Below are 57,671 nucleotides of genomic sequence, written 5' to 3' on the forward strand. Positions count from 1 at the left end.
TCAACGGCAGACTCGAACACCTCCGCGGCATCGCCCTGGGCTTCCGCAACGAGGTCCACTACCGACTCCGAAGCCTCCTGGAGACCGGAGGGTTCAGACCCCGACTACACCCTGGATCCTGAAGAGCCGGTCAACTGCCCGCCTTCCGAGCCATGGTGGGGTTCTTCATCCTCTGTCTGCTGATCAGCCTGTCGATGGGAGTGCCGTGCAGCCCCTACGTCATCGACTGGCGGATCGAGGATCTCGGTCTGGCCATCCTGGTGCTGAGCGTCGGCGCCGCGATGTGCTGGCCCAGGCTCAATCTCCGGATCTGCACCCTGCTGGCGGTCGCGACGATGGCGGCGCAGATCATCATGCTGGCCAACCTGCGGCTGACCCCGGAACCCGAGTGGCAGGAGTGGTTCATCGGATTCAGCCTCGGAGTCTTCGCACCACTGGCATGGCGTACCCGGAGCCGACTGTGGTGGCTGGTCGCTGTTGCGAGCCTGCCCGTGGTGACGGCCGGAGCGGCGATCCTCGGCGGCCACGACATCGGCTGGCTGATGGCCAGCCGGGCGAGCTCGTTCAGCTTCCCGGTGGTGATGTCGATGGGGGCCGCCTGGGCTGCCAGCAGCATGGACGCCGCCCTGGAGATGGTCCGTGACCGGCGTCGGAGGATCTCCGAGGCGATTCGGTGGAGGGCCCATGCCGACGCGGTGCGGCTGGAAACCGAGCGTCGTCTGGCGGCCATCGGCGGGGATCCTCTGGTGATGCTCGAGAGGTTGTCGGCGGGGATGCCGATCGACGCTGAGGTGCGTCGGGAGTGCGCCATCCTGGAGGCCTCCACCAGGGACCTGCTGGTCGCCCCCCATGTGGTCTCCGCGACCATGCACCGAAGCTTCCGGAAGGCGCGCGAACGCGGCGCCACCGTCGTGATGACCGGCGTCGATCCGGTCGACGCCGACCGCGCCGAGATGGCCGCTCTCTTCCGGAGGGTGTGTGTCCGGCTCGCCGGGGAGGCCGGCGAGGGAGCCAGACTGACCTGCCGCTGGGCTCCCCGATCATCCCCCGGGCAGGCCACCGTGGCGCTGTCCGGGGCGACGCCCGGGGCGGCCGCCGGAGTCTCCGAGATCCTCGGCGGCGGTGGGTCCGCGGGTCAGGTGAGTGCCGAGGTCATCGCGGACGGCGACGATCTGCTGGTGATTCTCACAGTCCCGAGGACTCCCGGCGGGGACGCGCCGGCACCCGAAGACTGCCAGCAGGGTGCCGAACAGACCGAGACTGCTGCCGGCCCGCGCTGAATGTGTCGACCTGGCCGATTCCTTCATGGCCCGTGTTGTTCAGAGCTTCGGTGACGATTGCGCATCAGAGGATCGGCGACACTCCAGGTAGCATGATGTCGACATTGCTAGACAAGTCAGGGAGACGCCATGGGTGAGATCCCGGGGGAGAATCTGGAGGACCGTTTTCTGCGGCATCGACTGGAGTGGCATGAACACTCTGAGAAGGCGTTGAGAAACTGCCATACAAGAGTGAACTGGTTGTCTGTAGATGAATCAGAGTTCAGGCTCACGGGCACGGTATCGACGCGTAGCGCCCTGCTTCGTTTCATCTATGAGGAGCAAGTATCCTCATTCCTGTCCTGCGGCATAGAGGTGATGCGTCTTGAGGACTCGGGACAGTTCTCCGATCTCTTGGAGGCGACCGATGAACTCATCGACGTATCGGTCAACTTCATTGCAGGAAACTACACCCTGAGAAATGACAAGAACACACTTTGGCTGGACATTCCCTACGTCACTGGTGATGGAGATCACTGCGTACAACAGGCCTACAATCAGGAGCCGCTCTTCGACAGAATTCATCGGTTCGTGCGGAACGTGATCCGATAGGGTCGGAGAATTGACGCCGAGCAGTCCGGGTCACTGACTCTCGGCCCGGGAGGCGAAGACGTTCAGCCCGAGTGCCCGCGACAGGTGTGCGATCGCGCACCGGCCGCGCACACTGTTTCCCGCCGGGTCCAGCCGCGGGGAGAACGCCCCGATCGCGCACTTTCCAGGGGCGATCGCGACGATGCCGCCCGACACTCCCGACTTCGCGGGGATCCCGATCTTGAAGAGCCCCTCTCCCGACCGCTCGTACATGCCACTCGCCGCGAGCATGGAGAGGGTGTCGCGACACACGGCCGCTGAGATCACCTGCTCGCCGGTGACAGGGTTCACCCCGCCGTCGGCGAGAGTGGCGCCCATCACGGACAGGTCGTGAGTGGAGACCATCAGGGCGCACTGCCGGGTGTAGACGTCGACCGTCTCCACCGGGTCGCCATCAAGTCGGCCGTAGCTCTGGAGCAGCTGGGCGATCGCCCGGTTGCGGACATTGGTCGCCATCTCGGAGGCGTAGACCTCGTCGTCCACCTCGAGCCGGCGACCGGCGAATGCCGACAGTCCCGTGCGGATCGCCTCCCACCGCTCGGCGGTGTCGGTACCGGGCATCAGAGCGGTGGTGGCGATGGCGCCGGCGTTCACCATGGGATTCATCGGATGTCCGTCGTTGAGCTCGATCGCCATCACCGAGTTGAACGGAAGTCCGGTGTTGTTGACCCCGACGCGGTCCTTGACGATCCGATGCCCGCGTGAGTTGCACACCAGCGCGTACACGAAGGCCTTTGAGATCGACTGGATGGAGAACGGATGGCCGCTGTCGCCGACGTCGTGGGTCGCACCGTCGACCTCCGCCACGGAGATGCCGAACGACGCCGGGTCCGCCTCGGCGAGAAGGGGGATGTAGTCCGCCACCTGGCCGTCATCGAGGTGGCGGTAGCGATCGTGGGCCTCGACGGTCAACCTCTCGACCTGTTCCCAGGCGGGGAGACGACCGGTCGACACCTGTTGTTCGACGTGGTCGACGTCTTCGACGCTGTCGGACCCGGAGGTGATCATCAGGCGGCCATGCGGGGGTACACGCCTATCCGGCGGCCAGGATCCGCTGCTTCTGGGCCTCGAACTCGGCGTCGGTGAGCACTCCCGCCTCGCGCAGCTGGCCGAGTTGGGTCAACTGGTCGAGCATCGTCGCAGTCGAGGAGTTCCCGGCGGGCGCGGTTGCCGGGGCGGCAGCCGGTGCCACGGGGGACGGCGGGGCGGCAGGGGCCGCGTTCTGGGCGGCCCAGCGCTGCTTCTGACGGCGATGGGTGCTGCCGATGACCCTGGTCGCGACGTGGGCGCGGGCGGCAGTGCGGAGCAGGCTCATGAGGGCTGTCCTTCCGTGACGGCGAGTTCGAGATCGGCGACGGCGATCCCACCGGTGAGAATCTCGGTTCCGCCGGCCCGCGTCCAGGCCGCTGCGGTCTCGGCGAGAGACCGGTCCTCGTAGACGACCACGAGGGCGAACTGCTCGTCGTGGATCTCCGCGGCGATCGTGGCGATGTCCTCCTCGTCGAGGATGCCGGACTCGATTCCCTCGAAGATCTCCAGATCGACTGCCGAGAACGCGGCCAGTCCGCTGAGGGCCTCCCTGGTCGCGGTGCCCGTGGCCGGGTCGCGGGTGATGAGCTCCATGTCGAGGACCTCGATGGTGCCGTCCTCGACCTGCTGGAGGAGAGTCTGGAGTCCGTCATTGAGGTCGGCTCCGCGATCGAAGGCGAAGACGACGTAGTCGACGGGTCCAGAGAACAGTTCGGTAGCCACTGACAGCCTCTTTCTCCGGTGGGCCTGTGGACGGCATGGGGTGCTCAGACCACAGGAGCGGTCCGAGGTGCCGCCAGAGCGACACCCTATCCCGCCCGTCTCCCTCCGGGGGACGAACCGGCGATGGGCTCACACGGTGTCGGTCACACGGTGCCGACCAGCCTCAGTCGAGGGTCTTCCCGTCTACCTTGAAGGTCACCTGGGTCGACGACGCCACCGTCCGGGCAACCGTGCACTCCTTGTCGCGGGACAGCTTGACGAGACGCTCGACCAGCCCGGCGGCCTCCCGGCCCTCGTCGGTGTCGCGGAAGTGCACCGCGAAGTCCAGGGTGACCGGGTCGAGACGGTTGCCACCGGTCTCGTCGACCATCCGCTGGCCGCTCACCACCACCTCGAACTGCTGCGGCTCGTCGCGCCGGCTGGTGACCAGGTCGACGTCGACCGACGAGCAGCCGCCGATCGCCGCCAGCAGCAGCTCCACCGGCGTGAAGTCGTCGTCGGCCCCCGAACCCAGTCGAACCTGACCGCCGCGCGCATTCGTGGCGACATAGCGTCCCTCGGACTTGCGGGTGACGGTGACCTTCTTGGTGGCTGACGGCATGACGACCTCTTGGTGCTCTGACATGTGTGTGGGCTCACTGTCGGACCGTGCAGGGTCCGACTGAGCAACTTCGCCCATTGTGCGCCCGCGCCCGGTGAATGTCATTCCGCGGTCGCCCACCGGCCGAGGTGGTCCCGCCGATCCGATTCTGCGCGACCGCTACTTGCTCCCGGCGGCCTGGATCCCGATCTGCTGGGCCAGATCCGCCAGATCCTGACGGGACTGGTCCTGCAACCCCATCGCCAGCACCGCGGTGCTCTCCTGCAGCACCACGCAGCCGGTGTCGTTGTGGTCGGCGTCGACTCCGCACAGGGCGGTACCCGACCGGTCGGACAGCTCCTGCTGGGTCACCGAGGTCATCCCCGCCTCCGACATGAACTTCTTCAGATCGGCCTGGGGGCGACTCATCAGAATCACGGCGGAGTCCTTCCCGCCCTTGGAGTAGGTGGCCGAGATGACGGTGCTGCCGGCCTGGGTCGAGGGAGATGCGGCGGCATTCGGGTCGCGGGTGTAGTCGCCGATCTGGACCGGGAGCTCGAGCTTCCAGGTCGAGCTGGCCACCGGGCTGGCGGAGCGGGTGCTCGGCTGGATGGAGTTGATGGCGTAGGCCGCGAAACCGACCACCAGGGCGATCACGAGCACGACGATGGTGCCGACGGCCATCACCTTGTGGGAGGGGGCCCGGTCGTCCTGGTGGGGATCGTCGGCGGCCCTGCTGGGTCCCCGGCGCGCGGCCTGTCCGGCGGACGGGGCAGTGGTCTTCCCAGTGGAAGGGTCGGTCCCGGGGGAGTCCTCGGCGGGGTCGGCTCCCCGGCGGGGCCTCTCCTCGTCGGGAAGCGGTTCGTTCTCGTGATCGGTCATCGCGGCCTCACCCGACGACCTCGTCGAGGGCCTTGATGAGGGCGCGCCTGGAGCGTCCTCCCGGCCAGGACCTCACCAGGCGTCCGTCCCGCCACACCTGAATGGTCGGCAGGGACAGGATCTGCTGGTCGGCGGCGGTGCGCTGGTTGGCATTGGTGTCCACCGTGGCGAAGGTCATCCGGTCGCCGTAGGTCTCCGAGAGCTCCGCGACGACCGGGGACAGCTGCTTGCACGGTGCGCACCAGTCGGCCCAGTAGTCGACCAGGACCGGCCGGGCCGAGCCCAGCACCACCGATGCGAAGGTCGCATCGGTGACTTCGATGACCTGGCTCATGGCTCACCTCTCGGATGGGGGGACTCGACGATCTTAGAGGACGGTCGGGACACACCGAAGGACGCCGAGGAGTACCGCAGAAGTGCCGGCACGGACCCGACGCATAGGGTGCTCCCATGCCACCGCGCTCTCCGCTGCCCCAGCGTCACGGCCTGGAGTCCGCCTGGGTGCGCACCCCCGACCAGGGGGAGTGCCGGCGTCTGGCGGCGGCCGACGGCGTCCCGCCGGCCGGATCGGGACAGGCTCCCTGGGCCACGATGCGCGACTTCCTGGTGTGGAAACTTCCCAGGATCGGGCCGGCCCGGATCGACGAGATGCTCGCCCGGGGACGATTCGTGGGGTGCGACGGGGACGCGATGGACCGCGCCACCCCGTTCACCGCGCAGACCTTCGTCTACTTCCACCGGGACCTGCCGGTCGAGAAGCCGGTGCCCTTCCCGATCGAGATCCTCCACCGGGACGAGCGGATCCTGGTGGTCGACAAACCGCACTTCCTGTCCTCGATCCCCCGCGGCGCCCACGTGCTGGAGTCGGTGGTGGTCAAACTGCGGACCCAACTGGGAATGCCGGAGCTGACGGTCGCCCACCGACTGGACCGGGTCACCGCCGGAGTACTGATCCTCACCTGTCAACGTCGGTGGCGGCGGCCCTACCAGGAACTCTTCGAGCACCACCAGGTGCACAAGATCTACCGGGCCGTCGCCCCGGCCCTCGACCTGCCCCCCGAGGGGGTCGCGGTCGCCAGTCACATCGTCAAGCAGCGCGGCGTCCTCCAGGCGACCGAGCTGCCCGGGTCACCGCCGAATGCGCGCACCCGGATCCGGCTCCTGGAGCGCCGGGGCGATCTGGGCCTCTACGAGGCCCTCCCGCTGACCGGCAAGACCCATCAGATCCGGCTCCATCTCATGCGGCTGGGGGCGCCGATCCTCAACGACCCCTTCTACCCCGAGGTGCTCGACATCCCGGTCGACGACTTCAGCCGCCCGCTCCAGCTCCAGGCCTTCGAGGCCTCCTTCACCGACCCCGTCACCGGCGAGCCGCGCTGCTTCCGCTCCCGACGGACCCTGTCCTGCTGGCCCGGGGTCACTGGGCGACGGTGAATCGCGCCCCTCGGTGGGCCGGCGTCTCCAGCTCGTCGAGGATGGCCACGGCGAAGGTTCCCGAGCTGACGAAGCTGCCGGCGGGCGAGTCGAGGGCCACCGAGTAGTGGTCCGCGGCGTCTCCGGGGGCAATCTCGGGTGCCGGGGAGATCAGCGTCCAGTCGAGCCCGTGGGATGCCCGGTACAGGCCCAGCACGGTCGAGAAGGCCTCGGCCTCCGGCTTGTAGAGAGGCGGGAACCCCGGTCCGTCCTTGAGCTCGACCCCGTCGGCCAGCAGGGATCCGGCGCCGCCGACCACCAGCAGGCGTCCGGTCGGTGCGGCGGCGATGAGATCGCGGTGGGCCTTGATGACGGGCTCGGCCGAGCCACCGGTGCGGTCGGTCGGCACAGCGATGACGGTGGCGTCCGAGGCGTTGATGAGGTCGACGACGGCCGCGGTGTCCGACAGGTCAGCGGCGACCGGGGTGGTTCCCTCGACCGCCGTGCCACCACGGGTGACGGCGGTCACCTGGTGTCCGCGGGACAACGCCTCGGCGACGACGCGGGAGCCGACCATGCCGGTGGCCCCGATGACGGTGATGTTCATGTGTCCTCCTGAGAAGTACGGCGGATCGGGAGTGATCTCGATCCCACGCGATTCACGGTATACGGTGGTAACGAAGTACCTCAAGGTAACTGAAGGAGTGTGAGGGCGTGTCAACCACCGCGCAGCCGAGGACCGTCGGGACGGGACCGCGGCGCAGCAGCTCGCCGCAGGGGCCGATGGCCTTCGACGTGATGAACCCGGCCTGTCCCTCCCGCACCGTGCTGAGGCACCTCACCGACCGCTGGACCCCGCTCATCGTCTCCGCCCTGGCGCCGGGGTCGCTGCGCTTCGGACAGTTGCGCAGCCAGGTCGCCGGGGTGACGGCGAAGGTCCTCACTCAGACGCTGAGGTCGATGGAGCGCGACGGACTGCTCACCCGGACGGTGACGGCGTCGGTGCCCCCGCGGGTGGACTACGACCTCACCGCGCTCGGGCAGAGTCTGATTCCTCCGATCGGTGCGCTGCGTGACTGGGCCGAGGGCCATGCCGGCGAGGTGCTGGCCGCCCGACGGGCCTGGGACGCCGGCAGCGGCGAGGCCTGAGGGATCGGAGGGGGCTGAGGGATCGGAGGGATCGAAGCATTCGGGCGTTGTGGGGCCCCGGAGCCACCGGCCTGCTGGTCGCTGCTGGTTCGACGGCCCCGGGTGCGGAAGAATTGGCAACGGTGCGACGGTCACCCTTGGAGTCCCTGTGAAGCAGCAGTGTGATCAGGAGGCTCAGAGGCAGTCCTCATCTCTCACACAGGAAGCCGGGCCAGCATGATGTCCATGGATGACAGCAACAGGAGCTCCGGCGAGGCCCCCCGCGACGGAGCGGAGTGGTCTCAGGACGGCGTCCGGCCCGATGGTTCCGGTCAGCCGATTGACTCCGGTCAGCCCGCCGGTCCGGGTCAGCCCGCCGAGCCGACCGTGTGGAGCGGGTGGGACACCCTGGACGCCTCGGCCGGCACACCCGCCGACCAGGCCCCGAAGACCGCCGCGGAGGCCGGGGGCCAGTCCCCCACCGGTCCCGGCAGCGACGCCGGACAGCAGGGCCACCCCTCCCCGTCCGGCTCCGACCCCCGGCAGGGTGATAGCTCTCCATGGGGTGCCGAGTCCTCACAGGGGTACGGGTATCAGAGTCAACCCTCGGCGTCCCAGTCCAACACCGGGCCCTACTCCCAGCCGTATTCGCAGACCTGGCAGGACTCGGGGACCTCGCCCTACTCCAGTCAGGGCCAGTACCCGGGCCAGGGGCAGCAGGGTCCGTACGCGGGGCAGGGGCAGTACCCGAACGCCTCCTACCCGGGGCAGGGGCAGTCGGCCAACCGGGCCCCGTACCCGGGCCCGGCGGCACCCAACCCGTCACAGGGTGCGGGCTCAGCACAGGGCTTCGGCTCCTCCCAGGGATCCTGGGGGCAGGGCCCCGCCGGACAGTACGCGCCACCGGCGTCCGGCCCTGCCACGACCACCCAGCGCGGCCGCGGCACCGGGATGAAGGCCGGGGCGGTCGCCCTGGTCGCGGTCCTGGCCGCCGGGGCGGGCGGTCTGTCCGGCTGGGCGGTGAGCAGCCAGACCCAGAACGACGCCGCCACCACGAGCTCCTCGGTCGCCCCGAGCGCCTCTGGCACCCGGGTGATCCAGGGCAATGCCTCGAACCCGGACTGGACCGCCACCGCCAAGGCCGTCTCCAACTCGGTGGTCTCCATCTCGGTGAAGACCGGGCAGGGCACCGGAGCCGGTTCCGGCGTCGTTCTCAACACCAAGGGCGACATCGTCACCAACAACCACGTCGTCGCGGCCGGCGGGTCCGGCGGCACCATCGCGGTCTCGATGGGCGACAAGACCTACGAGGCCACGATCGTCGGCACCGATCCGTCCACCGACCTCGCCGTGATCCGCCTGGGCCAGGTGCCCAAGGACCTCACCCCGATCACACTCGGCAACTCCGACCAGCTCGCCGTCGGCGCCCCGGTGATGGCGATCGGAAACCCGTTGGGACTGTCGGGATCGGTCACCACCGGCATCATCAGCGCCCTCAACCGCCCGGTGACGACGTCGACCGGGGACCAGGGCCAGGCCAGCGGCTCCGACTCCGCCGGTGTGGTCGTCACCAGCGCCATCCAGACCAGCGCCCCGATCAATCCGGGCAACTCCGGCGGCGCCCTGGTCAACGCCGATGGCCAGCTGATCGGGATCAACTCCTCGATCGCCAGCCTGTCCTCGGGGTCGTCGAACTCCCAGTCCGGCAGCATCGGGATCGGATTCGCCATTCCGGTCAACCAGGTGAAGATCATCACCGACCAGCTCATCGCCTCGGGCAAGGCCCGGCACGCCTACCTCGGCGTCACCACCGCCACCGGCACCGCGACCGTCGCGGGCGTGACGACCACGGGGGCGACGGTGCGATCGGTCCAGGCCGACTCGCCGGCCGACAGGGCCGGGATCAGGGAGGGGGACGTCGTCATCTCGATGAACTCGACGACGGTCACCTCCGGGGAGTCCCTGGTCGGGCTGGTGCGGTCCCGCAAGGTCGGGGAGAGAGTGACCCTGACGGTGGTCCGCGACGGCTCCCAGCAGAAGATCCAGGTGACCCTGGCGGCGTCCGCCCGGTGAGCCCGGGAGCCGGCGTCACATCAGGTCCAGGACTGCCCGGGCCGTCTCGTCGTCGACCACCAGATCGGTGGCCACCCGCGCCCTGAGGGCCGCCAGCAGGGCCTTGGCCTTGGCGCGTCCGGCCACCACGCAGACCCTGCGCGGCACCTTCTGGAGCTGGTGCGGGGTCATCCCGGTGGCCCGCTCGTTGAACGGGATGTCGGTGAAGGACCCGTCGGCCTTGAGGAAGACGGTGTTGACGTCGCCGACCACCCCGTAGGCGGTCAGCTCGCTCATCTCGGCCTCGGTGAGATAGCCCGCGGAGTACACGTGGGAGGGCACCGGGGCATCGAGGGCTCCCAGCCCGAAGACCGCCAGATCCAGGTTCCGCTGGGCCGCCAGCACCGACTGCACGGCCCTCTCGCGCCACATCGCGACCTTGGTCTGGGGGTCGTCGAAGAAGGCGGGGACCGGGAAGTGCACGACCTCCCCCTGGAAGGCCTGGGCCATCCGCGTCATGATCGCCCCGGTGTAGGGGATGCCGAAGCTGCCGGGATTGGCGGCCCCGTTCATCTGGACCACCCGCACGTTGCGGACGTCCTTGGGGACGAGGTGCTGGGTGATGGCGTCCAGGGTGGTTCCCCAGGCCAGTCCGATGGAGACGCCGTCATGGACGAGATCGGTGATGTGCTGGCCGGCGATCCGGGCCACCTGGTCGAGGCGGTGCACCTCGGTGGTTCCCGAGCGGACCGGGACGATGGTGGTGCGCACCCCGAACATCCTCGACAGGGAGGTGCCCAGGCCGGTGCGGGCGCCGGTCGGCTGGGCCAGGCTGATCCGGACCAGCCCGGTCTCCCGGGCCTGCTTGAGGAGACGGGAGACGGTGGATCGCGAGGTGCCCAGATGCTTGGCGATGACCTCCATGGTCTCGCCCTGCATGTAGTACATGGACGCCGCCGTCCAGAGGTCGTCCGCCCACTCGTTCATACTCTTCCCTTCAGGATGCACGTTAGTGCACGCTCGCTGATGCCATGTTCACGGCCATGGTTTAATTCGGACAGTTCGGCGCGCAAAGCCGGACCGGGTGCGGTGAGATCGTCCACGACGGATGACCACGCGGCCCTCGTCGGACGGATGTCACTGGTGACATCCCCTTCATAGGAGTCCTTCATGGTTCTGGAAACGGCGGTTCCCGCCGCGACCGCATTCGGGTCCGAGTTCCTTGGAACAATGATCCTCATCATCCTTGGTGTGGGCGTCGTGGCGAACAATCTTCTCCCCAAGTCGAAGGGTCGGGCCAATGCTCCAGGTTCCCTCCAGATCAACTGGGGCTGGGGTTTCGGCGTCATGTTCGGCGTCTACACAGCCTACAAGACCGGTGGGCAGCTGAACCCCGCCGTCACCGTCGGCCTGTGGCTGGCCGGTAAAGACCTCGCTCCCGGCCTCCCGGCCAACGCGACCAACATCCTGGTCTGCATCGCCGGTCAGTTCGCCGGCGCCTTCGTCGGTGCCGTCATCGCCTGGCTGGCCTACAAGCAGCACTACGACGAGGACTGCGACCCCGCGCTCAAGCTGGGCACCTTCGCCACCGGCCCCGAGATCCGCAGCCCCTTCTGGAACACCATGACCGAGCTCATCGGCACCTGGGTGCTGCTGATCTGGGTCCTGCTGTCCGGCTACACCACGACCGCCATCGGCCCGCTCGGCGTTGCTCTGCTGATCGTCGCGATCGGCGCCTCCCTCGGTGGCCCGACCGGGTACGCCATCAACCCTGCTCGTGACCTCGGTCCGCGTATCGCCCACGCCGTGTTGCCGATCAAGGGCAAGGGCAGCTCCGACTGGGGCTACTCCTGGGTTCCGATCGTCGGCCCGATGCTCGGTGCCATCCTCGCCGCGCTCACCTACCGGGTGTTCTGGCTCTGACACGTCGTGCGGGGGACGGCGGCCAGCCGTCTCCCGGAGGGCATCCAGTTCAGTTGGTGTGACCGGGGCCCATCGGCGGGCAGTCCGTCGACGGGCACCCCGGGTGGACTCCTTCGAGTCCCCGGTGGGATACGTCGGCCGCCTCGGTGGCCGGTGGTTCGACTGGGTGTGATACCAACGATGGTGGTGGTGCTGAGGCATAACGGCTTGTCACGGCGTCACCGGACAATCGAATAGACAACTCCATATCCAGTGCTCAGTCAGCACGTGGAGACGGTCGACAGCAGACGTCGTGGACGACGTCGGTCAGGAGACCGGATCCGAGGAAGACCGGTCGGATCACCTGAGGATCCGGCCGGGATGGACCGACAACATCGGGCGGCGCTTCGCCCCATCGACCTCCGGAGCACCGCTGCGGAGTCTCGACACAGAAAGGGATCACTCATGAGTGACCAGCAGTACGTTCTCGCCATCGACGAGGGGACCACCTCCGCTCGCGCGATCATCTTCGACCACGCCGGCACGGTGGTCTCGGTCGGTCAGCAGGAGTTCGAGCAGATCTTCCCGCGTGCCGGCTGGGTGGAGCACGACCCGATCGAGATCATGGAGGCGGTCAGGGAGGTCGTCGGCCAGGCCCTCGGCAAGGCCTCCATCAACCGCCACCAGCTGGCCGCCATCGGCATCACCAACCAGCGCGAGACCACCATCGTCTGGGACAAGAACACCGGACAGCCGGTCTACAACGCCATCGTCTGGCAGGACGGCCGCACCACCTCCATCGTCAACGAGATCAACGCCGGGGACCCCGCCGGCTCCGAGCGCTACCGCCAGATCACCGGCGAGAACGTCTCCAACTACCCCTCCGCCCCGAAGATCAAGTGGATCCTCGACAACGTCGACGGCGCCCGCGAGAAGGCTGAGGCCGGGGACCTGCTCTTCGGCACCCCGGACACCTGGGTGCTGTGGAACCTCACCGGCGGCGTCAACGGCGGCATTCACGTCACCGACGTCACCAACGCGTCCCGGACTCTTCTGATGGACGTCCGCGAGCTCACCTGGCGCGAGGACATCTGCAAGGACTTCGGCATTCCGATGTCGATGCTGCCCGAGATCAAGTCCTCCTCCGAGGTCTACGGCTACGGCTCCAAGAACAGCCTGCTCATCGACACCCCGATCGCCGGCATCCTCGGCGACCAGCAGGCCGCCACCTTCGGCCAGGCCTGCTTCGAGCCCGGCAATGTGAAGAACACCTACGGAACCGGCTGCTTCACCCTGATGAACACCGGCGAGGAAGCCGTCTTCTCCAAGAACGGCCTGCTCACCACCGTCTGCTACAAGATCGGCGACAAGAAGCCCGTCTACGCTCTCGAGGGTTCGATCGCGGTGGCCGGTTCGCTGGTCCAGTGGCTGCGCGACAACCTGCAGATGATCGACTCCGCCCCGGAGATCGAGGAGCTGGCCAAGACCGTCGAGGACAACGGCGGCGCCTACTTCGTGCCGGCCTTCTCGGGCCTGTTCGCTCCGTACTGGCGCACCGAGGCCCGCGGCGCCCTGGTCGGCCTCACCCGCTACGTCAACCGCGGCCACCTGGCCCGCGCCGTCATCGAGGCGACCGCCTTCCAGACACGCGAGGTCGTCGACGCCATGAACGCCGACTCCGGCGTCCCGCTGACCGCCCTCAAGGTCGACGGTGGCATGACCGCCAACGAGACCCTGATGCAGTTCCAGGCCGACCAGGTCGGCGTTCCGGTGATCCGTCCGGTGGTCGCCGAGACCACCGCGCTGGGTGCCGCCTACGCGGCCGGCATCGCCGTCGGCTTCTGGAACGGCGAGCAGGACGTCATCGACAACTGGGCCGAGGACAAGCGCTGGGAGCCCAAGGGCGAGGAGAAGGAGCGCGAGCGTCTCTACCGCAACTGGAAGAAGGCCGTCACCAAGACCTTCGACTGGGTCGACGACGACGTGATCGACTGAGCATCAGTCAGTGCTGAGCGGCTGAGCAGCTGCTGGTGTGGCTGCTGGGCAGGATGGCCGGTGGCTGCTGGGCCGATGAGGGGCTGAGCAGCTGACTGCCTGACCGAGCCGACAGGGCGGGGAGAGGACCTGGAGTCCTCTCCCCGCCCTGTTTCTGCGTGCTTGTGGGTGTGGGGTGGCCGGAGTGCGGAGGATGGGTGGTCGGGTTGGGGCAAGCAGACGGCCATCCACGATGCTCGCGAAGTTCGACGATGCTCGCGCTATAGCGCGAGCATCGTCGAACTTCGCGAGCATCGTGGGAGAGGGCGTGGGAGAAGGGCGGGCGGAGGTGGGTGGACGGGGAGACCCCCGCCGGATGGCCGGCGGGGGTCTGGCAAAGCGCAAGGACGGGTCAGCGGTGGGGTTGGGACTGTCGCAGTCCCAGGCCCTTCTTCGTGTAGTGGGTCGGGGCGTTGGTCCCGAAGGTCCCGGTGACAGATCGTCCCAGGAGTTCACCGAGGGAGTCCGACTTCGCCCGCTCTGCGGCCTGGCGGGTGGACTGTTCATCGCCGAGCGCCGCCAGCACCGTCTCGACCACATCGTCAGGGGCTGAGGGGGCGTTCTGGGAGGCGAGAAGATCGCTCACCCAACTGCACTCGGGGTCGTTCAGACTGTCATCGTTGAGCCGGCTGTCATCCACGGTGGCCTCCTTCGAAACCGGGTGCGCGTCCTGTGAGGGCTCGCCACGTCTCAGATGGGACGCGCCAGGGTCGCCGGCAGTTCCCATCCCCTGCCTGTCTGCGTCTCCTCCACCCGCCAAGGGGTCGGACGTCGTCACCGCGACCCTGCTGGTCGCCTGCTCCGGTCGACGTCGGCGGTGACCCCCGTCCGGCGATGACGGAGCGTCGAACCGGCCCGTCATGAGACGTTCCGCAACGGCTCCAGAAGCACCGCCAGCCGCGCCCGACCCCGCGCGCAGCGGCTCTTCACCGTCCCTTTCGGCACCCCCAGCGCCACCGAGGCCTCCTCGACGCTCATCCCCTCCATGTCCACCAGCACCAAGGCCGCCCGCTGGTCGGCATTGATGCGGCCCAGCGCCTGCTGGACGGCGTCCGCCAGCTCGGCGGACTCCACCCCGATGGTCGGGTCGTCGGAGGCCACGAGGTTGAGATCACGATCATCCCCCGGCTCCAGGGGCTGGGCCCGGCGCACCCGGTTGCGACGGATCCGGTCCAGACAGGCGTTGACCACGATCCGGTGCAACCAGCTGGTCACCGCCGAGCCCCCCCGGAAGGATCCGGCCCGCCGGAAGGCCGAGACCATCGCGTCCTGCAACGCATCGGAGGCCTCCTCCCGGTCGTGCATGGTGCGCAGCGCCACCGCCCACAGACGGTCGCGGTGTCGCAGGAAGAGCGTCTGGAAGGCGGTCGCATCGCCGGCCACGTGGATCCTCAGCAGCTCGGCGTCACTCAGTTCGTCGTGGTCTGGGGAACCGCCCGGGGTCGGGACGCTGTCCTGCGGCTCGCGTCCGGGTCCCGCCACTCCATCCCCGGGGAGGGACTCGCCGTCGCTGCGACCGGTCACGGGTTGACCTTGATCTCGGCGATCTCGCCCTGGTAGCGGCCCTGGCCGATCCGCGGCAGGGAGGTGAGGTACACCAGCAGGTATCGGCTGGAGGTCGGGTCGCTCGGCTTCAGGGTCGTGGTGCCCTGGGCGGTCGCATCGCCGGCCACCCTGGTCCAGTCGTTGATGGACGACATCGGCGCCCGTCGGCTCGAGCCGGACGGCACGTAGAGGCCCACATCGGTGGCCCCGTTGACCAGGGTCACCGTCACCGAGGAGAACCGGGTGTCCTGGCCCAGGTCGACCACCAGTCCGACTCCGGGCTTGAGCCGACCGAGCTTGGGGGAGCCGCGGTAGACCAGGGTCTTCCAGGCGGTGGTGGGCTTCCCGTCCCAGGCCAGGGCCACCTGGTCGGGGTTCTCCTCGTCATTGCCGCCGTCGCGCTGGGGGTCGAAGTCATCGACCTTCGAGATGGAGATCGTGGACCCGGGGGAGACGGCGGCCTCGCCGGCCGAGTCGGAACCGGTGCCGCGCCGGACACCCACCACGATGAGGCAGATGACCAGGACGACGGCCACCGCCGCGACCAGCAGGACCTGCCAGCGTCGGGAGGAGGGGCGGGGCTGCGCCAGGTCGTGGGAGACCTGCTCGACGTCCTCGGGACGGATCCGTCCCATCGCCGGCATCTTCAGCGGGTCCGCGGACCTGGACCGACCCGACCGGGACCGGCGTCCCGAGGCCGAGGAGCCCGAGGCGGAGAAACCTGCGTCGCCTCCGCGGTGGGAGCGACCCCCGGTTCCCCGGCGCGAGGAACGGCCTCGAGCCGGCGACCCGGCACCGCGCGGCAGATCCGCGCCGTCGCCGGGGTGTCGGGGAGCCGGCACATGGGCCCACTCGCCGGCGGCCGCCTCGGGGGTCCAGTAGCCGTCCTCGTCCAGGACCGGCTCCTCGGGGGAGCCGGTGCCGTCGTCGTCGACAAAGCCGCCCGCACGGCCGGCGGAGTAGTCGACGGGCAGGCCGTCGGCGCCCACCGCCGGCTGTCGGGCGGTGGTGCCGTCCCGGTCGGGCAAACGGTCGGCGCCACCGGAGCCTGTGGCGCTCCGGGAGCCGCTCGGGCCGCCGGGGCTGCCGAATCCGGAAGAACTGCCGAATCCGGCGGAACTGCCGGAACCGGTGGGAAGGGAGGTGGTGACGGTGGTCGCGCTGTCACTGGGGTAGCGCAGCCGCCGCTCGAGGTCGGCCGCCGCATCCGCGCTGCCGAGCACCCGGGTGAGCGCCTGGGCGACCTCGTTGGCGGTGCGGATCGGCACCTCGTTGTGGCGCGGCACCTCGGAGAGGATCTGGTCGCACAGCACGTCGAGGGCGGGGGAGACGCCGGCGCGGACCTGCCGAGGGGGCAGCCAGCCGTGCTGATCGGCGGGGGCCGGGACAAGACCCCAGCGCACCCGGCCGTCACGGGTGCTGGTCGGACGGGGGCTGCGGGCGGTGCCGGCCGGCCAGCGGGACACCAGGCAGGCGTAGAGCAGCCGTCCCATGTCCGAGACGTCGCGGGCCTCGCGGTCGGACCAGCTCAGCGACTGGTCGCCGGGCCAGGGATGGAGGGCGGCCTGGATGAGCAGGCCGACGATCTTGACATTGCCGGTCGAGGTGACGATGACATTGTCGGGGTTGAGCCGCTCGTGGAAGATTCCCTGACTGTGCAGCGGGGCGAGGGCGTCGGCCAGCTCGCGGACGATCCAGGCGGCCTCCAGGGCCGACAGCGGGCCGGACTGCAGAAGCTCGGAGATCGATCGACCGGGGGCGAACTCGCAGACGATGTAGGCCCCGGGATCCCCGGGACCGGCGGCGACGGCGTCCAGCACCCGGAGGAAGCGGGAGTCGGTGGCGACCGCCGCGCGGCGGGCCGCCGCGAGCACCTCGGTGGTGTGGGCGCCGTTGGAGGCCAGGATGTGCATCAGCACGGGGCGGTGGAGTTTGAGGTCGAAGGCCCGCCAAGTCATCGTCCCCAGCGGCCGGCCGAGCTCCTGATCGAGTCGGAACCGACCCCCGAGCTGGGCTCCGACGCTCAGCAGCGGGACGGCGTCGGGAGCCTCCCGGTCCTCCGACCACTCCCGCGAGCGGGTGTCCTCGGAGTCATCGGGACTCGAGTCGACGGTGGAGCGGTACCCGTTGTTGTATCCGCTGTCCACCGTCACCTCCATGCTCCTCGATCCTCGGGATCCCCGCGCCGATCCCGACGACATCGGACCATCGGGCCAATGCCCTCATCCAGTGTGCCGCCTCGCCTGCCGGATCGGAACTCGGCTCACCGCGGAGTGGGCAAGGGGCGGGGAATGTCGGCTCTGCGGCTGCGAACCGTCGGGCGTCGTCTGCTGCTACTCGGACTGGCTGCGTGGCTCGGTGCGGGAATCGGATGATGTGCCCGGTCGCGAGGCGTGCCGGGTCTCCGCCTGCCCCTCGGGCGGGGTGCCCGGCGTCACCGGGGTGGTCGAGGTCTTCGGAGCTGTCGCCGGGGTGTCCGGCGCAGCCCCCTCGTCGGGGTGCTCGGTGGCCTCCTCCAACCCCTCCGACAGCTCCTCGGCCAGGCTCGCCGCCCCGGTGCCGTCACGGCTGCGGACCTGATGGATGCGCAGCAGGGTCGCTCCCAGCACGACCGCCCCCGAGATGATGATGATGATCCAGCCGATGTCGTCCATCCGGGTGGCCCGGACCACGAACTGGTGGGGGGACCCCAGAGGTCGGCCGGAGGGGCTGGTGAGCTGGGCCGACATCTCCACCACGCCATTGGAGCTGGCCCTGGGGGCGAACCGGATGGTCTGGGTCTCCCCCGACCTCACGGTCACCACCGGGGTGGCCGGGATGGTGATCCGCTGCGGGTTCTCCGAGGTGAAGACCACCTTGAGCCGGATGGTCTCGGCGAGCCGGTTGGTCACCGTCAACGGGAGAGCGTTGGAGGACGACGACATCACGAAACTCTCGGCGGAGTGCAGGGTGATGGAGTGACCGGCGAGCAGCTGGTCGGCCGAGGCCATCGCCTGGTTGAGCCACTGGCTGTGCCCGGCGCTGCCGAGATTCACCGAGGTGGCCCGCGACAGGGTGCGCGCCGTCTTGGTCCTGGCGAGCTCGGCATCCCCGAGGATGTCCCCCCAGTCGGCAGCGTCGCGGGCCGCATCGCCCTGGTCGGTCCACCACGACCCGCGCAGGGAGGTGGGCACCGTGCTCGACGCCGGCAGCGGGCTGGTGATGGACGGCGTCCCGACCGCCGTCGACAGCGGGGACAAGGTGAGCCAGGAGGTCGGTTCGGTGGCCGCCAGATCGGAGTCGGAGGTGACCACGGTGACGACGTGGCGTCCCGCCTGGGAGTTCAGCAGGGTCTGGGCGAGCAGCCGTCCGCGACTCTGGGCGGTACTGGTGGCGTGGTCGGGACCGCCGTCGAGAAGGCCGGCCGTCAGCGGGATCAGCGTCGTCCCCGAGACCACACTGGAGGACTCGGACGGGCTGCTGGCGGCGCTGAGCACCACCTCGGGATGCAGGGCCGAGGAGATCGCCGAGAACGACCGGCGGTCCAGCGCGCCGGCCTCGTCGACGATCGCCAGGGGGAGGGAGGAGGCCGGGTTGTCGGAGGTCAGGGCCGTCTGGGTCCTGCTCAGGACGACGGACCGGCCGGCCCGGGCGGCGCCGACCACGTCGGCATTGCCGTAGGGCAGCCGGAAGACCCGCCCGGAGGACAGCAGCGGCCGCACCTTGCCCAACCAGTCCTTCGCCGCCTGCGTCCCGGTCCCCGGCTTGCCGTCGATGGTGTAGCCGGCCGCCATCGAGGTGACCTCGTCCAGCAGGGCCGGATCGATGACCACGGTGGAGCGGCGGGAGACGGCGGCGTCGACGAGGGCATTGAGACGACCGGTGAGCTCGCCGGCCAGATGGTCGTCCATGAAGGTGCCGTCCAGCCCCACCGACGGCCGGGAGGACAGTTCGATCACCGGGGTGAGCTGGGCCTTGGTGGCGGTGTCGGAGACCACGGTGAGCACCCGGGCTCGACCCACCGTCATCCTGTCGCGGCCCTTCGGGGTGGCCTGGACGTGGACGCCGACGAGATAGCTGCCGGGAGTCGTCAGACCCATGTCCTTGGCCGTGCCACTGACCTGGAAGGGGGCGGTCTGGCCGGGCTCGAAGGTCTGGGTGGCCTCCGGGTCGGTGATGTTGTCCAGGCTGGCCTCGTTCTTCTCGTTGAACCAGCGCTCGCCCACCGGCATGGTGATCGGGGAGGCCAGCACGGAGTCCAGGGATCCGACGTCGGTGATCGGGTCGCGGGACCGCCAGAAGGAGACCTGCACCCAGGTCATCGGCACCGTGGAGGTGTTGCGCACCGTGCCGCGGATGGTGATGGTCCCGTTGGCGTCCACGGTGTCCGGGGTGACGCTGGTCACGGTGGCCAGCACCTCGGGGTTCGTCGGCTGCCGGGTGGATCTCGTGGGCATGGACGGGGCGGCCAGCGCCGTCGCCGATCCGGAGACGGTGGCCAGGGAGGCCAGGACGGCCATGATCAGGGCCAGCAGAGCGGCTGCAGGTCGACGCCATCGCCGCGGTCGCCGCGATGCGGGCGGCGTCGCGGCGGACGCCCTGTGCGAGGCTGCCGCCGGGAGCCTCCCCGATCCGGCGACAGGGGTGCGCGAACAGCTCCCTGGTCGGTCGGTCGGAGAGGTGGACATGGCGCCCATCCTATGGTCGCCGGCTGTGCGGAGGGTCGGGCACCGGCCCGCGGCTACCGCTTTCTGCCCGGCGAGGTCGCCTCACAGACCGGTCGAGGGACCTGCCGGGAGGGCGGTTCCCGGGGCTGCGATGACGTAGACGGTTCCGGCCGAACCCGACAACCAGACCCGCTCGAACTGATCGCGTCGGTAGACCACCCGGACCTGGTCGTTGTCGGCCAGCTCGTGGCTCGCCGGGTCGTTGACGACGACGTCTCCCCGATCGGTGAATCCGACCACCACCAGGAGATGGCCCTCGGTCGAGTAGCCGGCGCCGTCCAGCTCCGCGGCGTCGAAGGAGACCGAGGCCGCCAGCGGGACGCCGGCCGCGATGAAGGGCTCCATCTGGGCCACCGAGGCCAGCCGGGTGACGAAGGTCGTCAGGCCGTACTCGGCGGGGTAGGCGGCCGAGAAGGCCCAGTTGCCGGCCCCGCCGTACTGGTGGTCCCAGGTGGCCCGCGCGCTGAAGGGGACGATGGCGTCGTCGGCGGGCTGGACCCAGGCGAGATCCTCCGGGGAGGGGCCGACCTGGTAGCTGGTCATCACCATCGCCACCGAGGTCGCTGAGCACCAGGAGCCGCCGCCCCCGCCCCACTGCGGGTACTGGCCGCGGTGGGTCATCTGGGACAACGTGGGGACCGGGATCTCGATGCTCCGGGCCGATGTGGTGGCTGGGGTGACTGTGCTGGTGCTGGTGCTGGTGCTGGTGCTGGTGCTGGTGCTGGTGCCGGTCAGGTCGGTGGGCGCGCCCTCGCCGAGGTGCTCGGGAGTCGTGAGAGTCGGCGTCCTGGAGGCGACCGCTCCCAGCAGAGAGACCACCGGGAGCTCGGACTCGTCGGCCGGGCAGAACAGGGTCACCCGCAGCCGGTACCCGGTGATCGGTCGGGTCCCGCGGGCCCTGAGGGTGTCGGTGTCCACGACGGCGACGTCATCGGCCTGGCCGTCGACGCTGACGCGGTGGATCCCGCCGCCCTGGGCGGGAAGTTTCTCGCACCAGCGGGCCATGGTGAACCAGCTGGCCGGGGCGGTGTCGGCCGGGCTCGCGACGACGTCGCCGTCCGCGGTCCGGCTGCTGGGAGTCGGGGCGGTGTCGGGTGTGGTGGCCCAGGGCTGGATCTGAACCTCGATCCAGGAACGTCCCGGGGTCCGGGCATTCCAGGACACGATGATCTCGTCGGGGATGAGCCCGAGACTGTGCAGGGGCGAGGTCCAGGTGGCACAGCGGTAGTCCACCGGCGCGGCGTCGGCGACCCTGGTCACCTCGCCGTCGGGGGTGTCGACGAAGGGATCGGCGAAGGCGACGGGGCCCGACAGATGATCGACGGTGAGTCCCAGGTCGCCGACCCGGGTGCCGTCATGGTCGCCGTCGGCGAAGGCCTGTCGACCGGCTGCCGTCTCGGCGGGATGGGCCTGCCAGGCGTGGAACTCGATCTGGTCGGCAGGCATCGGGGTGTGCATCGCATGATCCTTCGTGAGGTCTCGGCAGGTTCCATCGGTCTTCAGGGTTGCGGTCCCCATCATCTCGTGCGGGCGTGCGGGTCTCAGGCCTGCGACTCCGGCTGATCCGCCCACCAGGACCGCAGCGCCTGGCCGGCCTCCTCGACGCTCTGGGGGCCCTCGTCCAGGCGCAGGTTGAGCAGGAACTTGTAGGCCCGCCCGACCACCGGTCCCGGCCTGATGCCGAGGATCGCCATGATCTGCTCGCCGTCCAGATCGGGACGGATCGCCTCGAGCTCCTCGCGCTCCTCGAGCTCGGCGATCCGGCGCTCCAGGTCGTCGTAGGCGAACTCGAGGCGTTCGGCCTTGCGCCGATTCATCGTCGTGCAGTCGGCCCGGGTGAGGATGTGCAGTCGTTCCAGCTGGTCACCGGCGTCGCGCACGTAGCGGCGCACCGCCGAGTCCGTCCAGCCCTGGTCCCCGTAGCCGTGGAAGCGCAGATGGAGTTCGACGAGGGTGGAGACGTCCTTGACGAACTGCGAGGGGAAGGCCAGCGCCTTGAGGCGCTTGCGGGTCAACTTGGCCCCGACCACGTCGTGGTGGTGGAAGGAGACCTTGCCGCCGGGCTCGAACCGTCGGGTCGCCGGCTTGCCGACATCGTGCATCAGCGCAGCCATCCGCCCGGTGAGGTCGGGTGAGTCGCCCCGGGAGTGCTCCAGGGCGATGGACTGCTCCACGACCGTCAGGGTGTGCTGGTACACGTCCTTGTGACGGTGGTGCTCGTCGCGCTCCAGCTGCAGGGCCGGCAGCTCTGGAAGGACATGGTCGGCGATCCCGGTGGAGACCAGCAGGTCCAGGCCCTCCCTCGGGTGGTCGGTGAGCAGCAGCTTCGACAGCTCGTCGCGGACCCGTTCGGCCGAGATGATCGCGATCCGGTCGGCCATCTCGGTCATCGCGGTGCGCACCGGGGCGGTGACGGCGAAGCCGAGCTGGGAGGTGAACCGTGCCGCCCGCATCATCCGCAGCGGGTCGTCGGAGAAGGACCGCTCCGGGGGGAAGGGGGTGCGCAGCACCCCGGCGGCGATATCGGCCAGACCGGCGTGCGGGTCGACGAACTGCCGGGTGGCGGCGTGCACGGCCATCGCGTTGACGGTGAAGTCCCGCCGGATGAGGTCCTCGTCAATGCTCGACCCGAAGGCGATCGCGGGCTTGCGGGAGTCGGGCCGGTAGACATCAGTGCGATAGGTGGTGATCTCCACCACCCAGGCATCAGGAGAGGCCTGCCCCGGGTCGCCCCCTGTCAGGGGCTCGGTGGCCGGGGCATCTGCCACCGGGATCCGGGCCCCGATGGTGCCGAAGGCGCGGCCTATGTCCCAGACCGCATGGGTTCTCGTGCGCAGCAGGGACTCGATCTCATCGGGGTGGGCATCTGAGGTGAAGTCCAGATCGTGGCCGAGGGTTCCCAGCAGGGCGTCGCGGACCGACCCGCCGACCAGGTAGAGGTCGTGGCCGTGGTCGGCGAACAGCTGGCCGAGTTCGCCGATCAGCGGGATGGTCGAGAACAGCCGATCGATCCGGTGCTCCAGCAGCTGTGGCAGCGTGAGACCCCGTTCCTCGGGGGACGGGTTCAGGCAGTCAAGAGATGCGGACACGGGGCTCTACTTTACGAGATGCCGCGGAACTGGTCAGAGTTCCCTCGGTGGCGATGAGTTCTGCCATGTGTGGGCCGGCGTGTGGATAGTCCAGTTGCTTGTGTGCTCTGTGGCAGATCTCGTGTGGGCCCGTCGTGGCGTGCGATTGAGTTCTGCCATATGCAGGCCGGCGTGTGGATTATCCGCGTCGTGTGCTTCCCTGTGGCAGATCTCGCCCCTTGCAGGGGTGGGGGCACCTTGTGGGCCGTGGCGGCTCACTCCTTCCGAGGTGCGGGTGCCCGGATCCTGCGGCGGACCTCATGTCGCTCCCAGCAGCGGGCACCTCGTGGGCCGTGGCGTGCCCACTTACTCCAAGGCTGTTGGCCACCAGGGCCTCGGTGTGTGGGAACCATGGCCTCGGCAGAGGATCTCATCTCCTCTTCCCCGGGCGACGCCTGGCTGTCGGGCCCCTACCATTGCGGGCATGGGATCACAGTCCGACGCGGGCAGCGTCGTGGTCGCGGTGGACTCCTTCAAGGGGTCGTTGACCAGCGGACAGGCCTGCATGGCGGTCACCCAGGGCCTGCGGCAGGCCGAACCCGATATCGATGTCGTCTCGATCCCGGTGGCCGACGGCGGCGAGGGCACTCTGGATGCGGCGATCGCGGCCGGCTACCACTCGGTGTCGACCCGCTGCCACGGCGCCACCGGTGATCTCGCCCAGGTCGACTGGGCCCGGCGCGGGGACGATGCGGTCATCGAGATGGCAGCCTGCTGCGGCTTGGAACGGGCAGACCGGGTCTCCGGCCCGCCCACTCCCGAGCGCGCCCTGGCCGCCTCCAGCAGAGGGCTTGGTGAGGTGATCGTGGCCGCCCTGCGCGAGGGCGTGAAGTCGATCACGATCGGGATCGGGGGCTCTGCCAGCACCGATGGCGGCGCTGGAATGCTCGAGGCCCTCGGGGCGATCTTCCTCGATGCCGAACGCCGCGATGTCACACCGGGCCTGACCGGTCTGACCAAGCTCGACCTGGTCGACCTCACCCACCTCCATCCCCGGCTGGCCGATGTGAGGCTGACCGTCGCCTGCGATGTCACCAGTCCACTGCTGGGACCCGAGGGGACAGCCGCAGTCTTCGGTCCGCAGAAGGGGCTGGATGAGGCCGGCGTCGCGCTGGCCGACGAGACCCTCGAGGTCTTCTCCGGTGCGGTCGAGCCGGCTCTGGGAGTGATGCACCGCGATGATCCCGGTGCCGGGGCCGCCGGCGGGGTCGGCTGGGCGCTGATGTGTCTTGGGGCGCAGTACCGGCCCGGGGCAGAGGTCGTACTCGGCTGGTCGAATGCCGCCGAGAGGATTCGTGACGCCTCCCTGGTGATCACCGGCGAGGGTCGGCTCGACCACCAGACCCTGCTCGGCAAGACCCCCGACGCGGTGCGCCGGATCGCCCGTGAGGCCGGTGTCCCGGTCTGGGCGGTGTGCGGGGTCTGCGAACTGGAGGGCGCCGACCGGGACGCCTTCGACGGGGTTCTGGCGCTGTCGGACATCGAGCCCGATCCGAAGCGGTCGATCGCGGCCGCCCGATCGTTGCTGATCCGGCTGATCGCCGAGGCGATGGGGGAGGAGTAGCCGGCTCGTTCCACATCCCGACCGGGCCGGGCGCAGTCGGTGCAGGTGGCTGGACCGGAGTGCCATCGGTGCGGATGGTCGCACTGAACTTGGGATCATCCGAGGTGGTGGGACAGGGTCGGAACTCTGCCGGACCGGGGCCGGGGTTCGGCTGGGGGCTCGACCGGCGGGAACCGCCGCTCAGAAGGCGCCGCGGATCCGGGCCTCGTCGAAGGCGTCCTTCACCTTGCGGCGGATGGTGCGGATGACGTCGTACTGGGTTTGGGCGACGCACTTGGTGGAGATCTGGAAGGTCATCTGGTCGCCGGTGATGTCGGTGACGCCGAGCACCGTCGGGGTCTCCAGCAGGGAGTCGCTGAACTGCGGGTCCTGGTCGACCTCGCGGATCACCATCTTGAGCACCCGCATCACGACCAGGGGATCCTCGGAGGCGTGCACGGTGATGTCGGTCAGGGTGGTCGCCACTCCCTGGGTGCGATTGCCGACCGTGGTGATCTCGCCGTTGCGGATGTACCAGATCAGCCCGTCGAAGTCGCGGATCCTGGTCACCCTCAGCCCGATGTCCTCGATGGTGCCCTTGATGTCGTTGATCTCCACGACGTCCCCGACCCCGTACTGGTCCTCGAAGATCAGGAAGAGGCCGGACAACAGGTCCTTCACCAGAGTCTGGGCGCCGAAGGCCAGGGCGATGCCGGCGACACCGGCCGAGGCGAGGATCGGGGTGAGCTGGATGCCGACCGTGTCGAATCCCCACATCACCGCGATCGCCACGATCAGTGCGACGCCGATGTTGGACAGCAGCCGACCGACCGTGGTGGTGCGTTGAGCCTGGCGTTCGGCGTTGAGGCCGGTGAGCTCGCCGATCGCGATTCCGCCGTGGGTGGTCTCGGAGGACCGGCGCTTCTCGGTGCGTCGCAGCATCCAGCCGATCAGCCAGTTGATGCCCTTGCGCAGCAGCCATCGGCAGACCAGGGCGGCCACCGTGATGATCGCCAGGTTGATGGGCGTGTAGGGCCAGTTCCAGGTGAAGGACTTGACGATTGAAGTCCTCATCGGAATGAGCACGTGGAGCGGGTTCAGCAGCACCGGACCTCCGTCATGTCAGGAACGCCTTGATGATCGGGCCGGCCGTGCCGGACCCGGACTCCCCGACCTCCACCATGCACGCCACCGCGATCGACGACGTCCAGCAGATCATCCAGGCGTGGGTCTTGAGCTTTCCGCTCGGGCCGAACTCGGCGGTTCCGGTCTTGGCGCCGGTCGCCAGTCCCGACAGCACCCGTCCGGACCCCTGCTTGACGGTGGTGACCATCACCTCGCGCAACCCGGCGACCTCCTTGGTGCTCAGCGGGGTGGCCCTGGAGGTCGGCCGGCGGCCCTCGATGAGCCAGGGGACGACGGTCGACCCGGCGGCCACCGAGGCCGCCAGCCCGGCCATCGCCATCGGCGAGGCGAGCACGCCGCCCTGGCCGATGACGTCGGAGGCCAGCACGTCGGCGGCGGTGGTGTCGGCGATCGAACCGTAGAAGGAGGTGAAGCCGGGGTCGTAGTCGGTGCCGACCCCGAGGCTGCCGGCCGCTCGGCGGAGGCTGGCCGAGGTGACCTTGGTGTGCTGGGAGATGAAGGCGGTGTTGCAGGACTGGGCGACGGCCTGCTTGAGGGGGATAGCCCCGGAGTAGGCGGAGTCGTAGTCGGAGTAGTTGTGGAACCGGCGTCCGTTGACGGTGATGGTCGGCGAGCAGGTCACCGTGGAGTCGGGGGTGAGCCCGGTGCGCAGCAGGGCGAGAGTGGTGGCGATCTTGAAGGTGGACCCGGGGGCGTACTGGCCCGAGGTGGCGAAGGCGTTGGCGCCGGCGTCCTTGGAGTTCGCGGCGGCCAGGATGGCACCGTCCGAGGGCCGGATCGCAACCAGGCAGGCGACCCCGGACACCCTGGCCAGGGACGTCTCCGCCTTCGACTGGAGGGTCGGGTCAAGGGTGAGCTTGAGCGGCTTCCCGTCGCTCTTCGGCGTGGTGAACAGCGTCGTGGGACCCGAGCTGGTGCTGCCGGACGCCGAGGTCGCGGGCTGCGGGGCCGGTGAGGCGGAGGACGTCGGATCCTTGCGCGCGACCAGGGCGATGATGTGACCGACCTTGCCGCGCAGCTGGGCGTCGTAGCGCAGCTGCAGACCGGACTTGCCGACCACGTCGCCCTCCTCGATCTCCCCCTTGCCGCGCTTGACGTCGGCCTCGTCGGCCAGTCCGGAGGTGCCCAGCAGGCCGAGGGCAAAGGTCTTGGTGGGGGCCAGCGGAAGTTCGCGGTCGGTGACCGCGGCGCCCGGGATGACACCGATGTTGCGCGGGATGTCCTGCTCGCGCAGGGTGATCGCCACCACGAAGGCCTGCGGTCCCGAGGCCTGGACCAGGGCGGTGTAGGCCTTGGGATCGATCTTCAGCTCCTTCGCCAGAGCGGCCGCCGAGCCGGCCCATTTCGTCTTGTCGACCTTCGTCTTGTCGATCCCGACGTCATGGACGGTGTGGTTGACGATGATGTCGGAGTCGTTGGTGCCGGTGATGGAGGCGCGCTCGCCGAGCTGGCGGGTGTGACGCAGCCGGGTGGCCTGGGTGAGCCGGGGGTGGATGACGGTCGGCTCCCAGGCCACCCGCCACGCGCTGCCGCTGCTCGCGATGCGGGCGGTGGAGGTGAAGGTCCAGGGCTTTCCGGCCAGCGAGAGGGTGTGGGACAGGGTGGCGGTCACCGTCCCGCTCCCGGAGCTGGCGACGGAGCCGACCTTCGTGGTGGGACGCAGGCCGTCCATCCCGGCGAAGACGACTTTGAGGTCGGAGGCGGCGGTGGCCGGGTCGTCGACGGGGACGCCGGTGAGGTTGCCCCTGGTGAGGCCGGCCGCGAGTTTCTGGGCGGTCTGGCGGGCGGCGTCGGGGACATCGGAGGTCAAGTCGGACCCCTTGCATCCGCTCACCGAGACCAGTGCGGCGGCCGCCAAGGTGCCGACGGCGGCACCCCCGAGGGCGCGGCGCGAGAGATACGGGCCTTGTGTCGTCATGCGGCTCTCCTCCCTCATCCCGATTCCTCGGTAACTCGTGTCCGGCTTGGACCATCTGAACAGGACTGCCCGAACGGCACCATCCGAACAGCACCATCCGAACAGCACCGCCCTGCGTGGACTGCTCGAACGGCGCCGCCGAACAGTGAACCCGGTGCGGACAGGCCGATCTCCATCTGAACTCTCCCACCGATGTCATCCGGCCGGCACATGTGCGGGTGCCATCGGCAGGCCCCATGAAACCACCGCACACCGACAGTATTCAGGCGGTCCACCCAGAAGTACCCGTGTGGGGTGGTCAGGCCCGTGTGATTGGGCCCGATGCGGTTCGCCTGGAGTTGGAGTCGACACGGGCTGGTGGAGCCGGGCTGGTTGGGCTGGGCTGGTGGGGCCGGCTCTGCGGTCACAGGCCCTTGGCGAGGAGGTCCTGGGCGATCCGGACCGCCCCGATCACCGGTTCGGCGGCGGTGGCCACCCGCCATCGGCGATCCTCCAGGGCGGCCAGGACGGCGTCGCGGACCGGGTTCGGGTGGCTCAGCACCCCTCCGGCCAGCACCACCTCGTGGGGGACGCCGCCTGCGCACTTCTTGGGCATGCCTGTTGTCTCTGCATCCGGGCTGACCGCAGTCTCGTCGAGCCCGCCGACCCCGACGGTTCGTGCATGATCGATCACGACCCCGTCGGTCCCGGCGTCGTCGATGACGGCGTCCAGGCTGGTGACCAGCGCCCGACCGGCCTGCTCGGCGATCCGGCCGGCGACGGCGTCGTGGCCGGCCACTCTCAGCACGATCGGTGCCAGGCTGCCGATCTGTGCAGGAGTGAGGTCGTCGACCCGGCGCACCAGATCCTGACACGGATCGCCGGTGACTGGACTCACCCCCAGGGCCGTCACCAGCAGTCCGGTCAGCTCGGTGCGGGGGCCGCGTCCGTCCAGATCGGCGGCCGCCGCCCGCAGACCCTGCCAGCCGATCCACAGCCCCGAGCCGGTGTCACCGAGGATCCAGCCCAGCCCGTCGGCGCGCCGCTGCAGGACTCCGCCCTGGAAGCGCCCGGCCACCGCGCCGGTCCCCGACAGCAGGAGGTAGCCGTCGCCTCCGGAACTGGCCGAGCGGAAGGCTGCGGCCAGGTCATTCTCGACGTGCACCCGGTCGCAGATGCCCGTCAGTGCATCCCGGAAGGCCTCCGCGACCTCGTCATGACGCGCCGGTCCGGCACCCGAGGCGGCCACGACGACGACCCGGGGGCGGTGCCGTCCCGACGCAATCCTCGGGGCAACGCCATGAGGCGCGCCGTGCGTGACGTTGTGAGGGCTGTTGCGCGGGACGTCGCCAGGGCCAGCTGTGCCAGGGTTCTGCGCGGCCGCCAGGGCCATCTCGGCAGCAGTCCGGACGGCGTCGGCGGCCCCGGCGATACCGCCCCCGGCCGAGCGGAGGTTCGCGCCACCGGCCAGCCCCCGCCCCAGCAGCGCGCCGGAGCCGTCCACCAGCTCAGCTCGCGTGCTGGTCCCGCCCAGATCGATCCCCATCACCGTCACGGGCAGGAGGCTACCGCCCCTGCCACCCGGTTCCAGCGGCGCGCACCGACCCCCGGCGGATTCGCTCCGGTCGGGGGCCAGAGGCGACGTCGCGCCCCCGGTCGGCGCCGCTTTCCGGACGTGACAAGATATGGACCGCCCCAGCCACCGAAGGAGACCCTGTGATCAGCAGTTCCGAGCATCCCGAGGACCCTCGAACCACCTCCTCCGAGCTGCCCGGTATCCCTGATTCCGGACCGAAACCCCACGTCACAGCCGATTCGACGGTGGCGGCCGAGTCCTCCCCCCGGCTCACCTGGGCGACCGAGTCGCGCAACCGGAGAACCCTCGACATCGACCAGCTGGACGCCGCCGGAGTCGTCTCCGAGATCCTCGCCGAGGACGCCCGGGTGGCAGCCGCGGTGCAGGCCTGCATCGCCCAGATCGGCCGGGTCGTCGACCTGGTGGTCGCCGCGCTGAGCGCGGGAGGCAGCGTCCACTACGTCGGGGCCGGGACCTCGGGGCGGCTCGGTGTGCTGGACGCCGTCGAGCTGCTGCCCACCTACGGCATCCGGCCCGACCAGGTGATCGGTCACATGGCGGGCGGCGAGCGGGCCTTCGTGCGGGCCGTCGAGGGGGCCGAGGACTCCCCGGAACTGGGCGCCGCCGAGCTGGCGCAGGCCGGTCCGCACGATCTGGTGATCGGGATCGCCGCGAGCGGTCGGACCCCCTACGTCGGTGGCGCGCTGGCCGAGGCCAGACGTCGCGGCCTGCCGACCGCACTCATCTCCACCAATCCGAACGCCCCGCTGGCCGATCTGGCCGACGTCTCGATCCTGCCCGACACCGGTCCCGAGGCGGTCACCGGATCGACCCGGATGAAGTCGGGGACCGCGCAGAAGATGACCCTCAACGCCATCTCGACGGCGGCCATGATCCGGCTCGGCAAGACCTGGTCCAATCTCATGATCGACGTCGTCGCGACCAACGAGAAGCTGCGGGTCCGGATGGTGCGGATCGTCGAGCAGGCCACCGAGGCCGATGCGGGCCGTGCGCGTGCCGCGCTGGAGGCTGCCGACGGGCGGGTCCGGGTGGCCATCGTCGCGCTGGCCGCAGGGGTCGACGTCGCGGAGGCGGAGGCGGCTCTGGAGGAGACACCGCCCAGCGCCGAGCGGGCGGGGGACCCGTCGGGGGTGCGCACCGCGATCGATCGGGCGAGGTCGGCCTCCGGTGGGTCCGGGACGACCGGTGGTGCTGTGGATTCGGGATCCGCCGGTGGTGCTGCGGGCACTGGGTCGACCGGTGGAGTCGCGCCGGCCGGGGATGACTCCGGGAGTGTTCGTGGGATCGGGAGGGACCAGCGGTGACGACCCGACTGAAGCGTCTGCTGATCCCCCAGGTCGACGTCATTCCCCTCGTGGAGGACGACCTCATCTGGCTGTGGCACTGGAATGTCGAGGCGGTCGATCCCGAGTGGAAGAAGTGGGACGGCCCCTACTTCGGCGACCAGGACGACCGCAGCTACTCGGAGTTCGCCCATGACTGGCGGCCCCGGGTGAGGTCGGGGGACCGGGCGATCATCACGGTGGAGGGTCACCGCTGCGGCTTCGTCAACCGTTTCGAGATCGAGCCCGCCGGCGGCGGCTGGTGGGAGCTCGGCCTGGTGATCTTCGAGCCCCGGCTGTGGGGACAGGGGATCGGACGCCGGGCGCTGTCGTCCTGGACCCGCCAGACCTTCCAGGAGACCGACGCCCACGTCCTGACCCTCACCACCTGGAGCGGGAACACCCGGATGATGAGGTGCGCCGAGCAGCTCGGTTACACGGTCAGCGCCCGGATCCCGGAGGCGCGGTCGTGGAACGGACGCCGGTGGGACTCCATCACGATGTCCCTGCTGCGCAACCAGATCGCCTGAGGTCTGTTTTGGCGGCGTCCCGGTCTGGGGTCGCAGATCTGGTGACGGGCGTCGTCCACCATCGCCGCGTTGATCCAGTTCTGTGGCAGTTCCAGTCCACGTTGCCGCGTTGATCCAGTTACTCGGCGTTGATCCAGCTACAAGAGGATCAACGCCGAGTAACTGGATCAACGCGGAGTGGGGTCGGGCGGAGTGGGGTCGGGCGGAGAGGTTCGGCGGGCGGAGCGTCGGGCTGGATCGCAGACGGACAGACGGTAAGAGCGGGATCACAGACAGACGGCAGGAGCGGGAGCGGACCAGGTCTGAGGGGACAGCTGCCCACCCGACGTCCCCGCCGTGCCGAGGATCCCGCTGGAGCCCTACCAACGTCCTCGGCTGTCCAGGGATGCGGGAGGATGGGGACCATGAATGCGATCATGACCGTCACCGGCAACGACCATCCGGGAATCATCGCCGCCATCTCCACGGCGCTGGCTGAGATGGGGGTCAACATCGTCAACGTGTCGCAGACCCTGATGGGCGACTACTTCACCATGATCATGCAGTGCGTCCTCGGTGACGGCACCCCCGACCTGGCCACCATCCAGGCCCGGATGAAGGACGCCGGCGAGCAGGCCGGCGTCGTCGTCCACATACAGTCCGAGGCCATCTTCGACGCGATGCACAGGCTGTGATCCGATGAGCTCCGAACCGATGGACACTGCCACCACCAAGAACATCCTCGAGACCATCCACATGATCGAGGACGAGCGGCTGGACATCCGCACTGTCACGATGGGGATCTCGCTGCTCGACTGCATCGACTCCGACGGTGAGGTCGCCCGCCGCAAGATCTACGACCGCATCACCACCCGGGCCCGCGACCTGGTGCAGACCTGCCAGGGGATCGAGACCGAGCTCGGCATCCCGATCATCAACAAGCGGATCACCGTGACGCCGATCTCGCTGATCGCCGCCGCCAGCGGGGAGCACGACTACGTCCCCTTCGCCCGCACCCTGGACGCCGCTGCCAAGGAGGTCGGCGTCGACTTCCTGGGCGGATTCACCGCCCTGGTCGACAAGGGCCGCACCCACAGCGACAAGGTCCTGGTGGACTCCATCCCCCAGGCCCTCGCCGAGACCGACTACGTCTGCTCCTCGGTCAACATCGGCTCCTCGCGGGCCGGGATCAACATGTCCGCGGTCGCCGACATGGGCCGCGCGATCAAGCGCAGCGCCGAGCTCACCGCGGACGCCGGCGGCCTGGGGGCCGCGAAGCTCGTGGTCTTCGCCAACGCGGTCGGGGACAACCCCTTCATGGCCGGCGGCTTCCACGGCGTCGGGGAGGCGGACTGCTGCGTCTCGGTCGGCGTCTCGGGCCCCGGGGTGATCGCCCGCGCTCTGAAGAAGGTGCCGGGAGGATCCTTCGGGACGGTGGCCGAGACGATCAAGAAGGCCGCGTTCAAGGTGACCCGGATGGGCCAGCTGGTCGGGACGATGGCCGCCGCCCGACTCGGCGTCCCCTTCGGTATCGTCGACCTGTCCCTGGCGCCGACCCCGGCCGTCGGCGACTCGGTGGCGCGGATCCTGGAGGAGATGGGGCTGGAGCGGGTCGGCACGCACGGCACCACCGCGGCGCTGTTCCTGCTGAATGACGCCGTCAAGAAGGGCGGCATGATGGCCTGTTCGCACGTCGGCGGGCTGTCGGGGTCGTTCATCCCGGTCAGCGAGGACATCGGCATGATCGAGGCTGCCGGTCTCGGTGCGATCAGCCTGGACAAGCTCGAGGCGATGACCGCGATCTGCTCGGTGGGGCTCGACATGATCGCGCTGCCCGGGTCGACCAGCGCCGAGACGCTGTCGGCGATCATCGCCGATGAGGCGGCGATCGGCGTGATGAACCACAAGACGACGGCTGTCCGGCTGATCCCGGTTCCGGGCAAGGAGGTCGGCGAGGAGGCCGAGTTCGGGGGGCTGCTCGGGCGCGCCCCGATCATGGCCACCAGCAGGTTCGGGTCCGACGAGTTCATCGCCCGGGGAGGTCACATTCCGGCCCCGATCCACGCCTTCAGGAACTGATGCATGGCCCAGTGACGGAGGCGCCTGGGAAGTAGGTGCCGGGGTGGACCCGGGGGTGGCCGGGGCACCGGATCCCGGGCTCCACGCCTCGGCCCACCCCCAAGTACACGCCCCAAGTTCCACGCCTGGGCCCCCCAAGTTCCACGCCTAAGTTCCACGATGCTCGCGAAGTTCGACGATGCTCGCGCTATAGCGCGAGCATCGTCGAACTTCGCGAGCATCGTGACAAGGGATGGGTGGGAAGCAGGGATGGGTGGGAAGCAGGGGTGGGTGGGAAGCAGAGGAACGGGAGGACGTCGGGCCTTCCCCCGGGCGCGGATCTGGATTGCGGATCCCCAGCGGTTACCGTGGCGGACATGACAACTATCGGATTGATCGGTGCGGGACACATTGGCAGCCAGATCGCGCGGAAGGCGGTTCAGCTCGGCTACCACGTCGTCCTCAGCAACAGGCGCGGGCCCGAGGTGCTCAGGGGCCTGATCCAGGAACTCGGAGACCACGCACGGGCAGCGAGCCCCGCCGAGGCCGCCGAGGCCGCCGACCTGGCAGTGGTGACCATCCCGCTGAAGGCGATCGGCAGCGTCCCGATCGAGCCGTTGATCGGCAAGATCGTCATCGACACCAACAACTACTACCCGCAGCGCGACGGCCAGATCACGGCCCTCGACGAGGAGACCACCACGACCGCCCAGATGCTGCAGGAGCACCTCCCGGAGTCCTTCGTCGTCAAGGCCTTCAATCACATTCCGGCCGCCGACATCACCACCGCGGGCCGTCCGGCGGGCGACCCGGACCGCCGCGCCCTGGCAGTGGCCAGTGATCATGACGCCGCCCTCCTGGTCGTGTCCCGCCTCCTCGACCGCTTCGGCTTCGACCCCGTCCCGATTCAGCCGCTCAGCGAGTCCTGGCGCATCCAGCGCGACACCCCCGGCTACGTCCAGCCGCTGACCGCACCGCAATTGGTGCACGCCCTGGCGCTCGCCAAGCGCTACCGTGACATGTGACATGTGACGTGTGATCTCCGGGCATCGCGACAGTCGGGGCGACGGCGTCCTCGGTCCGGGGAACATCTGTCGGGGGTGACGCCGACAGTCCGCGGAGCATCCGTCGGGGGTGACGCCGACGGTCCGGGGAGCATCTGCCGGAGACGACGTCCTCCATCCGTCGCAGCTTGTCGTGCACCCACTCGACTCGACGACGTCCCCGGAGACAGCGGACCCGCCACCCCGGTCCGGAGCCGGCGGACGGCGTCCACCCGATGGGAGCGGACGCACCGTCCCTGAGCGGTCCTCGCCCCGGTCCCATGATCACGGCAGGATGGGACCATGGCTCAACAGCTCGGCCGACCCGAACCCCTGGACCCCCGATTCGACCGCTCCGCGTGGTGGCGCGAGGACCGTTTCGGGATGTTCATCCACTGGGGCGCCTACGCGGTGCCGGCCCGCGGGGAGTGGGTCCGGTCCTACGAGAGGCTGAGCGTGGCGGACTACCAGCCGGCCATCGACGCCTTCGACCCCGACCCGGACTTCGACGCCTGGGCCGCCACCGCCGCGGCCGCCGGGATGAGATACGTCGTGCTGACCGCCAAGCACCACGACGGCTACGCCCTGTTCGACACCGCCCTGTCGGACTACTCCACCGTCGCCACCCTCGGTCGCGACTTCGTCGCCGAGTTCCTCGCCGCCTTCCGGGCCCGCGGGATCAAGGTCGGCCTGTACTTCTCCCTGCTGGACTGGGCGCGCCCCGACTTCCCCCACCACGGCGACCTCCAGCACCCGATGCGCGACGCCGTCGAGTTCCGTGATCATCGTCCGGACCTGGCCTCCTACCGCGCGTTCATGCACGGTCAGGTCCGCGAGATCTGCTCCCACTACGGGCCCCTGGACATCCTCTGGTTCGACTTCTCCTATGCCGGGATGGGCCCCGACCAGTGGGGCGCCGCCGAGCTGATCCGGATCGTCCGGGAGCTTCAGCCCGGGGCGGTCCTGGACAACCGGCTGGAGGGATCGGGCCCCGAGCCCGGGTCGATCCTCACCGGCGACCCGACGCCGTGGTCGGGCGACTTCACCTCTCCCGAGCAGGTCATCCCCGCCGAGGGGATCCGCGATGCGGCCGGTCGACCGGTGCCGTGGGAGAGCTGTCTGACGCTCAACAACCACTGGGGATACTGCCGCCACGACGCCGACTGGAAGACCGCGCCGATGCTCATCCACAAGCTGGTGGAGTGCGTCGCCAAGGGCGGCAACATGCTGCTCAACGTCGGCCCCGACGCCCGCGGGACCTTCCCGGCACAGTCCCGCGAGATCCTGGCCGGGATCGGCGAGTGGATGGACGCCAACGCCGACTCGATCCGCGGCTGCGGCCCGGCCGGGTTACCGAAACCCGACTGGGGATGGTGGACGGCGGGCCGGGGGAGGCTTTACGCCCATGTGATGGAGTCGCCGATCGGACCACTCCAGCTTCAGGGCCTGCGCAGGGACCAGATCGACGACGTCCACCTGCTGTCCGACGGGTCCCAGGTGCCGGTCGTCGACGCCTGGTCGGTGGCCGACCACCCCGAGGAGGCCTTCGTCTCCTTCGGACCCCAGCCGGAGTGGACCTATCCGCTGCCCGATCCGGTGGACACCGTCCTGGAGGTCACCCTCCGATGAGCGCGAAGGAGCATCCGATGACACGCGAGTCCGTGGCTGAGCCCCTGGCGGGCGTCCCCGACGAGCTGCTGGAGCGCCTCGGCGTGGGTGCCGATCTGCTCGCACCGACCCGACACCTGCTGGACGCCGTCGCCGCCGATCCGGCTGCCGGTGCCAGAACCGCTGAGCTGGCGGCCGGGTTCCGCAGCCGTATCGGCCACTTCTTTGGCCAGGAGACTCTGCTGTCGGAGACCGACCTGGCCGGGTTCGGCGGGGTCGAGGGAGCCGTGCCGCTGGCCGCGCTCATCGTCGCCGGACCGGCTGTCGAGGCGTTCTGGGGTGGACTCGGGTACCCGGATGACATCATCGCCGACACCCTGTCCGACCTCGGGCGGCAGGTCCGCAAGACGGTCGCGGTGACGGGGCGGTTCGGGCTCGGTCAGGCGAGCTGGCTCGAGATGATCTGGCGCGGCGGGTTCGCCCAGCTGGGGCGTCTCCAGTTCGAGATCACTTGCTCCGATCTGGGGCGGGGAGGGGAGGGCGCTGGTTCCCTGGTGCTGTCGACCCACATCGCGCCGATCGGGTCATTGTCGCCCGACGCGGTGGCTGCCTCCCTTGGGCGGGCGCACGGATTCTTCGTGGAGCACTTCGCGGAGCTGGCCGCCGAGCCAGGCGCCTTTGAGGTTGCCGTGTGCTCGTCGTGGCTGCTCGACACCGAGTTGATGGGGCGGATGCCGGGGTCCAATGTGGATTCCTTCGCCCGGCTGTGGACGGTGTGGGACAGGAAGATCTCGGACGGCTCCGGGGTGTTCTTCGGCTTCGACCGGCCCTATTCGGACGGCGAGCGGGTCGCCGAGATCATCGATGAGCTCCCTTACGACACCCGCCTGCACCGCACCATGATCGATCAGTGGCGGGCCGGCGGGCATGTGCACAACTGCTGGGGGTGGCTCTCACTGGTGGGGTGATGTTCCGGGGAGTGGATATTTCACTCGGGGAACCGGGTATCGAGTGACGGAGACGTTCCGCGCGGGGCTTCTTCGTGTGGTGGGGTGAACATTTCACTCGGGGAAGTGGGCATCAGGTGGCGGGGATGCTCCGCGCCGGGCTCCTTCGTGTGGTTTCGTGCGGTCGGGTGAACATTTCACTCGCGGAACTGGGGTTGGTGCGCTGTGGGGTGCGGGATCCGGGGTTCGGCGAGTGATGTGTTCACCTGCGGCGGCGCAAACTCGACTCATGGGCCCGTCGAGGGTCATGAAGGACTCGGTGTTGGGGTCAGCCCAGGTCGTCGAACTGCTCGGTGACGGTCCGATCGAGATCCTCGAAGGTCTCCTCGTCGCAGAACGCCGCCTCCAGCCCGGCAAGGGTGATCTGGCGCAGATCGGCCAGCTCCCAGTCCAGCTGCTCGGCGACCAGAGTCAGCTCCCGGGTCATCGAGGTGGCGCTCATCAGGCGGTTGTCGCAGGAGATGGTCACCGGGATCCCGGCCCTCCACAGGGGCCCGATCGGATGGTCGGCGAGAGTGCGACACACTCCGGTCTGGATGTTGGAGGACGGACACACCTCAAGGGTGATGACCTTGCCGCGGACATCGGTGGCGATCGGTCCCAGACTCATCACCCCTGAGCCGTAGCTGGTGATGTCGTCGACCAGCCGGACCCCATGGCCAAGCCTCTCGGCCCCGCAGTCGATGGCGTTCTGGATCGACTCCAGCCCGTCGGCCTCCCCGGCGTGGATGGTGAGATGGCCGCCGTTGGTTCTGACTGCGTCGAACAGATCGGAGAAGCGGGACGCCGGGAAGCCGGCCTCGGGGCCCGCCAGGTCCATGCCGACCACTCCGCGACCCAGCCAGGAGACGGTCAGCCGGGCCAGTTCCGGGTCGGGGTCGAGCTGGCGCATGACGGTGATGAGCTGTCGGGCGACTACCGGCGTGCCGGCCGACCGTGCGGCGTCCATCCCCTCGGTGAGGCCCTGCTGGACGGCGGCGACGGCCTGGTCGAGGGTGAGTCCGGCGCGCAGGTGCTGCTGAGGGGCCCACCGGGTCTCGGCGTAGACGACGTGGTCGGCGGCCATGTCCTCGACGAACTCGCGGGCCACCCGGGTCAGTGCCGGAGCGGTCTGCATCAGCCCGACCGTGACGTCGAAGGTCTCCAGGTAGCGGGGCAGGGAGCCGGAGTCGGCGGTACGGAAGAACCAGTCGGCGATCTCCTCCTCCGTCCGGCCGGGAGCCTGAGTCCCTTCCTGACGACTGAGGTCCAGGACGGTGGCCGGTCGCAGGCCTCCGTCCAGGTGGTCGTGGAGGGCGACCTTGGGGGCCATGCGGACGAGATCGGGACTCAGGGACATGGGTTTGAGCCTAGCTGGGGTCATGCCCGGTGTTCGGGGTACGGATGCTCGGGGACGGTGGTTCGCCTGGGCGGGTCACGTATGGGGGGCTGCGTCGGTGTTCGGGCACGGGGGTCTGCCCCGGTGGTCGTGCCCCGTGGTCTGCCCCGTCGTTCGGTCACGGAGGTCGAGTACGGCTTTCGGCCCAGCAGTCTGCGCCGTCGTTCGGGCACGGATGCAGCCAAACGTCACGGATGCAGCCAAACGTCACGGATGGAGCCAAACGTCACGGATGGAGCCAAACGTCACGGATGGAGCCAAACGTCACGAATGCAGTGGAGCTCCACTGCATCCGTAAAATTTGCCTGCACCTGTGCCGTTTCCCTGCCCCTGTTGGGTCTGCGGAGGCCAAATAAGGGCAGGTGGACCCGTCGGGTCCAGCGGATTTGCTGCACTTGTGCTGCTTCCCTGCATCTGTCGGGCCCGAGGGAGCAGGTACGCCCGGTAGGTCCGGTGGATTTGCTGCATGTGTGGCGTTGCCCTGCATCTGTGGGTTCTGCATGGTGTTGCAGGTCAGACCACATCAGATAGGCGACTGGAGTGTCGACCAAACTGGGAACGGTCCAGACAGGTCAGATCTGATGGACGTCCTGGGCCGGGTGGACTTGGGCGAAGGTCGGGTCCGGCGAGTTGGATTTGCTTGCGGACTGTGAGTGGAGCCCGGTGTTCGGGCACGGCGGTCTTCCGAGACGGTCAGTTCCTTCGTTCGGGCACGGATGCAGCCAAACGTCACGGATGCAGTGGAGCTCCACTGCATCCGTGACACCTGCCTGCACTTGTGCTGTTTTCCTGCATCTGTCGGGCCCGATGGGGGGCAAACAGGGCAGGTGGATCCGGTGGGCCCGGCAGATTTGCTGCATCTGTGCTGTTTGGCTGCATCGGTCGAGACCGGGGGGTCAGGTAGGCAGTAGGTCCGGCGGGCCGGGGGGGTCAGGTAGGCAGTAGGTCCGCCAAGCCGGGGGGCCAGGTAGCCCCGAGAGGCCAAGCAGGTCAGTCAGGTCCGGTGGGCCAGTCAGGACAGGTGAGTCCAAGCAGGCCAAGCAGGTCAGTCAGGTTCGGTGGGCCAAACAGGACAGCATGCCCACCGGACCCCTGGGCACGGGGCAGATCAGGGACGCAGTTCGATGGGGCGGTAGGCCCTCTCCTGCTCCCCGGTATAGAGCTGGCGGGGCCGCCAGATCTTGTTGTTGGTCTGCATCTGCTCGCGGTAGTGGGCGATCCAGCCGGGCAGCCGACCGATGGCGAACAGCACGGTGAACATGTTCACCGGGAATCCCATCGCCTCGTAGATCAGCCCGGAGTAGAAGTCGACGTTCGGGTAGAGCTTGCGCTCCTTGAAGTAGTCGTCATTGAGGGCTGTCTCCTCCAGCTCCTGGGCGATCTCCAGAAGGGCCTGGCGTCCGGTGTGGAGTTTGAGGATGTTGTCCGCGTGCTCCTTGATGATCGCGGCACGCGGGTCGTAGATCTTGTAGATCCGGTGCCCGAATCCCATCAGCTTCACATTGGACTTCTGGTCCTTGACCTTGTTGACGAACTCCTGGGTCGACATCCCGGAGTCGCGAATTCCCTGGAGCATCTCGATCACGGCCTGGTTCGCCCCGCCGTGCTTGGGCCCCGACAGGGCGTTGACTCCGGCGGCCACCGAGGAGTACAGGTTCGCCCCCGAGGACCCGACCATCCGCACGGTCGACGTCGAACAGTTCTGCTCATGGTCGACGTGCAGGATGAGCAGCACCTCCAGAGCCCGGGTGACCTCGTCGTTGAACTCGTAGGGCTCGGTCGGGAAACCGAAGCTCATCCGGATGAAGTTCTCGATGTAGGACAGCGAGTTGTCCGGGTAGAGGGTCGGCTGGCCGACGGAGTTCTTGTAGGAGAAGGCGGCCAGGGTCGGCGTCTTGGCGATGAGCCGGTCGGTGGCGTTCTCGACCTGCTCGGGATCGGTGCCGGCGCTCTTCTCGGAGAAGGTCGACAGCGCCATGATCCCGGCGGCGAGCACCGGCATCGGGTGGGAGCGGCGGGGGAAGCAGCGGAACAGGTCGCGCATCCGCTCGTCGATGAGGGTGGTCCGACGGATCCGCTGCTCGAAGACCTCCAGCTGCTCGGTGGTGGGCAGATCGCCGTAGATCACCAGGTAGGCGGTCTCCAGATAGGAGGAGTGCTTGGCCAGCTGCTCGATCGGATATCCCCGGTAGCGCAGAACTCCCTTGTCACCGTCGATATAGGTGATCTTCGAACTGCAGGACGCCGTGTTGACGAAGGCCGGGTCGAGGAGCAGATTTCCGGTCTTGTTGAGGAACCCCGCGGTGTCGTAGCCGACCTGGCCGTTGCTGGCGGTCACCTTCTCGAGTTCGAACTCGGTGTCGCCGTCAATGAAACGCGCGGTCTCGCTCATCTTGCTCCTTTCGGGGGCACACGTCCCGCAGCTCATGGACGGTCGGGTGCAGAGTCCGGCGAGCCGTACTGCGGTGCAGTCCGGGACGGAGCGGGTTCTGGCGGTGCGGCGGACATTGTCGCGGCTGCCGACTGACGTGAGGGACGTCGTGGGTACGTCGATCCCGTGTCGCGGGGAGGACGTCGTTATGTGAGTTTCAACGTGGTGTACAGCTCATCCCAGCCTAGGACGAGCCGGTCGGATGTCAACGCGATCCCGCCGTCAGCCGAATGGCTCGCCGACGCCGGGTGGGACGCTGTACGGCGCGGGGAGGACGCCGGTCGGAGCTCCCCACCCGGATGCCGCGCGGTAGGGATCCGATCATCCAGGGCGCACCGTGCGCCAGGAATGGTTCGAAGGACCGAGCCCTCAGCCGAGCACCGTGTAGTTCACCGCGATCACTCCGGCGGAGGTGCTGGCGATCGCCGAGAATGCCGCCTGGGACAGGTCGAGGCAGCGTCCCGAGACATAGGGTCCGCGGTCGTTGATCCGCACCACGACCGACTTGCCGTTGGCCACATTGGTCACCCTGAGCCGGGTGTTGAATTTCAAGGTCTTGTTGGCGGCCGTGTAGGCGTCCGGGTCGAAGGTCTCGCCGTTGGCGGTCTCCTGGGGGTCGGAGTAGAAGGACGCCCGGCAGGATCCGGTGACGGTCGCCTGTCCCTCTCCCGAGCTGCTCGACGCCGTGTTCGCGGCCGGGCTGCTGGGCGCCGAGGTCGCCAGGTAGCGGCTGGTCACCCACCTGGTGGAGCCCCCGATGACGATCTGGGTGCGTCCGTTGGCGGTGCGGTTGGTGATCGCCAGGGAGGTTCCGGGGTCGACGTCGCCGACATACCTCGCGCCGCTGGAGGCGGTCCACAGGTTGAGGCTGGTGGTGGCGTAGCGGGTGCCGATGACGGTCGCGGTTCCCGATCCGCTCGACCCGGAGCTCGAGGAGGACCCCGAGCTCGACGCCGACTGGGACAGATATCCCGAGTTCACCCACCCCGAGCCCTGCGAGGAGCTCACGCTCACCCAGCTCCCCGAGACGTTGCCGGTGAGCACCACCCGGGTGCCACTCGGCAGCACGGTGCGCACCGCCGCGGACATCCCGGGCCCGGTGCGCAGATTGAGGGCGACGCCGGCATAGGCGACCCCGGTCTGGGAGGAGGACGTCGGGCGCGACGTCGACCCCGACTGGCCGGCGGACAGGTAGGCGCTGGCCACCCAGGCGTTCTTGCCCTGGTAGCGCACCGGCGTCCATCCGCCGACCGATGCCCCGGTCACCACGATCGGGTCTCCGGGATACAGGACGGCGATGGAGGGCCTGGAGGTGCTGGGTCCGGTGCGGACGTTGACGGCGGTGGTGGCGCGGGTGGTCGCGGTGTCGGTGGCCAGGGCGCTCGACCCGACCACGGCAGGGACGCCGAAGGCCAGGGTGCCGGCCACCGCGAGGGTCGCCGCAGTGCCGCGCACTTTCTTGACGATCAGGTGGGTGTCGATCACGGGGTGTCCTCCGACCTCGGCGGGGGCCCGTGGGGACCAGGACCCTGATAGTTCAGGGAGCCTAGGAAAGGACGCGACCAACCTCAATCGACGTTGAGAGTTCTCAGCTTCGGATCACGCGCTGACGCGGAATGGAACTCTCGACCGTGCCTCGAGGTTGAGAGTTACGGGATCAGACCGCGCTCAGTTTCTGCCACCCGGCCCAGTCGTAGACCCAGCAGCCGATGCCCTCCGAGGGCTTGAAGTTCCTGCTGGAACCGGTGTTGACCACGATGTCGCCGGCGCGGCAGAAGTTGAACAGCCACTGGGCGTTGGCCGTCGACAGTCCGACGCAGCCGTGGGAGACATTGGCCGAGCCCTGGGATCCCTGGGACCACGGGGCGGCGTGGATGAACTCGCCGGTGTAGGTGACCCGCATCGCCCACTTGACGTCGAGCCGGTAGGAGTCGGCGCTTCCCTCCGGAATGCCCACCGTGGAGGAGTCCATGATGAGCGAGGAGTCGCGCTCGATGATGACCTTGGTGCCCGACCGGGTGGCGAAACCGTCCTTGCCGGTGGTGATCGGCAGGGTCTTCACGGTGGCACCGTTCTTGGTGACCTTCATCGTGTGACCGGGAATGTCGACATACATGATCCGCACGGCGTCCACCGTGAACCCGCCGGAGACGTTGTCGGTGACGAATCGGTGGCTGGAGGTCGGCAGGCCCGCGATCTTGCCGGAGACACTGACCTTGGTGCCGGCCTGCCAGTACTTCTCGGGACGCCACACCAGCTGGGTGTTGTCCATCCATCCCCAGGCGCCGGTCTGCTGCGGGGAGGTGGTGATCGTCATCGCCTCCTGGATGGCCTTGCGCTTGTCGGCATCGGCGACGTCGTTCTCGAACTTGATGATGACCGGCATCCCGGCACCGACCTGCATGTCCTCGTAGAGGAAGTTCACGGTGTTGGAGTCGGCGTCCAGGGTGGTGACCCTGGTGGTCACCTTCGAGGTCCCGGCGGCACCATTGAGGGTGGAGACGGCGGTGTAGTTCCGGTTGAGTCGGAACGGGTGCTTCGGGGTCCACACGCCCTTCGCCAGAGTGCCGTCGACCGACTCGCCGTCGGCATTGGTCACCGCGACCGAGGCGAGGGTGCCGTTCTTCACTGTGAAGGTGAGGGTGTCGGCGGGCCGGATCTGGTTCAGGGGGTGCTGGGAGGTGACGACCACCGAGGCCTGGGCGGGTGTCGGTGTCGCGCTGGGCTGCGCCGATGCGCCGCCCTGGCCGGAGGAACCGGCCGGGGATCCCGCTGTGGAACCGGCGTTCTTCGAGCACCCGGCAAGGACCAGGGGCACCGCTACGGCGCCACAGGCGAGAACAGATCGTCGGGTGGGGAATGACGGCACAAATGCCTCCAGCGAGTGATGTGTGGGAGGGTAGATCGGCGGGGTCGGCGCCCTGCCGAGGATCCAAACTCCATACCATGGTAACTCGTGCTCGGCACAGCGCCCCCCGGGTGGGACGCCGGTCGGCGCGCTCAACGGCTCCCGGGGGAGGTTTCGGTGGCCGGGATGTGTGCCGCCGACGACCCTTGGACCCCACGATCCGGGCGGCAGAGACGTCGCTCCGACAGGAGATCTGCGATGACTCATTCCCCACGCCGTGGCGTCGCGGCATGTCTGACCGTCCTGGCGCTGGTGAGCCTGTCCGCCTGCAGCAGTACCTCGTCGAGCACTCCGGCGAACACCTCCTCGGCGATCGGGACGGCCGGTGGCTCTGCCGGCTCAGCCTCGCCGTCGTCGACGGCGAGCTCCTTCGCGTTCACCGTCGGCTCGGGAACCGTGGCTCCCCGCGACCTCGGCGAGCGGATCTCCACAGCCCAGAAGAGTCTGCGGAGCTATCACCAGGTGACGTCGATCACCGCCGGCTCCCTCGAGATGTCCCTGAAGGGTGACATCGACCGCGCCGACACCGACACCCCGCGGGCACACGCCTGGATGACGATGAGTGGAGAGACCTTCGAGATGGTCGTCAGGGACTCCGCGGCGTGGGTCCGCCAGGACGGGAAGTGGGTCAAGAGCGACATGGACCTCAGCTACACCTCGGTGGCCGCGAACCCGGCGGATCCCCTCAAGGCCCTGGACGCCTCGACCAGGGGCAGTTATCTGGGTCGGGACTCCTCGGGGCACCACTTCAGCTTCGTGCTGGACCGCAAGGCCCTGGCACGGTGGGCGGCCGATCGGCGCGGCGCCTCCAGCGACTACATCGAGACGCTGCCGAGCGGCGCCACTGCGCACTACGAGCTGTGGACCACCGATGACTTCCTCGCCACCAGGTCGGCGGTCACGATGAAGGTCCAGAAGACCACGGCGGTGAACTCCACCCAGCTGTCGAGGATCAACCAGCCGGTGACGATCCCCGAGGTCGGCTGACCCGGTTCGGCGTCGCGCACGACCGGGGGTTCGCCGCCGGCCGCCCCTGGCGCGCAGCCGGTTGGCGCAGGTGGGATCGGGACGGCGGGGCACCGGCACGGGGCGCCAGGGACTCCGGCGCAGGACTCCGGCGCAGGGCTCCGGCGCGGGGTTCTGAAGCCGGGCTCTGACGCAGGGCCGTTGGAGAGGCTCCGTAGAATCGTCCTGTTTGCCGATCCAGGAGATGCGATGACCAACGCCCCCGATGAGTCCGAGGGACAGCCCGACGACGGGCGACCCGAGGAGGAGCCGCTGCCCCCTCTCCACGAGAAGCTGATCTGGGCGCTGGTATGGGGGATGGGGATCATCGGGGCGATCATCCTCGTCGTGTGGACCTGGATGCTGTTGTTCCTGAACTGAGGACCCCGAGGGCCGAGGTCTTCCTGAACTGAGGACCCCGAGGGGCCACGCTCCCGACGGCGGCCTCCCGAACCCGGCTGACGCGGTTGACGGCGTCGCGAACCGGTGGAAGCTCTGGCGGTGCTGGTGGGTCCGGTTGACAGGGCGCCGGGCCCGGCCAATCAGAACAGGGTCTCGGCCGGATCGATGAGGGTCGGGTCGTGCGGATCGATCCGCGCCACGCTGTTGACCCGGGGACTCACCCGGTAGCTGGACAGCGAGGAGGCGACCCGGCGGGCCTGGTCGGCGGCCAGGTGCACCAACTCCTCGCCCTCCTGCGGCTCGAGCTTGCCGGGGGCCAGCCAGTCGTCCAGGCAGTCAGCGGTCATGAAGACCGGCATCCGGTCGTGGATCTCCCCGGCACGGTCGGTTCCGGTGGTGGTGACGATGGCGACCGTTCTCGCCTCCCCCTCCTCGGACCTGCAGCTGGTCGTCACGGCAGCGGCGTGGAGCAGGGCGCCGTCGGCATGGATCCAGTGCGGGATCTTCGTCCGGCCCGGCCCCGGGGTCCACTCGTAGTAGCCGGTCATCGGCACGATCGCGCGGTGCGCCCTGAAGGAGGACCGGAACATCCCATTGGTCGCCACCGTCTCCAGCCGGGCATTGATCGGACGGGGCCGGCCCTCCTTCGCCCAGAACGGCCGAAACCCCCAGACGGCCGGCTCCAGGGCCCGCGCCACAGCCGGTTCCCGGGTGCGCGCCGCGGCCGGCTCCTGCGGTGCGGGTATCTCCGCCGGCAGCTCACCGGGCAGTGCAATGAGGATCGGGACGGTGTTCGACGGCGCCACCGAGTACCTCGGCGTCCACTCCTCGATGTCCCTGCCGATCGCCTGGTAGACCCGCATCAGATCGTTGGCGTCCACATTCAGGCCGTACCGTCCACACATGGTCTCTCCTCGGGTGCGCGGCTGAGGAATCTCGCGACACGGTCCCCAGTGTGACGCACTGCCGGCTCGGTCCAGGAGAGACCTGGACCGAGCCGGCAGTGTCGATGGATCGGCGCGAACCACCATCCGGCGGCTGCGCATCACCACTCAGGGGTTGTGCATGTCGAGTCGGTGCTTGTCGACTCAGTGGCTGTGCTCGGACTTTCCGGCGTGCTCGGCCATCAGGCGCTTCTCCTCAGGGCCGATGAGCGCAAGCAGCACGATCGCGACGACGACGACGCCGACCAGGGCACCGTAGGTGACTCCCCAGCCGTAGTGCTGGGCGAGGAAGCCCACTCCGGAGGATGCCATCGTCGCTCCCAGAACGTATCCGAACAGTCCGGTGAAGCCCGCCGAGGTGCCGGCGACATTGGCCGCGGACATGTCGATCGCCTGGAGGCCGATGAGCATCACCGGTCCGTAGATGAAGGCACCGATGAAGAACAGGAAGACCATCAGCAGCCAGTACGGAGTGCCGACAGGGGCGAGCCAGTAGGCGGCCAGGAAGACCCCGACGCCGATCAGGAAGGTGACTCCGGTGCGGGTGCGGTTGCCACCGAAGACGTGGTCAGAGATCCAGCCACAGGCCAGGGTGCCCACCAGTCCAGCCAGCTCGAACAGGGAGAATCCGGCGATACCACCCGTGACGGAGGCCCCGTGGACCTCGGACAGGTAGGTCGGAACCCAGTTCAGCACGCCGTATCGCAGGGTGTAGACGAAGACATTGGCGAAGGCCAGCAGCAGCATCACCTTGTTCTTGAAGACGTGCTGGACGACGACCTGCCAGTAGCTGCTGGTCTCCAGCTCGGAGGTGTCGGTCTCGACCTTCGCCGGGTCGTCGCGGTACTCCTCGATCGGGGGCAGTCCGACCGATGCCGGGGTGTCGCGGATCAGCACGAAGGCGATGATCGCCACCACGATGGCGACCAGGGCGGGCAGCCAGAAGGCGGAGTGCCAGTCGTTGGCGGTGATGGCCAGACCCCAGGCCGAGACGGCCCCGACGCCCATTCCTCCGACGTTGTGGGCGCAGTTCCAGATCGAGGTCTTCCAACCACGCTCGTTGGTGGAGAACCAGTGCACCAGGACGCGGCCCGAGGGAGGCCACCCCATGCCCTGGAACCAGCCGTTGATGAACATCACGATCGCGAAGACGGTGACCGACGCCGAGATGGCGGGCACGAATGCCACGGCGAGGTTGGCCAGCGCCGACAGGAACAGGCCGAGGGGCAGGAAGTACCGCGCGTTGGAGCGGTCCGACACCATCGCCATGAAGAACTTCGAGAAGCCGTAGGAGATCAGGACGGCGTTGGCGATGACGCCGATCCCGACCTTGTCGATCCGACCCTGGTCGAGCAGGATCGCCGAGACCAGCGAGATGTTGTTCCTGATGAGGTAGAAGCCGGCGTAGCCGAGGAAGATCCCGAGGAAGACCTGGAGACGCAACCGGGGGTACCGGTGCTTGACCTCGGCCTCGTCGAGACGAGGGGCGGGCGGGGGTGCTGACAGCCAGGAGCGCTTCTGCGTCAGCGGCTTCTCAGTGATGGACATGAATGGACACTCCGGTACTCATCGTCGTCCCGTGTGGACGGCACTGTTCAGCTCCTTATGTTTGCGGCTGGTGAGGGCCGTGGCGATGGTTTGTGGTGACAGTTGGTCACAGTGCTGTGACCAAGGGCCCGCACTCTCTCGGGGCAATCCGTGCGGCTGACTACCTGTCCGGCTGACAGTCCATGCGGCCGACGGCCTGTGGACCCGGCACCTGCGCAGCCGACCGCATGGTGAGCCGGCGATCCGGTGGTCACGGCGAGTCGTCAGGCCAGCAGCCACAGGTGGTCGGCTGCGAGCTCCAGCCTGACCCGCTGATGGCGGGCCAGCGGCTCGGACCACAGGTCACCGGTACCCAGCAGGCTGCCCTGCTCGGTCTCGATGAGGTACTCCATCGTCTCTCCGCGGTAGCGCACCTGCTGGACGACTCCCATGAGCCCGTGGGGTGCGGTCTCGTACTCATGGTGTCCCACCCGCGCGGCGGAGTCGCCGTCCCCGCGATGACCGCCGTCCCCGCCGTCACCGGCCCCCCCGAGCTGGTGGATCGTGAGGCAGTGGGGGCGCACCAGCAGGGTCGCGGTGCGTCCCGGCACCAGGGGGACGCCGGCAGCCACCGGCACCACGAGTTCGACACCCAGCACGCGGACCCTGGCACGCAGGTCGTGGCCGGGACCGCGAGGAGTCAGCGGGCCCAGGATCTCGGCATCCAGGAAGGATGACCGGCCCATGAACTCGGCGACGAAGGAGTTCGGCGGATGCTGATACATCTGACGAGGCGTCCCCGCGCCCGCGACTCGGCCATGATCGAGCACCACGATCCGGTCAGCGGTGGCCAGCGCCAGCCCCTGCTCATGGGTCACGTGCACGACGGTGGTGCCCAGCCTGCGCCTCAACTCGTCGATCAGGTCCAGCAGGACGGATTTGAGGGCTTGATCCAGACCCGACAGGGGCTCATCGAGCAGCAGTACCCGAGGCTGCGTCATGAGCGCTCTGGCCAACGCCACCCGGCGTCGCTGGCCCCGGGACAGCTCGTGGCTGTGGGCACCCTCCAGCCCTGCCAGCCCCAGCCTCAGCAGCATCACCTCCGCCCGGTCGGCCACCTGCACCGGACTGGCGTGCGCGGCGCGCAGCGGATAGGCGACGTTGTCGAAGACGGTGAGATCGGGAAAGAGATTGTCCTGCTGGAAGACCGTCGCCGTGGGGCGTCCTGCCGCCGGCACGCCGCTCATGTCCCGGCCCGAGATCAGCACTCTGCCGCGGTCGGCGGTCTCCAGCCCGTTGAGGATCATCACCAGGGTCGACTTTCCCGACCCCGATGGCCCCATCACGTCGATCAACTGTCCGGGCTCGGCGATCAGGTCCACCTCGTCGAGCGCCGGGTGCGACATCCCGGGGAAGATCTTGGACAGTCCCTGCACCTCAACCCGGCCCTCACGCACGGCGTCTCCCTCCAGCACTCAACCAGATCCCCCACGCCACCAGCGCCACCGTGATCGCCGTGACGGTGGACAGGGTGCATGCCTCGGTGAGCCGTCCCGCCTCCACCTCGGTGACGATCTGGGCTGCGATGAACGGCGTGTCGGCGCCGGTGAGCAGGATCACCGAGGGCACCGACGTCAGGCCCATCACAAACGCCAGAGCCGTGGCTGCGGTCAGCGCCGGGCGCAGCTGAGGGATGATCAACGGCCTCAGCATCCGTGCCGGGGCCATCCCCAGGCCGGCCGCGGACTGCCTGATCGGCAGCGTCATGGCATCGGTGCGGGCCCGCAGGAAGGCCACGACGACGGGCACGAGCACCAGACCCTGAACGGTCATCACGAGGACCAGGATCGTCGATGTCGAGTTCCCGCTCGTCCCGGTCCTCCGCCAGATCTCCAGAGCGCCGAGGGCCAGGGGCAGCGTCAGGGCCGAGGACGCCAGCAGGTTGGTGGAGACCGAGCCTCCCCGGCGCAGTCCTCCGGTGGAGACGATGGCGGACCCGGCGACCATCGCCATCACCGTGGCGCCGGCCGCGACGATCACCGAGTCGGCCAGCGCCAGCCCGTTCTGGCCCGCCAGCAGCTCGCGATATCCCGACGCCGTCCAGGACAGGCCGGAGGTGGTGTCGATGACCGAGCCCAGCATCACCACCGGAAGGCTGAGCGCGTTCGCTCCCGCCACGAACCAGGCCAACCCCACCATCACGCGCTGCCAGACCGAGGATGGCGGACGCCGCCGGGTCCGGATCGAGGACTGCTGGGGTGCGGCGCTCCCGGGCCTCGACGAGATCGCCGTCATCACCAGCCATGCCAGGACGCAGATGGCCAGCATCACCGCGGAGGTCGCGGCAGCCCCCACCGCGTCCCCCTCGCCGATGGCCGCCTCTCGGAGGCGGGTCGCCAGCACCTGGTACGAGCCGCCCAGGGCCAGCGGGTTGGCCACGTCGACGGCCGTGTTGGCCACCAGGAGCAGGAACACGGCGGCCAGCTCCGGCCACAGGTGCGGAAGGACAATGACCCGCAGGATCTTCCGGGTCGGCAGGCCGAGGTCGCGGGCCTGGTCGATCAGCCCCTCATCAAGGGTGCGCAGTCCGGACAGCACTGCCAGATACGCCATTGGCACCATCGCCAGGATGTCGGCCAGCGCCAGGCCGGTGAACCCGTAGACCGACACCCAGTCCCCTCCGGTGAGCTGTGCGACGACGCCGTTGTTCCCCCAGATCTGCAGCAGGGTGGTGGAGGCCGTCACCGGCGGCAGCAGCACCGGGGCCAGCGTCATCCAGTGGAGGAAGCCGCGGCCGGTGAAGCGGTAGGCGTGGTGCACCGCCGCCATCATGGCTCCGGCGGCGGTGCCCACCACCCCGACCGCTGTCGCCAACCCGAGGGTTGCTGCGACGACCGGGAACCGATGGATCAGCACGCCGGCGAGAGCGGTTCTGCCCGCGGTGCTGACAATGGTTGCCAGCGTCGGGCGGAGCAGTATCGCGATCGGGACGGCCAGACACAGCCACGTCATGGCTCGCAGAGCCCGGGCCAGTGGATCCGCGGTCACCCCAGCACCTGCTCCCGGAACTGCTCGGTGAGGTGTTCGCGGCGCTGGGCGCCCTCGGCCAGCGGCAGGGTGACGATCCGGCGATCGGCCGGCAGCCTGAGGCGCTGGTCGGAAGGCAGGTCGGCGCGGGCCGGGAGTTGTCGGGAGTGCGTGCGTTTCCCGAGCTCCTGACCCTTGGCCGACAGGATGAAGTCCTCGTAGCGTCTGGCGGCGGCGAGGTGCCAGGCGCTGCGGTGATCGGTGCCGCGAAGGATCGCCACCGCACCGATCTCCCGGCCGGTGCCCTCACGGGGATAGCTCACCACGAGATCGCGGTGCCCCTGCTCGATCTGCTTGACGCAGTGCTGGGTGAAGGTGATCGCGGTCGCCACCTCCCCGCGGGCCACAACACCGGAGGGTGCCAGACCCGAGGAGGTGTACTGCAGAACGTTGCTGTTGAGTCGCCGCAGCCAGTCCATCCCCGCCTGCTCGCCGCCCAGTCGGGCCACCTGGGTCTCAACCATGGTGTAGCCGGTGCCCGAGAACATCGGGTTGGGGGCGGAGATGAGGCCCCGGTAGCGGGGATTGAGCAGGTCCTGCCAGGACATGGGCACCGGAAGGCCGTTGCGGGCCAGCACCGAACGGTCCGAGCAGAAGCCCAGGATCCCCTGGTAGGTGCCGGTCCAGTAACCCTCCTTGTCGCGGGCGAAGGCAGGAACCTGCGACCAGCCCCGGGGACGGTAGGCCACGAAAAGGCCGCGGCTGGTGCCGGTCGCATAGGCCTCCGACGGGCCGCCGTGCCACACGTCGAAGTGGTGACTGGGCTGGCTGATGAGGGTGAGCGCCTCCCCGGCGGAACGGCGGGTCATCGTGACCCGGATCCCGGTCTCGGCGGTGAAGACATCGGCCCACTCCTGGCAAATGTCATCGATCGACGAGCACAGCACCGACAGCTGTGATCCACGGGCATTGCCGACGACTCCCACGACGGCCCATCCGACAACGGTGATGAGGATCAGGAGTCCGGCCAGTCTGGTCCGCCAGCGGCGAGCCGGGCCACCCCGGCGCCCGACGGGGCCGAGGGCATCTGCCGCAGCGCTCACTGGGGATTCCCGGCGTCCGGCATCAGGTAGCCCTCGCCGCGCACCGTGAGGATCAGTGCGGCACCCTCCCCCTCGAGACGTTGACGCAGCCGGTAGATGGTGGTCTTGATCATCGCCCTGGAACCGACCTCGGAGCTGGTGAACCACACGTCGTTGAGGAGGACGGCCCAGGAGGTGACCTCCCCCTTGCGGCGCATCAGCGCGGTGAGCAGCCGCAGTTCGAGATCCGGCAGATGGAGGTTCCGGCCTCTCCAGAATGCGGCGCGCACGGCGGTGTTGACGGTCAACTCGCCATTGACCAGGGTCGTCTCATCGCTGGCCGGCGAGCTGCGCCGGAACACCGCCTGGGCCCGCAGCGCCAGTTCGCGAGGGCTGAACGGCTTGGTGAGGTAGTCGTCGGCGCCCGCCATCAGTCCCTTGATCCGGTCCTCGGTGGCGTTCTTGGCGGTGAGCAGGATCACCGGGGTCGCCGAGACCGAGCGAACCCGTTCGCACAGGCTGATTCCCGAGGCGCCGGGAAGCATGATGTCCAGCACCATGATGTCGATGTGCTGCTGGTTGAACAGTTCCCAGGCGCGTTCGGCGTTGCGCGCCGTCAGGCACCGGAATCCCTGAGTCTCCAGGGCGAAGCTGACGATCGACAGCATCTGGGCCTGGTCGTCCACCACCAGTGCCAGCGGCTCTGCTGAGGACGTCATGCCTGGTCCTCCTTCTGGACCGCCGGGCTGGGGACGATCGGGATGGTGCAGAAGATGGAGGTGCCCCGCCCGGCCAGGGTGTCGACCAGGACCCGGCCGCCATGGGCCTCGATCACCCGCTGGGTCACCATCATTCCCAGACCGGTGCCGTGGTTCTCCATCGCGGTGAGGTCTCCGGTGAACGGACGGAAGAGCTGTTCCCGTTCCGCCTGGCTCATTCCGGCGCCGTCATCGGAGACGCAGATCACGACGCAGCCCTCCGACTCGGTCACCTGAACCGTCACCACCGCCCCCTCCCCGGCATGGCGCACCGCATTGTTGACGAGATTCCACAGCGCCTGGCGCAGCAGATTGGCGTCTGCGGCGAGCAGGATACGTCGTCCCGAGTTCTGCATCTCCAGGGCGGTGTGGGTGAGCCGCCGCAGCTCGTTGACGGCGTCCCGGACCAGGCCGCGGATCTCCACCTGGCTGCGATGCAGCTCCACCAGCTGCGCATCGACGCGAGCCTCGGCCAGCATGTTCTCGGCCAGCGCCGACATCTGGGCGGTGTTGTCGAGAATGGTCTCGACGAACTCGCGCTGCCGCTCGGTGAGGGGCCCCGGCGTCTCCTCGCTGAGCAGCTCGGCCGCGCCCTGGATGAGGGCCAGCGGGGTGCGCACCTCGTGAGAGAAGACGTTGGGGTGCTCCATGCGGTGGGCGACCAGGGTTCGCAGCTGCTCGTTGTCGCGCCGGATGAGAACCAGGCTGCGCCGCGAACGGATCCACAGATTGGTCAGGACCAGTCCGGCGGCGATCACGACGAGGAGGATCCACATCGGTACGAGCACCGCGTCAGTATGCCATCCGGGTGAACGGCCGCCAGATCAGGAGACCACCCTCTCGACGAAGTCGACCAGGGTGGCCTCGACCTGGGCCCGGGAGGCCGGCTCGTTGTGCACCTCGTGGCGCACCCCCGGGTAGACGTGGGTCTCGACGTCGGTGTGGCCGGCGTCCCACAGCTGGTTGGCGACGTGCAGCGCCCCCTCGCCATAGTTGGCGACTGGGTCCTGGTCGCCGGCCAGGATGAGCACCGGCAGGCCGGCGGGGATGCTGGCGGGCCAGTCGGCGGCGTTGACCTGGTCGTAGAGGGCGACGAAGTCGCGGACGAAGCGCAGCGACATCGGGGCGCCGAAGTTGTTGAGCGGGTCGACGCTGTGGTCGGCGACCACCGCGGGATCGGAGGCCACCCAGGCGGTCGGGCCGGCGTCGGGTCCGAATCGGTCGACGAAGCCGTCGAACATCTCGTTCTGGAAGCCGGGATCCGGCTCGGTGCCGTCCCCGGCGGCCAGCGCTGCGGCCAGCGCCGCACGGTCCAGGGTCTTCTCGATGCCGTGGATGTGGGCGGCGATCCCGCACAGCACCAGCCCCGAGAGGTCCTCGCCGAACCGGGAGGCGTAGCCGCGGGCGATCATCGATCCCCAGGAGTGGCCGAAGAAGACATAGGGCAGTTCCGGGTGCAGGTCCACGGCCAGATCGTGCAGGGTCTTCTCGTCGCGCAGCACGGTCTCGACGCCGTCGGCCCCGGTGTCCTGCCAGACTCCGGAGGCCATCGCGGTCGCGCCGTGCCCGGCATGGTCATCGGCGGCCACCGCGAAGCCGGCGTCCAGCAGGGTGCTGATCATGTGGATGTAGCGCCGGGAGTGCTCCCCCAGACCGTGGGCGATCTGCACGACGGCCCGCGGCGGTTGCGCCGGGGTGTGGATCCAGGCGTGGATCTCGTCGCGTCCGTTGTGGGAGGGGAAGGTCACTTCATTGAGAGCCATCGACAGTTCCTGAGTGTGAGGGGTGGCGCCCGCGTGATTGGGGGCGCAGCTCCACCCTAGTCGGGACTGTCGGGGACCCCGGGCAACCAGGAACCACCCGCGCAGAGATCGGCGAGATCGCCGTCCCGCGCCCCGGGCTCCGCGCCTCGGGCTCAACTCCTCAGTTCGTCGGAGACCGTCCTCACCACGGCGCGCAGGTCGAGCCACCACTGGTCGCGGGGACGCCGGTGCTGGGGGTCGACCAGGGTCGGCATGGTGTCCATCCTGCCGGGACGCAGGTGGCCCTCCTTGACCCCGATGAACCAGGCGCCGTCGTGACCGGCGGCCAGCTCGTCGTCGGTGAGATTGAGGGCGTGGTAGGCGAGCCGGCTGGCCAGCAGCCGGTCGAAGGGGGAGGGGGAGCCGCCCTGCTGCATGTGGCCGAGGACCGCGGTGCGCACGTCGTACATCCCGTGCGACTCCTCCTCCATCATCCGGGCCAGGAAGTCGGTGGTGTAGTTCGCCGAGGCGTTCTCATTGCGGACCGCCAGGAACAGCCGGCGTCCGTTGGCGAAGGACTCGCGCAGCCAGTGCATGTCGGCGACCAGGTCGTCGAGGCTGATCCCCTCCTCGTTGAGATAGATCCGTTCGGCACCGGCCGCCAGCCCCGACATCATCGCCAGGTAGCCGCAGTTCTTGCCCATCGTCTCCACGACGAAGCACCGCTTGGAGGCGATCCCGGACTCCTTGATCTTGTCCATCGCGTCGACGATGACGTTGAGGGCGGTGTCGGCGCCGATCGACAGCTCCGAGCCGGGCAGATTGTTGTCGATACTGGCGGGCACGCAGACGGTGGGGATCCGGAAGGCCGGGTAGCGGTCCCGTTCGGTGGTCATCTTGTGGACGCCGTCGTAGGCCGAGTAGCCGCCGACGACGATCAGGGCGTCGATCTCGTTCTTCTCCAGGGCCCTGCTGATGGCGTACAGGTCCTGGGTGCGCGGCACCTCGCGGCGGGTGCCGAGCATCGCCCCGCCCTCACCGGTGAGACCCTCGGTCTCCTCCCAGGTGAGTTCGGACAGGTCGCCGGCGGCCAGCCCGATGAACCCGCTGTGGATCCCGATCATGTGATGACCACGGGAGATGCCCAGGCGGGCCAGTGCCCGAGCTGCCGTGTTCATTCCCGGCGCCGGGCCGCCGGCGTGCATGATCCCGATCCTCTTGTCCCCCTCGGCCGGGATGGTGCGCACCGGCGCGGCCAGTTCGTTGAAGATCGCGTCCATCTCGACGAAGGAGCGTCCGCGCATCCGCATCGCGTCGCGGTACTTGCCGTCGCCGATGAGGTCGGGGACGCGCTGGGTGTCGGCGACCGCCTTCACCAGGGAGATCCGGTCGATCCGGTTGGAGCGGGTGGCGATCACCCGGCCCTCGGAGTCCGGGGTGGCGGTGAGCACCTCGTGGACGGCGTTGTACCCCAACCAGGTGGAGGCCCACCGGTCGTAGGCGCTCGGCGTCCCGCCGCGCTGGACGTGGCCGAGGATGGTGACCCGGGCGTCCTCGTTGAGCCGGTCGATGAGGACCTGACGGACGTAGTCGGCCTTGATCGGGTTGCCCTGCCGGTCGGTGGCCCCCTCGGCGACGATGACGATGGAGTCGCGCCGCCCGGCCTTGCGCCCGGCCTTGAGGTCGGCACACATCCGGTCCTCCCAGCCGGGCTCCGGGGGCTGCTCGGGGACCAGCACGAAGTCCGCCCCGCCGGCCACCGCGCTCATCAGGGCCAGGTAGCCGCAGTGGCGTCCCATCACCTCCACCACGAAGGAGCGCTGGTGGCTGGCCGCGGTGGAGGCCAGGTCGTCGATGGCGTCGACGATCCGGTGCAGGGCGGTGTCGGCGCCGATCGTCATGTCCGAGCCGACCAGGTCGTTGTCGATCGAGCCGACCATCCCGGCGATCATCAGGCTGGGGTGCTCGCGGGCCGTCTCGGGGGCCAGGTCGCCGCGCTTGACGAGCTCGGCGACCAGTCCGGGCCACTCGTTGCGCAGCAGGTTGAGGCCGGTCAGCGAGCCGTCCCCGCCGATCACGACCAGCCGGTCGATGCCGCGGTGCAGCAGGTGGCGGACGGCCTTGAGGCGTCCCTCCCGCTCCCGCATCTCCTTGGACCGGAAGGTGCCGATGACCGTGCCGCCGCGATTGAGGATCGAGCCGACGTCCTCCCAGTCGAAGGGGCGGATCCCGTCGCCGCCGTCGATCATCCCCTGGTAACCCTCGAAGATGGCGTAGACCTCGGCCCCGACACTCAGTGCGGATCGGACCACGGCGCGCACCGCGGCGTTCATCCCCTGGGCATCGCCGCCGCTGGTGAGGATGCCGATACGCACCCCACGGCCGTCGGGCAGGGAGGGGGTCGGGTTGATGTCGGTGAAGTCTCGGCTGTCGTCGTTCCACTCGTCACTGGGCACACCCCTAGTCTGCCGTGCCCCGGTGACGGGCGGGAGATGCGGGGGTGTCCGCAGGAGGGTGTGTCAGCAGGATGGTGCGTCAGCAGGATGGTGCGTCAGCAGGAGGAGGTGGAGAAGGACGACTCCCGCACGATGATCGTCGACACCGATCCGCCGGAGATGAGGAAGTCGACCTCCGAGCCGTCGTAGCTGATGGCCAGCGCCTGTTCGATGGACTCGGTGGGGTAGGCGGTGGTGACGTCGGTCAGCTTCGATCCGTAGATCGACTGGAGATCGGCCAGGCTGGTCCCGATCCCGGCACCCTTCGCGGTCTTGTTGGTCCCCCCGGTGATCGAGAAGGCCTGGATCTTCCCGTCACTGGTCCACACATCGGACACGAATCCCGAGTAGCGGTCCAGCGGGGGAGTCGACCGGGTGCACACGGTGCCGAGGTCGCTCGGCATGATCTGGGTGGTCGACAGCTCGTCGACCGGCCGACTGACCCGCAACGGTCCGAGACCGGCGGTGGTCAGCGGCTCGCCGGAGACGATCTGGTAGACCACCTCGGGATCGCAGAACTTCCCCTTGGTGACCGCCGAGGCCGCCACCGACTCCTTGCGGCCCAGAGCCATCAGCGCCGAGCAGTCTGTGGAGGAGACGATGACGCCGCCGGGCATCTTCGTCCAGCGGCCGTTGGAGGCCGTCATGATGAGGTGACCGCCGTCGGCACCGGCGGTCTTCCCGTCGATGGTGAAGCTCGTCGAGTAGGCCACCGCCGTCTGGCCGGACTCGCTGAGGGCCACCCAGGAGACGTCCATGTCGGGGGCGGCGAAGATCTGGCGGACCAGCTCCGGGCTCGGCTTCATCTGGGTGGAGTTGACCAGTCCGGTGGCCTGGGGTTTGGCCGCGCCGCCGGTGACCGGACCCGCCGTGCCGGCGACCGTGGCGCCGCCCGACGGGCTGGCGCCACCGGATGCCGAGGAGGCGGCCTGATCGCCGCGGTTCATCAATGCCCGGACGCCGAACACGCCGCCGACGACGATCGCCAGGACGATGGCCACGATGCCGACGATGAGGCCGGGGGAGCGCCGCTTGGGCGGTTCGGGCTGCGGCGGCGCCTGGAAGGGGGCCGGCTGTCCCAGCCCGGGGACCCAGGACTGGGCCGAGGGGGCCGACTGGGTGGACGGTGCGGATCCGGCCGAGAAGGGGTAGCCGGCCGACTGGGGATAACTGGGTCCGGACTGCGGATATCCGGCGGGGGTGCCGGGGT

General features: G+C 69.0%; 47 protein-coding genes and 1 pseudogene (1 of these 48 running past the window's edge). 17 read left to right on the forward strand and 31 right to left on the reverse strand.

The genetic code is table 11. The features are described from left to right. Positions 1–152: 152 nt before the first annotated feature. Both H590_RS0108415 and H590_RS0108420 read left to right on the forward strand, forming a co-directional pair. Positions 153–1,280: a hypothetical protein gene (locus tag H590_RS0108415; protein ID WP_028703208.1), complete on the forward strand. Its 1,128-nt coding sequence runs from the start codon at positions 153–155 to the stop codon at positions 1,278–1,280. A gap of 129 nt (positions 1,281–1,409) precedes the next feature. After that, a complete protein-coding gene (locus H590_RS0108420) occupies positions 1,410–1,871 on the forward strand; it encodes a hypothetical protein (RefSeq protein ID WP_028703209.1) in 462 nt (153 codons plus the stop codon). A gap of 30 nt (positions 1,872–1,901) precedes the next feature. On the opposite strand, the gene glsA is transcribed toward H590_RS0108420, so the two are convergent. The 6 genes from glsA to H590_RS0108450 all read right to left on the reverse strand — a co-directional run bounded on the left by glsA (position 1,902) and on the right by H590_RS0108450 (position 5,458). After that, positions 1,902–2,918 carry a glutaminase A gene (gene glsA, locus H590_RS0108425; protein WP_028703210.1) on the reverse strand — a complete coding sequence of 339 codons (1,017 nt, stop codon included), beginning with the start codon at positions 2,916–2,918 and terminating at the stop codon, positions 1,902–1,904. Positions 2,919–2,943: 25 nt separating this feature from the next. Continuing rightward, a complete protein-coding gene (locus H590_RS0108430) occupies positions 2,944–3,225 on the reverse strand; it encodes an SHOCT domain-containing protein (RefSeq protein WP_028703211.1) in 282 nt (93 codons plus the stop codon). Next, on the reverse strand, positions 3,222–3,662 hold the full coding sequence (locus H590_RS0108435) for a hypothetical protein (protein ID WP_028703212.1): 441 nt from the start codon (positions 3,660–3,662) through the stop codon (positions 3,222–3,224). The genes H590_RS0108430 and H590_RS0108435 overlap by 4 nt, the downstream gene beginning before the upstream one ends. 163 nt (positions 3,663–3,825) lie before the next feature. Further along, the gene (locus H590_RS0108440; protein ID WP_028703213.1) at positions 3,826–4,263 is read right to left on the reverse strand and encodes an OsmC family protein; all 438 of its coding nucleotides are present in this window, start codon (positions 4,261–4,263) and stop codon (positions 3,826–3,828) included. Positions 4,264–4,422: 159 nt separating this feature from the next. Next, complete coding sequence (locus H590_RS0108445) at positions 4,423–5,124, reverse strand: hypothetical protein (RefSeq protein ID WP_028703214.1); 702 nt, start codon at positions 5,122–5,124, stop codon at positions 4,423–4,425. Between the two features lie 7 nt (positions 5,125–5,131). Continuing rightward, positions 5,132–5,458, reverse strand: coding sequence for a thioredoxin family protein (locus tag H590_RS0108450; RefSeq protein WP_028703215.1), 327 nt, complete (start codon positions 5,456–5,458; stop codon positions 5,132–5,134). Between the two features lie 257 nt (positions 5,459–5,715). On the opposite strand from H590_RS0108450, the gene H590_RS0108455 reads away from it, so the two are divergent. Further along, positions 5,716–6,558 (forward strand): pseudouridine synthase, encoded by an 843-nt coding sequence (locus H590_RS0108455; protein WP_028703216.1) that lies wholly within the window; start codon positions 5,716–5,718, stop codon positions 6,556–6,558. Here H590_RS0108455 and H590_RS0108460 read toward each other — a convergent pair. After that, on the reverse strand, positions 6,542–7,144 hold the full coding sequence (locus tag H590_RS0108460; protein WP_028703217.1) for an NAD(P)-dependent oxidoreductase: 603 nt from the start codon (positions 7,142–7,144) through the stop codon (positions 6,542–6,544). The genes H590_RS0108455 and H590_RS0108460 overlap by 17 nt on opposite strands. Before the next feature lie 107 nt (positions 7,145–7,251). Between H590_RS0108460 and H590_RS0108465 the strand changes: the two genes are divergently transcribed. Then, on the forward strand, positions 7,252–7,686 hold the full coding sequence (locus H590_RS0108465) for a winged helix-turn-helix transcriptional regulator (protein WP_232020888.1): 435 nt from the start codon (positions 7,252–7,254) through the stop codon (positions 7,684–7,686). A gap of 225 nt (positions 7,687–7,911) precedes the next feature. Then, positions 7,912–9,738 (forward strand): trypsin-like peptidase domain-containing protein, encoded by a 1,827-nt coding sequence (locus tag H590_RS19130; RefSeq protein ID WP_232020887.1) that lies wholly within the window; start codon positions 7,912–7,914, stop codon positions 9,736–9,738. Between the two features lie 15 nt (positions 9,739–9,753). Here the strand turns inward: H590_RS19130 and H590_RS0108475 are convergent, their stop codons facing one another. Beyond that, positions 9,754–10,704, reverse strand: coding sequence for a sugar-binding transcriptional regulator (locus H590_RS0108475; RefSeq protein ID WP_028703219.1), 951 nt, complete (start codon positions 10,702–10,704; stop codon positions 9,754–9,756). A 183-nt stretch (positions 10,705–10,887) separates the two neighbouring features. On the opposite strand from H590_RS0108475, the gene H590_RS0108480 reads away from it, so the two are divergent. Together H590_RS0108480 and glpK are read left to right on the forward strand one after the other, a co-directional pair. Beyond that, positions 10,888–11,640 (forward strand): MIP/aquaporin family protein, encoded by a 753-nt coding sequence (locus H590_RS0108480; RefSeq protein WP_028703220.1) that lies wholly within the window; start codon positions 10,888–10,890, stop codon positions 11,638–11,640. Positions 11,641–12,084: 444 nt separating this feature from the next. Next, complete coding sequence (glpK, locus tag H590_RS0108490; protein WP_028703221.1) at positions 12,085–13,614, forward strand: glycerol kinase GlpK; 1,530 nt, start codon at positions 12,085–12,087, stop codon at positions 13,612–13,614. A gap of 391 nt (positions 13,615–14,005) precedes the next feature. Here glpK and H590_RS0108495 read toward each other — a convergent pair whose 3' ends face one another. The 6 genes and pseudogenes from H590_RS0108495 to H590_RS0108520 all read right to left on the reverse strand — a co-directional run bounded on the left by H590_RS0108495 (position 14,006) and on the right by H590_RS0108520 (position 22,993). Continuing rightward, a complete protein-coding gene (locus tag H590_RS0108495; protein ID WP_028703222.1) occupies positions 14,006–14,293 on the reverse strand; it encodes a hypothetical protein in 288 nt (95 codons plus the stop codon). A gap of 218 nt (positions 14,294–14,511) precedes the next feature. Beyond that, positions 14,512–15,177 (reverse strand): RNA polymerase sigma factor SigM, encoded by a 666-nt coding sequence (gene sigM / locus H590_RS15710; protein WP_232020886.1) that lies wholly within the window; start codon positions 15,175–15,177, stop codon positions 14,512–14,514. A gap of 1,175 nt (positions 15,178–16,352) precedes the next feature. Then, positions 16,353–17,228, reverse strand: a pseudogene (locus H590_RS19135) (protein kinase family protein); the annotation flags it as partial. Between the two features lie 303 nt (positions 17,229–17,531). Then, on the reverse strand, positions 17,532–19,712 hold the full coding sequence (locus H590_RS15715) for a DUF6049 family protein (protein WP_414973655.1): 2,181 nt from the start codon (positions 19,710–19,712) through the stop codon (positions 17,532–17,534). Positions 19,713–19,946: 234 nt separating this feature from the next. Further along, positions 19,947–21,362 carry a C39 family peptidase gene (locus H590_RS15720; RefSeq protein ID WP_161626013.1) on the reverse strand — a complete coding sequence of 472 codons (1,416 nt, stop codon included), beginning with the start codon at positions 21,360–21,362 and terminating at the stop codon, positions 19,947–19,949. 83 nt (positions 21,363–21,445) lie between these two features. Beyond that, complete coding sequence (locus H590_RS0108520) at positions 21,446–22,993, reverse strand: CCA tRNA nucleotidyltransferase (RefSeq protein WP_028703224.1); 1,548 nt, start codon at positions 22,991–22,993, stop codon at positions 21,446–21,448. A gap of 463 nt (positions 22,994–23,456) precedes the next feature. On the opposite strand from H590_RS0108520, the gene H590_RS0108525 reads away from it, so the two are divergent. Continuing rightward, positions 23,457–24,596 carry a glycerate kinase gene (locus H590_RS0108525; RefSeq protein WP_028703225.1) on the forward strand — a complete coding sequence of 380 codons (1,140 nt, stop codon included), beginning with the start codon at positions 23,457–23,459 and terminating at the stop codon, positions 24,594–24,596. Positions 24,597–24,776: 180 nt separating this feature from the next. Here the strand turns inward: H590_RS0108525 and H590_RS0108530 are convergent, their stop codons facing one another. The 3 genes from H590_RS0108530 to H590_RS0108540 form a co-directional block, all read right to left on the reverse strand. Continuing rightward, a complete protein-coding gene (locus tag H590_RS0108530; protein ID WP_028703226.1) occupies positions 24,777–25,649 on the reverse strand; it encodes a mechanosensitive ion channel family protein in 873 nt (290 codons plus the stop codon). A gap of 43 nt (positions 25,650–25,692) precedes the next feature. Then, on the reverse strand, positions 25,693–27,639 hold the full coding sequence (locus tag H590_RS15725) for a penicillin-binding transpeptidase domain-containing protein (RefSeq protein ID WP_051238328.1): 1,947 nt from the start codon (positions 27,637–27,639) through the stop codon (positions 25,693–25,695). Between the two features lie 403 nt (positions 27,640–28,042). Then, positions 28,043–29,164, reverse strand: a complete 1,122-nt coding sequence (locus H590_RS0108540; RefSeq protein ID WP_232021214.1) for an N-acetylglucosamine kinase — start codon at positions 29,162–29,164, stop codon at positions 28,043–28,045. A 170-nt stretch (positions 29,165–29,334) separates the two neighbouring features. On the opposite strand from H590_RS0108540, the gene murQ reads away from it, so the two are divergent. The 7 genes from murQ (at position 29,335) to H590_RS0108575 (ending at position 36,723) form a co-directional block, all read left to right on the forward strand. Continuing rightward, entirely contained in the window at positions 29,335–30,519 is a 1,185-nt protein-coding gene (gene murQ, locus H590_RS15730) for an N-acetylmuramic acid 6-phosphate etherase (protein ID WP_232020885.1), read from the forward strand. Next, on the forward strand, positions 30,516–31,067 hold the full coding sequence (locus tag H590_RS0108550; protein WP_051238329.1) for a GNAT family N-acetyltransferase: 552 nt from the start codon (positions 30,516–30,518) through the stop codon (positions 31,065–31,067). Before murQ ends, H590_RS0108550 begins: the two co-directional genes overlap by 4 nt. A gap of 404 nt (positions 31,068–31,471) precedes the next feature. Continuing rightward, positions 31,472–31,741, forward strand: coding sequence for an ACT domain-containing protein (locus H590_RS0108555; protein ID WP_028703229.1), 270 nt, complete (start codon positions 31,472–31,474; stop codon positions 31,739–31,741). Positions 31,742–31,745: 4 nt separating this feature from the next. Next, on the forward strand, positions 31,746–33,125 hold the full coding sequence (locus H590_RS0108560) for a PFL family protein (protein ID WP_244937907.1): 1,380 nt from the start codon (positions 31,746–31,748) through the stop codon (positions 33,123–33,125). 356 nt (positions 33,126–33,481) lie between these two features. After that, positions 33,482–34,129 carry an NADPH-dependent F420 reductase gene (locus H590_RS0108565; RefSeq protein WP_028703231.1) on the forward strand — a complete coding sequence of 216 codons (648 nt, stop codon included), beginning with the start codon at positions 33,482–33,484 and terminating at the stop codon, positions 34,127–34,129. Positions 34,130–34,450: 321 nt separating this feature from the next. Next, on the forward strand, positions 34,451–35,776 hold the full coding sequence (locus H590_RS0108570; protein ID WP_051238330.1) for an alpha-L-fucosidase: 1,326 nt from the start codon (positions 34,451–34,453) through the stop codon (positions 35,774–35,776). A 17-nt stretch (positions 35,777–35,793) separates the two neighbouring features. After that, positions 35,794–36,723, forward strand: coding sequence for an acyltransferase domain-containing protein (locus H590_RS0108575; protein WP_028703233.1), 930 nt, complete (start codon positions 35,794–35,796; stop codon positions 36,721–36,723). Between the two features lie 307 nt (positions 36,724–37,030). On the opposite strand, the gene H590_RS15735 is transcribed toward H590_RS0108575, so the two are convergent. The 4 genes from H590_RS15735 to H590_RS0108600 form a co-directional block, all read right to left on the reverse strand. After that, a complete protein-coding gene (locus H590_RS15735) occupies positions 37,031–38,101 on the reverse strand; it encodes an adenosine deaminase (RefSeq protein ID WP_084149379.1) in 1,071 nt (356 codons plus the stop codon). Between the two features lie 1,147 nt (positions 38,102–39,248). After that, positions 39,249–40,532 carry a citrate synthase gene (locus tag H590_RS0108585; RefSeq protein WP_028703234.1) on the reverse strand — a complete coding sequence of 428 codons (1,284 nt, stop codon included), beginning with the start codon at positions 40,530–40,532 and terminating at the stop codon, positions 39,249–39,251. A gap of 408 nt (positions 40,533–40,940) precedes the next feature. Next, positions 40,941–42,056: a septal ring lytic transglycosylase RlpA family protein gene (locus H590_RS19305; RefSeq protein WP_028703236.1), complete on the reverse strand. Its 1,116-nt coding sequence runs from the start codon at positions 42,054–42,056 to the stop codon at positions 40,941–40,943. A 172-nt stretch (positions 42,057–42,228) separates the two neighbouring features. Next, a complete protein-coding gene (locus H590_RS0108600) occupies positions 42,229–43,383 on the reverse strand; it encodes a L,D-transpeptidase (RefSeq protein ID WP_028703237.1) in 1,155 nt (384 codons plus the stop codon). A 294-nt stretch (positions 43,384–43,677) separates the two neighbouring features. On the opposite strand from H590_RS0108600, the gene H590_RS0108605 reads away from it, so the two are divergent. Together H590_RS0108605 and H590_RS18355 are read left to right on the forward strand one after the other, a co-directional pair. Next, the gene (locus tag H590_RS0108605; protein WP_028703238.1) at positions 43,678–44,466 is read left to right on the forward strand and encodes a hypothetical protein; all 789 of its coding nucleotides are present in this window, start codon (positions 43,678–43,680) and stop codon (positions 44,464–44,466) included. A gap of 228 nt (positions 44,467–44,694) precedes the next feature. Then, positions 44,695–44,865: a hypothetical protein gene (locus H590_RS18355; protein ID WP_154655315.1), complete on the forward strand. Its 171-nt coding sequence runs from the start codon at positions 44,695–44,697 to the stop codon at positions 44,863–44,865. A gap of 161 nt (positions 44,866–45,026) precedes the next feature. Here H590_RS18355 and H590_RS0108615 read toward each other — a convergent pair whose 3' ends face one another. The 10 genes from H590_RS0108615 to H590_RS0108660 form a co-directional block, all read right to left on the reverse strand. Then, on the reverse strand, positions 45,027–45,791 hold the full coding sequence (locus H590_RS0108615; protein ID WP_028703239.1) for an SOS response-associated peptidase: 765 nt from the start codon (positions 45,789–45,791) through the stop codon (positions 45,027–45,029). Positions 45,792–45,974: 183 nt separating this feature from the next. Then, positions 45,975–47,378 carry an MFS transporter gene (locus H590_RS0108620; protein ID WP_028703240.1) on the reverse strand — a complete coding sequence of 468 codons (1,404 nt, stop codon included), beginning with the start codon at positions 47,376–47,378 and terminating at the stop codon, positions 45,975–45,977. A 263-nt stretch (positions 47,379–47,641) separates the two neighbouring features. Then, positions 47,642–48,814, reverse strand: coding sequence for an ABC transporter ATP-binding protein (locus tag H590_RS0108625; RefSeq protein WP_036981740.1), 1,173 nt, complete (start codon positions 48,812–48,814; stop codon positions 47,642–47,644). Continuing rightward, on the reverse strand, positions 48,807–50,405 hold the full coding sequence (locus tag H590_RS0108630; RefSeq protein WP_028703242.1) for an ABC transporter permease: 1,599 nt from the start codon (positions 50,403–50,405) through the stop codon (positions 48,807–48,809). Before H590_RS0108630 ends, H590_RS0108625 begins: the two co-directional genes overlap by 8 nt. After that, on the reverse strand, positions 50,402–51,487 hold the full coding sequence (locus H590_RS15740) for an ABC transporter substrate-binding protein (RefSeq protein ID WP_071161726.1): 1,086 nt from the start codon (positions 51,485–51,487) through the stop codon (positions 50,402–50,404). Before H590_RS15740 ends, H590_RS0108630 begins: the two co-directional genes overlap by 4 nt. Continuing rightward, positions 51,484–52,185: a response regulator gene (locus tag H590_RS0108640; protein ID WP_028703243.1), complete on the reverse strand. Its 702-nt coding sequence runs from the start codon at positions 52,183–52,185 to the stop codon at positions 51,484–51,486. The genes H590_RS15740 and H590_RS0108640 overlap by 4 nt, the downstream gene beginning before the upstream one ends. After that, positions 52,182–53,012 carry a sensor histidine kinase gene (locus H590_RS0108645; protein WP_028703244.1) on the reverse strand — a complete coding sequence of 277 codons (831 nt, stop codon included), beginning with the start codon at positions 53,010–53,012 and terminating at the stop codon, positions 52,182–52,184. Before H590_RS0108645 ends, H590_RS0108640 begins: the two co-directional genes overlap by 4 nt. A gap of 36 nt (positions 53,013–53,048) precedes the next feature. Further along, entirely contained in the window at positions 53,049–53,987 is a 939-nt protein-coding gene (locus tag H590_RS0108650; RefSeq protein WP_028703245.1) for an alpha/beta fold hydrolase, read from the reverse strand. Positions 53,988–54,139: 152 nt separating this feature from the next. Continuing rightward, positions 54,140–56,377, reverse strand: a complete 2,238-nt coding sequence (locus H590_RS0108655) for a 6-phosphofructokinase (protein WP_028703246.1) — start codon at positions 56,375–56,377, stop codon at positions 54,140–54,142. A 140-nt stretch (positions 56,378–56,517) separates the two neighbouring features. Further along, positions 56,518–57,671: the 3' portion of a hypothetical protein gene (locus H590_RS0108660; RefSeq protein WP_028703247.1), read on the reverse strand. Its footprint extends 376 nt past the window's final position; 1,154 of the gene's 1,530 nt are visible here — the last part of the coding sequence; its start codon lies off the right edge, out of view; the stop codon is at positions 56,518–56,520.

Source organism: Acidipropionibacterium jensenii DSM 20535, assembly GCF_000425285.1.
Taxonomy (GTDB): Bacteria; Actinomycetota; Actinomycetes; order Propionibacteriales; family Propionibacteriaceae; genus Acidipropionibacterium; species Acidipropionibacterium jensenii.

Excerpts from the sequence above, each read along its gene's own strand:
- H590_RS0108415 (WP_028703208.1), top strand. The coding sequence starts at position 153 with ATGGTGGGGTTCTTCATCCTCTGTCTGCTGATCAGCCTGTCGATGGGA.
- H590_RS0108420 (WP_028703209.1), top strand. The coding sequence starts at position 1,410 with ATGGGTGAGATCCCGGGGGAGAATCTGGAGGACCGTTTTCTGCGGCAT.
- glsA (WP_028703210.1), bottom strand. The coding sequence starts at position 2,918 with ATGATCACCTCCGGGTCCGACAGCGTCGAAGACGTCGACCACGTCGAA.
- H590_RS0108430 (WP_028703211.1), bottom strand. The coding sequence starts at position 3,225 with ATGAGCCTGCTCCGCACTGCCGCCCGCGCCCACGTCGCGACCAGGGTC.
- H590_RS0108440 (WP_028703213.1), bottom strand. The coding sequence starts at position 4,263 with ATGCCGTCAGCCACCAAGAAGGTCACCGTCACCCGCAAGTCCGAGGGA.
- H590_RS0108445 (WP_028703214.1), bottom strand. The coding sequence starts at position 5,124 with ATGACCGATCACGAGAACGAACCGCTTCCCGACGAGGAGAGGCCCCGC.
- H590_RS0108450 (WP_028703215.1), bottom strand. The coding sequence starts at position 5,458 with ATGAGCCAGGTCATCGAAGTCACCGATGCGACCTTCGCATCGGTGGTG.
- H590_RS0108455 (WP_028703216.1), top strand. The coding sequence starts at position 5,716 with ATGCGCGACTTCCTGGTGTGGAAACTTCCCAGGATCGGGCCGGCCCGG.
- H590_RS0108460 (WP_028703217.1), bottom strand. The coding sequence starts at position 7,144 with ATGAACATCACCGTCATCGGGGCCACCGGCATGGTCGGCTCCCGCGTC.
- H590_RS19130 (WP_232020887.1), top strand. The coding sequence starts at position 7,912 with ATGGATGACAGCAACAGGAGCTCCGGCGAGGCCCCCCGCGACGGAGCG.
- H590_RS0108475 (WP_028703219.1), bottom strand. The coding sequence starts at position 10,704 with ATGAACGAGTGGGCGGACGACCTCTGGACGGCGGCGTCCATGTACTAC.
- H590_RS0108480 (WP_028703220.1), top strand. The coding sequence starts at position 10,888 with ATGGTTCTGGAAACGGCGGTTCCCGCCGCGACCGCATTCGGGTCCGAG.
- glpK (WP_028703221.1), top strand. The coding sequence starts at position 12,085 with ATGAGTGACCAGCAGTACGTTCTCGCCATCGACGAGGGGACCACCTCC.
- H590_RS15720 (WP_161626013.1), bottom strand. The coding sequence starts at position 21,362 with ATGCACACCCCGATGCCTGCCGACCAGATCGAGTTCCACGCCTGGCAG.
- H590_RS0108525 (WP_028703225.1), top strand. The coding sequence starts at position 23,457 with ATGGGATCACAGTCCGACGCGGGCAGCGTCGTGGTCGCGGTGGACTCC.
- H590_RS0108530 (WP_028703226.1), bottom strand. The coding sequence starts at position 25,649 with ATGAGGACTTCAATCGTCAAGTCCTTCACCTGGAACTGGCCCTACACG.
- H590_RS15725 (WP_051238328.1), bottom strand. The coding sequence starts at position 27,639 with ATGACGACACAAGGCCCGTATCTCTCGCGCCGCGCCCTCGGGGGTGCC.
- H590_RS0108540 (WP_232021214.1), bottom strand. The coding sequence starts at position 29,164 with ATGGGGATCGATCTGGGCGGGACCAGCACGCGAGCTGAGCTGGTGGAC.
- H590_RS0108555 (WP_028703229.1), top strand. The coding sequence starts at position 31,472 with ATGAATGCGATCATGACCGTCACCGGCAACGACCATCCGGGAATCATC.
- H590_RS0108560 (WP_244937907.1), top strand. The coding sequence starts at position 31,746 with ATGAGCTCCGAACCGATGGACACTGCCACCACCAAGAACATCCTCGAG.
- H590_RS0108565 (WP_028703231.1), top strand. The coding sequence starts at position 33,482 with ATGACAACTATCGGATTGATCGGTGCGGGACACATTGGCAGCCAGATC.
- H590_RS0108570 (WP_051238330.1), top strand. The coding sequence starts at position 34,451 with ATGGCTCAACAGCTCGGCCGACCCGAACCCCTGGACCCCCGATTCGAC.
- H590_RS0108575 (WP_028703233.1), top strand. The coding sequence starts at position 35,794 with ATGACACGCGAGTCCGTGGCTGAGCCCCTGGCGGGCGTCCCCGACGAG.
- H590_RS15735 (WP_084149379.1), bottom strand. The coding sequence starts at position 38,101 with ATGTCCCTGAGTCCCGATCTCGTCCGCATGGCCCCCAAGGTCGCCCTC.
- H590_RS0108585 (WP_028703234.1), bottom strand. The coding sequence starts at position 40,532 with ATGAGCGAGACCGCGCGTTTCATTGACGGCGACACCGAGTTCGAACTC.
- H590_RS0108605 (WP_028703238.1), top strand. The coding sequence starts at position 43,678 with ATGACTCATTCCCCACGCCGTGGCGTCGCGGCATGTCTGACCGTCCTG.
- H590_RS18355 (WP_154655315.1), top strand. The coding sequence starts at position 44,695 with ATGACCAACGCCCCCGATGAGTCCGAGGGACAGCCCGACGACGGGCGA.
- H590_RS0108615 (WP_028703239.1), bottom strand. The coding sequence starts at position 45,791 with ATGTGTGGACGGTACGGCCTGAATGTGGACGCCAACGATCTGATGCGG.
- H590_RS0108620 (WP_028703240.1), bottom strand. The coding sequence starts at position 47,378 with ATGTCCATCACTGAGAAGCCGCTGACGCAGAAGCGCTCCTGGCTGTCA.
- H590_RS0108640 (WP_028703243.1), bottom strand. The coding sequence starts at position 52,185 with ATGACGTCCTCAGCAGAGCCGCTGGCACTGGTGGTGGACGACCAGGCC.
- H590_RS0108650 (WP_028703245.1), bottom strand. The coding sequence starts at position 53,987 with ATGGCTCTCAATGAAGTGACCTTCCCCTCCCACAACGGACGCGACGAG.